49 protein-coding genes and 1 pseudogene (1 of these 50 cut by a window edge) are annotated in these 57,671 nt (G+C 48.8%); 29 read left to right on the forward strand and 21 right to left on the reverse strand.

Annotation, left to right across the window (positions count from 1 at the left end):
* The 6 genes in view from pepP to H5715_RS17770 are tightly spaced (at most 12 nt apart) and all read left to right on the forward strand, a layout consistent with a single transcriptional unit that may run on beyond the window.
* Window positions 1–1,260, forward strand: partial view of a Xaa-Pro aminopeptidase gene (gene pepP, locus H5715_RS17745; RefSeq protein WP_075184864.1) — the 3' portion only. 72 nt of this gene lie to the left of the window's left edge; only the last 1,260 of its 1,332 coding nucleotides appear in the window; the start codon falls outside the window, past its left edge; it ends in the stop codon at window positions 1,258–1,260.
* Window positions 1,261–2,562: a 2-octaprenyl-6-methoxyphenyl hydroxylase gene (gene ubiH, locus H5715_RS17750; protein ID WP_075184865.1), complete on the forward strand. Its 1,302-nt coding sequence runs from the start codon at window positions 1,261–1,263 to the stop codon at window positions 2,560–2,562.
* Window positions 2,559–3,788 (forward strand): UbiH/UbiF/VisC/COQ6 family ubiquinone biosynthesis hydroxylase, encoded by a 1,230-nt coding sequence (locus H5715_RS17755; RefSeq protein ID WP_075184866.1) that lies wholly within the window; start codon window positions 2,559–2,561, stop codon window positions 3,786–3,788. The genes ubiH and H5715_RS17755 overlap by 4 nt, the downstream gene beginning before the upstream one ends.
* A 12-nt stretch (window positions 3,789–3,800) precedes the next feature.
* Window positions 3,801–5,069, forward strand: a complete 1,269-nt coding sequence (locus H5715_RS17760) for a paraquat-inducible protein A (protein ID WP_075184867.1) — start codon at window positions 3,801–3,803, stop codon at window positions 5,067–5,069.
* Window positions 5,050–6,660, forward strand: a complete 1,611-nt coding sequence (locus tag H5715_RS17765; protein WP_075184868.1) for a PqiB family protein — start codon at window positions 5,050–5,052, stop codon at window positions 6,658–6,660. Before H5715_RS17760 ends, H5715_RS17765 begins: the two co-directional genes overlap by 20 nt.
* Window positions 6,653–7,270: a PqiC family protein gene (locus H5715_RS17770; protein WP_083607949.1), complete on the forward strand. Its 618-nt coding sequence runs from the start codon at window positions 6,653–6,655 to the stop codon at window positions 7,268–7,270. The genes H5715_RS17765 and H5715_RS17770 overlap by 8 nt, the downstream gene beginning before the upstream one ends.
* Window positions 7,271–7,275: 5 nt before the next feature.
* Here H5715_RS17770 and H5715_RS17775 read toward each other — a convergent pair whose 3' ends face one another.
* Window positions 7,276–7,998 (reverse strand): acyltransferase, encoded by a 723-nt coding sequence (locus H5715_RS17775; protein ID WP_075184869.1) that lies wholly within the window; start codon window positions 7,996–7,998, stop codon window positions 7,276–7,278.
* Between H5715_RS17775 and H5715_RS17780 the strand changes: the two genes are divergently transcribed.
* Window positions 7,991–8,644, forward strand: a complete 654-nt coding sequence (locus H5715_RS17780; protein WP_075184870.1) for a class I SAM-dependent methyltransferase — start codon at window positions 7,991–7,993, stop codon at window positions 8,642–8,644. The two genes, H5715_RS17775 and H5715_RS17780, sit on opposite strands and share 8 nt — an antisense overlap.
* Before the next feature lie 579 nt (window positions 8,645–9,223).
* On the opposite strand, the gene H5715_RS17785 is transcribed toward H5715_RS17780, so the two are convergent.
* A complete protein-coding gene (locus tag H5715_RS17785; protein WP_075184871.1) occupies window positions 9,224–9,784 on the reverse strand; it encodes a MarR family winged helix-turn-helix transcriptional regulator in 561 nt (186 codons plus the stop codon).
* Between the two features lie 392 nt (window positions 9,785–10,176).
* Here H5715_RS17785 and ectA point away from each other — a divergent pair, with 392 nt between their 5' ends.
* The 5 genes from ectA to H5715_RS20105 all read left to right on the forward strand — a co-directional run bounded on the left by ectA (window position 10,177) and on the right by H5715_RS20105 (window position 17,770).
* On the forward strand, window positions 10,177–10,695 hold the full coding sequence (gene ectA, locus H5715_RS17790; RefSeq protein WP_221892316.1) for a diaminobutyrate acetyltransferase: 519 nt from the start codon (window positions 10,177–10,179) through the stop codon (window positions 10,693–10,695).
* Complete coding sequence (gene ectB / locus H5715_RS17795) at window positions 10,692–11,984, forward strand: diaminobutyrate--2-oxoglutarate transaminase (protein WP_075184873.1); 1,293 nt, start codon at window positions 10,692–10,694, stop codon at window positions 11,982–11,984. Before ectA ends, ectB begins: the two co-directional genes overlap by 4 nt.
* Before the next feature lie 282 nt (window positions 11,985–12,266).
* Window positions 12,267–12,671 carry an ectoine synthase gene (locus H5715_RS17800; RefSeq protein WP_075184874.1) on the forward strand — a complete coding sequence of 135 codons (405 nt, stop codon included), beginning with the start codon at window positions 12,267–12,269 and terminating at the stop codon, window positions 12,669–12,671.
* A gap of 270 nt (window positions 12,672–12,941) precedes the next feature.
* Window positions 12,942–14,348, forward strand: coding sequence for a sodium/proline symporter (locus tag H5715_RS17805; RefSeq protein ID WP_075184876.1), 1,407 nt, complete (start codon window positions 12,942–12,944; stop codon window positions 14,346–14,348).
* A 1,337-nt stretch (window positions 14,349–15,685) separates the two neighbouring features.
* Window positions 15,686–17,770, forward strand: a complete 2,085-nt coding sequence (locus tag H5715_RS20105; protein WP_175574243.1) for a lytic polysaccharide monooxygenase — start codon at window positions 15,686–15,688, stop codon at window positions 17,768–17,770.
* A 195-nt stretch (window positions 17,771–17,965) separates the two neighbouring features.
* On the opposite strand, the gene H5715_RS17815 is transcribed toward H5715_RS20105, so the two are convergent.
* The 5 genes from H5715_RS17815 to H5715_RS20440 all read right to left on the reverse strand — a co-directional run bounded on the left by H5715_RS17815 (window position 17,966) and on the right by H5715_RS20440 (window position 21,817).
* On the reverse strand, window positions 17,966–18,994 hold the full coding sequence (locus H5715_RS17815; RefSeq protein WP_075184877.1) for a prenyltransferase/squalene oxidase repeat-containing protein: 1,029 nt from the start codon (window positions 18,992–18,994) through the stop codon (window positions 17,966–17,968).
* Window positions 18,991–19,707, reverse strand: coding sequence for a class I SAM-dependent methyltransferase (locus H5715_RS17820; protein ID WP_075184878.1), 717 nt, complete (start codon window positions 19,705–19,707; stop codon window positions 18,991–18,993). Before H5715_RS17820 ends, H5715_RS17815 begins: the two co-directional genes overlap by 4 nt.
* Window positions 19,701–20,981 carry a glycosyltransferase family 4 protein gene (locus tag H5715_RS17825; protein ID WP_075184879.1) on the reverse strand — a complete coding sequence of 427 codons (1,281 nt, stop codon included), beginning with the start codon at window positions 20,979–20,981 and terminating at the stop codon, window positions 19,701–19,703. The genes H5715_RS17820 and H5715_RS17825 overlap by 7 nt, the downstream gene beginning before the upstream one ends.
* A 71-nt stretch (window positions 20,982–21,052) precedes the next feature.
* A complete protein-coding gene (locus H5715_RS17830; RefSeq protein ID WP_075184880.1) occupies window positions 21,053–21,577 on the reverse strand; it encodes a thioredoxin family protein in 525 nt (174 codons plus the stop codon).
* 108 nt (window positions 21,578–21,685) lie between these two features.
* Window positions 21,686–21,817 (reverse strand): hypothetical protein, encoded by a 132-nt coding sequence (locus tag H5715_RS20440; RefSeq protein ID WP_281388169.1) that lies wholly within the window; start codon window positions 21,815–21,817, stop codon window positions 21,686–21,688.
* A gap of 200 nt (window positions 21,818–22,017) precedes the next feature.
* Here H5715_RS20440 and hisB point away from each other — a divergent pair, with 200 nt between their 5' ends.
* The 4 genes from hisB to hisF all read left to right on the forward strand — a co-directional run bounded on the left by hisB (window position 22,018) and on the right by hisF (window position 24,858).
* Window positions 22,018–22,611, forward strand: coding sequence for an imidazoleglycerol-phosphate dehydratase HisB (hisB, locus tag H5715_RS17835; RefSeq protein WP_075184881.1), 594 nt, complete (start codon window positions 22,018–22,020; stop codon window positions 22,609–22,611).
* Between the two features lie 61 nt (window positions 22,612–22,672).
* Entirely contained in the window at window positions 22,673–23,350 is a 678-nt protein-coding gene (gene hisH, locus H5715_RS17840) for an imidazole glycerol phosphate synthase subunit HisH (RefSeq protein ID WP_075184882.1), read from the forward strand.
* Window positions 23,344–24,078, forward strand: coding sequence for a 1-(5-phosphoribosyl)-5-[(5-phosphoribosylamino)methylideneamino]imidazole-4-carboxamide isomerase (hisA, locus tag H5715_RS17845; protein ID WP_075184883.1), 735 nt, complete (start codon window positions 23,344–23,346; stop codon window positions 24,076–24,078). The genes hisH and hisA overlap by 7 nt, the downstream gene beginning before the upstream one ends.
* Before the next feature lie 6 nt (window positions 24,079–24,084).
* Entirely contained in the window at window positions 24,085–24,858 is a 774-nt protein-coding gene (gene hisF / locus H5715_RS17850; RefSeq protein ID WP_075184884.1) for an imidazole glycerol phosphate synthase subunit HisF, read from the forward strand.
* A 47-nt stretch (window positions 24,859–24,905) separates the two neighbouring features.
* Here hisF and H5715_RS17855 read toward each other — a convergent pair whose 3' ends face one another.
* Together H5715_RS17855 and H5715_RS17860 are read right to left on the reverse strand one after the other, a co-directional pair.
* Complete coding sequence (locus H5715_RS17855) at window positions 24,906–26,231, reverse strand: sensor histidine kinase (protein ID WP_075184885.1); 1,326 nt, start codon at window positions 26,229–26,231, stop codon at window positions 24,906–24,908.
* Entirely contained in the window at window positions 26,228–26,935 is a 708-nt protein-coding gene (locus H5715_RS17860) for a response regulator transcription factor (RefSeq protein ID WP_075184886.1), read from the reverse strand. The genes H5715_RS17855 and H5715_RS17860 overlap by 4 nt, the downstream gene beginning before the upstream one ends.
* 122 nt (window positions 26,936–27,057) lie before the next feature.
* Here H5715_RS17860 and H5715_RS17865 point away from each other — a divergent pair, with 122 nt between their 5' ends.
* On the forward strand, window positions 27,058–27,513 hold the full coding sequence (locus tag H5715_RS17865; protein WP_185906567.1) for a Spy/CpxP family protein refolding chaperone: 456 nt from the start codon (window positions 27,058–27,060) through the stop codon (window positions 27,511–27,513).
* Window positions 27,514–27,567: 54 nt separating this feature from the next.
* On the opposite strand, the gene H5715_RS17870 is transcribed toward H5715_RS17865, so the two are convergent.
* The 4 genes from H5715_RS17870 to H5715_RS17885 all read right to left on the reverse strand — a co-directional run bounded on the left by H5715_RS17870 (window position 27,568) and on the right by H5715_RS17885 (window position 31,474).
* Window positions 27,568–27,789, reverse strand: coding sequence for a DUF6316 family protein (locus H5715_RS17870; protein ID WP_075184887.1), 222 nt, complete (start codon window positions 27,787–27,789; stop codon window positions 27,568–27,570).
* Between the two features lie 253 nt (window positions 27,790–28,042).
* A complete protein-coding gene (locus H5715_RS17875) occupies window positions 28,043–28,924 on the reverse strand; it encodes a divergent polysaccharide deacetylase family protein (RefSeq protein WP_075184888.1) in 882 nt (293 codons plus the stop codon).
* On the reverse strand, window positions 28,921–30,210 hold the full coding sequence (locus H5715_RS17880) for a S41 family peptidase (protein WP_075184990.1): 1,290 nt from the start codon (window positions 30,208–30,210) through the stop codon (window positions 28,921–28,923). Before H5715_RS17880 ends, H5715_RS17875 begins: the two co-directional genes overlap by 4 nt.
* 115 nt (window positions 30,211–30,325) lie before the next feature.
* Window positions 30,326–31,474 (reverse strand): murein hydrolase activator EnvC family protein, encoded by a 1,149-nt coding sequence (locus H5715_RS17885; RefSeq protein ID WP_075184889.1) that lies wholly within the window; start codon window positions 31,472–31,474, stop codon window positions 30,326–30,328.
* A 219-nt stretch (window positions 31,475–31,693) separates the two neighbouring features.
* On the opposite strand from H5715_RS17885, the gene gpmA reads away from it, so the two are divergent.
* From gpmA to H5715_RS17905, 4 genes are all read left to right on the forward strand, one after another.
* Window positions 31,694–32,440 (forward strand): 2,3-diphosphoglycerate-dependent phosphoglycerate mutase, encoded by a 747-nt coding sequence (gene gpmA / locus H5715_RS17890; RefSeq protein WP_075184890.1) that lies wholly within the window; start codon window positions 31,694–31,696, stop codon window positions 32,438–32,440.
* Window positions 32,441–32,568: 128 nt separating this feature from the next.
* Complete coding sequence (locus tag H5715_RS17895; protein WP_075184991.1) at window positions 32,569–32,970, forward strand: rhodanese-like domain-containing protein; 402 nt, start codon at window positions 32,569–32,571, stop codon at window positions 32,968–32,970.
* A 61-nt stretch (window positions 32,971–33,031) separates the two neighbouring features.
* Window positions 33,032–33,547, forward strand: coding sequence for a protein-export chaperone SecB (secB, locus tag H5715_RS17900; RefSeq protein ID WP_075184891.1), 516 nt, complete (start codon window positions 33,032–33,034; stop codon window positions 33,545–33,547).
* A gap of 133 nt (window positions 33,548–33,680) precedes the next feature.
* Entirely contained in the window at window positions 33,681–34,160 is a 480-nt protein-coding gene (locus H5715_RS17905; RefSeq protein ID WP_139309739.1) for a hypothetical protein, read from the forward strand.
* A 221-nt stretch (window positions 34,161–34,381) separates the two neighbouring features.
* On the opposite strand, the gene glnG is transcribed toward H5715_RS17905, so the two are convergent.
* The 6 genes and pseudogenes from glnG to glnA all read right to left on the reverse strand — a co-directional run bounded on the left by glnG (window position 34,382) and on the right by glnA (window position 43,027).
* Window positions 34,382–35,797 (reverse strand): nitrogen regulation protein NR(I), encoded by a 1,416-nt coding sequence (gene glnG, locus H5715_RS17910; RefSeq protein ID WP_075184893.1) that lies wholly within the window; start codon window positions 35,795–35,797, stop codon window positions 34,382–34,384.
* Window positions 35,790–36,899 carry a nitrogen regulation protein NR(II) gene (glnL, locus tag H5715_RS17915; RefSeq protein ID WP_221892317.1) on the reverse strand — a complete coding sequence of 370 codons (1,110 nt, stop codon included), beginning with the start codon at window positions 36,897–36,899 and terminating at the stop codon, window positions 35,790–35,792. The genes glnG and glnL overlap by 8 nt, the downstream gene beginning before the upstream one ends.
* A gap of 611 nt (window positions 36,900–37,510) precedes the next feature.
* Window positions 37,511–38,326 (reverse strand): putative bifunctional diguanylate cyclase/phosphodiesterase, encoded by an 816-nt coding sequence (locus tag H5715_RS17920; protein ID WP_281388218.1) that lies wholly within the window; start codon window positions 38,324–38,326, stop codon window positions 37,511–37,513.
* A gap of 24 nt (window positions 38,327–38,350) precedes the next feature.
* Window positions 38,351–38,701: pseudogene (locus H5715_RS20445) on the reverse strand (diguanylate cyclase domain-containing protein); the annotation flags it as partial.
* A gap of 12 nt (window positions 38,702–38,713) precedes the next feature.
* Window positions 38,714–41,431: a ligand-binding sensor domain-containing protein gene (locus H5715_RS17925; protein WP_075184896.1), complete on the reverse strand. Its 2,718-nt coding sequence runs from the start codon at window positions 41,429–41,431 to the stop codon at window positions 38,714–38,716.
* A gap of 189 nt (window positions 41,432–41,620) precedes the next feature.
* Window positions 41,621–43,027, reverse strand: coding sequence for a glutamate--ammonia ligase (gene glnA / locus H5715_RS17930; protein ID WP_075184897.1), 1,407 nt, complete (start codon window positions 43,025–43,027; stop codon window positions 41,621–41,623).
* Between the two features lie 360 nt (window positions 43,028–43,387).
* On the opposite strand from glnA, the gene thiI reads away from it, so the two are divergent.
* Both thiI and H5715_RS17940 read left to right on the forward strand, forming a co-directional pair.
* A complete protein-coding gene (gene thiI, locus H5715_RS17935; protein ID WP_075184898.1) occupies window positions 43,388–44,857 on the forward strand; it encodes a tRNA uracil 4-sulfurtransferase ThiI in 1,470 nt (489 codons plus the stop codon).
* Window positions 44,858–44,880: 23 nt separating this feature from the next.
* Window positions 44,881–45,336: a hypothetical protein gene (locus tag H5715_RS17940; RefSeq protein WP_075184899.1), complete on the forward strand. Its 456-nt coding sequence runs from the start codon at window positions 44,881–44,883 to the stop codon at window positions 45,334–45,336.
* 50 nt (window positions 45,337–45,386) lie between these two features.
* Here the strand turns inward: H5715_RS17940 and H5715_RS17945 are convergent, their stop codons facing one another.
* Window positions 45,387–45,929 (reverse strand): porin family protein, encoded by a 543-nt coding sequence (locus H5715_RS17945; protein WP_075184900.1) that lies wholly within the window; start codon window positions 45,927–45,929, stop codon window positions 45,387–45,389.
* A gap of 145 nt (window positions 45,930–46,074) precedes the next feature.
* Between H5715_RS17945 and H5715_RS17950 the strand changes: the two genes are divergently transcribed.
* Window positions 46,075–47,220, forward strand: a complete 1,146-nt coding sequence (locus H5715_RS17950; RefSeq protein ID WP_075184901.1) for an AGE family epimerase/isomerase — start codon at window positions 46,075–46,077, stop codon at window positions 47,218–47,220.
* On the opposite strand, the gene H5715_RS17955 is transcribed toward H5715_RS17950, so the two are convergent.
* Complete coding sequence (locus tag H5715_RS17955; RefSeq protein ID WP_075184902.1) at window positions 47,217–48,227, reverse strand: LacI family DNA-binding transcriptional regulator; 1,011 nt, start codon at window positions 48,225–48,227, stop codon at window positions 47,217–47,219. The two genes, H5715_RS17950 and H5715_RS17955, sit on opposite strands and share 4 nt — an antisense overlap.
* 598 nt (window positions 48,228–48,825) lie before the next feature.
* On the opposite strand from H5715_RS17955, the gene H5715_RS17960 reads away from it, so the two are divergent.
* The 5 genes from H5715_RS17960 to H5715_RS17980 all read left to right on the forward strand — a co-directional run bounded on the left by H5715_RS17960 (window position 48,826) and on the right by H5715_RS17980 (window position 57,235).
* Window positions 48,826–50,007: a glycoside hydrolase family 130 protein gene (locus H5715_RS17960; RefSeq protein WP_075184992.1), complete on the forward strand. Its 1,182-nt coding sequence runs from the start codon at window positions 48,826–48,828 to the stop codon at window positions 50,005–50,007.
* 8 nt (window positions 50,008–50,015) lie between these two features.
* Window positions 50,016–51,212 (forward strand): AGE family epimerase/isomerase, encoded by a 1,197-nt coding sequence (locus H5715_RS17965; RefSeq protein WP_075184903.1) that lies wholly within the window; start codon window positions 50,016–50,018, stop codon window positions 51,210–51,212.
* Between the two features lie 213 nt (window positions 51,213–51,425).
* Window positions 51,426–52,811: a glycoside hydrolase 5 family protein gene (locus H5715_RS17970; RefSeq protein WP_083607950.1), complete on the forward strand. Its 1,386-nt coding sequence runs from the start codon at window positions 51,426–51,428 to the stop codon at window positions 52,809–52,811.
* A gap of 149 nt (window positions 52,812–52,960) precedes the next feature.
* The gene (locus H5715_RS17975; protein WP_075184904.1) at window positions 52,961–54,088 is read left to right on the forward strand and encodes an efflux RND transporter periplasmic adaptor subunit; all 1,128 of its coding nucleotides are present in this window, start codon (window positions 52,961–52,963) and stop codon (window positions 54,086–54,088) included.
* A 30-nt stretch (window positions 54,089–54,118) separates the two neighbouring features.
* Window positions 54,119–57,235 carry an efflux RND transporter permease subunit gene (locus tag H5715_RS17980; RefSeq protein WP_075184905.1) on the forward strand — a complete coding sequence of 1,039 codons (3,117 nt, stop codon included), beginning with the start codon at window positions 54,119–54,121 and terminating at the stop codon, window positions 57,233–57,235.
* Window positions 57,236–57,671: the final 436 nt, after the last annotated feature.

The following is a 57,671-nucleotide window of genomic DNA, read 5'->3' on the forward strand; positions in this document are numbered from 1 at the left end:
GCCATCCTGCCTGCGGCGAAAGAAAAATTACGCAGTCGGGATACCGATTACCCGTATCGTCAGGACAGCGATTTTTATTACTTAACCGGTTTTAGCGAGCCTGAGGCTGTGCTGGTCTTGGTGCCTGAGCGTGAGCACGGTGAGTATGTCTTATTCTGCAGGGAAAAAAACAAAGAAAAAGAAATCTGGGATGGTTATCGCGCGGGCCAGGAAGGTGCGTGCAAGCAATACGGTGCTGACGATGCCTTTCCTATTGATGATATCGACGATATTTTACCGGGTCTTATCGAAGGGCGAGAGCGTGTTTATTACGCGATGGGTAAAGATATGGACTTCGATCGCCATGTGATGGCATGGGTAAACCTGATTCGTGCGAAAGTGCGGGCGGGTGCAACACCGCCGGGTGAGTTTTTAGATCTTGATCACTTCCTTCACGATATGCGCTTGTATAAAAGTGCAGCCGAGGTTCGTTTAATGGAGACTGCCGGCGATATTTCATCGCGCGCGCATGTGCGCGCGATGAAAACCTGTGCGCCGGGACGATTTGAATACGAGCTGGAAGCAGAAATTCAATATGCCTGTACATTGGAAGGAGGTCGAAGACCCGCTTACAACAGTATTGTGGGAGGGGGCGATAATGCTTGCGTGCTACATTATGTTGAAAACAGTGCGAAGCTTAAAAACGGCGATCTTGTGTTAATCGATGCCGGTTGTGAATATGAATATTATGCCTCCGATATTACGCGCACATTTCCGGTGAACGGAAAATTCTCCCGCGAACAAAAAGCGATCTATAACCTGGTGCTAAACGCGCAAGCAGCGGCCATTGAAAAAGTTGTGCCCGGAAATCATTGGAACGAACCACACGATGCCTCTGTGAGAACTATTGTGGAAGGGTTGGTCCAGCTGGGGCTGCTCAAAGGTCGAGTCGAAAAACTTATCGAAAAGGAAAGTTACAAAGCATTTTACATGCACCGCATCGGCCACTGGTTGGGAATGGATGTTCACGATGTGGGCGACTACAAAGTGGGGGATGAATGGAGGGTCCTGGAGCCGGGTATGGTTATGACGGTAGAGCCGGGAATTTATGTTGCTAAAGATAATCGAAAAGTAGAAGCAAAATGGCGCGGAATTGGTGTGCGTATCGAGGATGATGTGGTGGTAACTAAAGACGGTTGTCGAGTGTTAACCGATGGCGCGCCCAAAACCGTTGCGGACATAGAAAAATTAATGGCCGGAAGGCGCAAAGCGCGGGCATAAATGAACGAATTGAAAGACGACGATAACAACCGAACTCAAGAGAGAAAGCAGACCGATATTGCTATTGTCGGCGGTGGCATGGTGGGCCTGTCCCAGGCGCTGCTATTGTCGCAGCAGCTGCCCAATATCAATATTGTTTTATTTGAATCCGTTGGCCTGCAGGCCAAGCCCGAATTACTGGAGCAGCCGAGTTTCGATGCGCGATCCTCTGCGTTGTCGGCGGCAACGGTAGCGTTGCTGCAATTGATTAATGTGTGGCCCGATATTGTAGAGCGCGCGCAGCCGATAAGTCGCGTGCATGTTAGTGATCGTGGCCATGTAGGTGCCACGGCGTTTTCCCAAGCAGAAAACGATAATCAGCCCTTGGGGTTCGTGGTGGAAAATCGTTGGTTTGGTTACCACTTGTGTCAGGCGGTGCTGAAAGCGCAGAACATCAGCGTGTTAGCGCCGACAAAAGTGGAATCCATTCGGCCCGTCAGTGCTGGTGCAGCGTTAAGTTATCGAAGCGGCTGCAATGCCGAGTTGAAAACACTAAAAGCGTCGCTTGTTATTGTGGGTGATGGTGCCGAGTCGCCTTTGCGTCAGCAGTTGGGTGTAGGCACAGATATTCACGATTACCAGCAGGCGGCGGTTATTACCAATCTGGAATTTGAGCAGCCTCATCAGGGGCAGGCGTTTGAGCGTTTTACTGAAGATGGCCCTTTGGCCGTTTTACCCTTACCCGATGAGAATACCCGCGCGAGTCGCAGGGCCGCTTTAGTTTGGATACGCCCTCTCCCGCAGCTTGAGGAAACCCTGCAATGGTCTGATACCGACTTTATTCAGCACATTCAGCACACGTTTGGTTATCGGCTGGGCTCCTGCTTACGTGTAGGTGAGCGCCATAGCTATCCGTTAAAAATGGTCTTTGCCAGGGAGCAGGTGCGCTCATCGATCGTGTTGATTGGGAATGCAGCGCACTCTCTACATCCAGTTGCCGGGCAGGGTTTTAATTTGGCGATACGCGACTGTGCGCAGCTAACCGCCGTGCTGGTGCAAGCCAATCAAAAAGGCAAAGACCTGGGTGATATATCCGTGCTTAAGCGGTATTTGGCTGCGCAGGAAAATGATCAGGCCCTTACCGCTGGAATCGGCCACGGTTTTGTGTGGATTTTTTCTCAGCATAATAAAGCCGTGCAGCTGGGGCGTAATTTGGGCTTATTGGCCATGGAGTTGTGGCCGGCGGCTCGAAAGGAATTTTTCTCGCAAATGATGGGGCGAACAGTGCCAAAAGTAAAATTGCGGGCAGCAGGTTCCATATGAGTGATCAACACTACGATCTGGTTATTGTCGGTGGGGGTATGGTTGGCGCCCTGCTGGCTGCGAGCATTGCGCAACACTCTGCCACGGCTCATTTAAATATTGCTGTTATCGAAGCGCGCGCCGAGCCGGAATTTTTTTCGGGTGAGCAGTTCGATCCGAGAGTGGTTGCCCTGTCGAGAAAGTCTAAAGGTCTATTGGATAGCTTGGGGGTGTGGGGAGCGATTCGGGAAGCAAGAGCTTGTGCCTATGGTGCGATGGAAATCTGGGATGCAGAGGGCACCGGCAATATTCAATTTTATGCGAGCGACGTGCATGAGGCGAGCCTCGGCCACATTATCGAAAATAGTGTCGTTGTTAATGTTTTGCGGGAGTATTTAAGAACTCAATCGTCCGTCACACTACTGGATGGTTGGCGTGTAACCCATTTTGAGCATGCTGAGAACAAAAATACGTTAAGCATTTGTCACAAAACCGAAAGTAGTGCAACGCTCTCGTGTGATTTGGTTATTGCCGCCGATGGCGCTCATTCTGAATTACGTGAAATGGCTGGTCTGAAAACGCGCGAGTGGGACTATGGACACACCGCTATTGTGACAACTGTTTGCACCGAGAAGCCGCATGAGTATTGTTGCTGGCAGCGTTTTAGTCAGCAGGGCCCCATCGCTTTTTTGCCTATGCAAGTTGACTCTGTTCCCCCTGCATCGGCACATCACAGTTCGTTGGTGTGGTCGGTTAAAACCGGGATTGCCGAAGAGTTGATGGCCCTGGAGGACGCCAAATTTTGTCAGCGCCTGGGGCGGGCATTCGAATATCGCCTGGGCGCGGTCGAGCATACGGCGAAGCGCTTTGCAATTCCGCTGCGACAGCGACATGCCGTTGATTACATTTGCCCGGGTTTGGCATTAATCGGTGATGCCGCTCATACCATCCACCCTCTCGCCGGGCAGGGTGCAAACCTGGGGTTTTATGATGTACAGGCGCTGGCAGATGAAATTGTACGTGCTTGTCAGCGCAATATTCCTTTAAGCGAAGACTCGATTCTGCGTCGTTTTCAGCGCGCTCGTAAAAGCCACAATTTGTCGGCGATGTTATTGATGGAAGGTTTCAAACGATTGTTCAGTACGGATGATCCCGCAATCCGTTGGGCGAGAAACGTAGGTATGTCACTGGTAAATAAGCAGGCATTATTAAAACGGCAGCTAGCAAAGCTTGCTAGTGGTGCATAAGGGCTAAGGTAAATGGAACAGGCCGACACTACAATGCCGAAATCTCATGCGCAACACCGCGACTGGCTGATGTGTCATGACTGTGGTGAATTGCAAAAAATTGTTGCCATTTCGCCAGACAACGAGATGGTGTGTTTTAACTGCAATGCGGTGTTACACAGTGGCGAAGCGCGTCGGTTGGAGTGGGCCTCGGCGCTGGCGGTTACAGCGCTAATTTTGTTTGTTTTAAGTAACGCGCTACCGTTCATTACGTTGGAAATTGGTTCGCAAAGCCAAACCGCGACTATTTTGGATGGATTTTGGGCGCTGCTGGATAGAAACCAGTGGATACTCGCCGGCATGGTGATTACCACCATTTTTTTGTTTCCGTTAATTGAGATATTGGCCTTTCTCTACCTACTTTTGCCCTACAGTTATAACAGGCATCTAAGGGGGCAAACGGCTGTTTTGCGCTGGTTGGTAAGAGCGCAAACCTGGAGCATGCTTGAGATATTTATGCTTAGTACCGTTGTCGCTTCGGTAAAGTTGGCGGACATGACTGTGCTGCGGCTGGAGGCGGGTGCCTATGCTTTCTTTCTGTTGGTGGGCGTACTAATACTCGCCTATGTGAAATTAAATCGCCGCCTCTTGTGGGGTTGGATTAACACCAATAACTATTTTTCCACATACGAAAACGAAACTGTTTTTGACTGCAAAATATGCCAGGCAATGGTGGGTGAAAGTGTTATTGAAAAAACACACGAATGCCCGCGTTGCCGGTCGGAACTACACAAGCGTATACCTCACAGCCTGGAAAAAACAACCGCATTGGTACTGGCTTCAGCTCTTTTATATATCCCAGCCAATATATTGCCCATTATGACCTACACCTCGCTCGGAATTACTGAAACCGATACCATATTTTCCGGCGTGGTGGAATTGCTGGCGGAGGGGCTGTGGGGTGTAGCCTTAGTGGTGTTTGTGGCCAGTATCCTTGTGCCGATAACTAAGCTGGTTATACTCACTTACTTGCTTTGGTCCGTTAAAGTGGGGATGCGACGAGGCGCGAAACACCGCGCTTTTCTCTACCGTTTAATGGAAGTGGTTGGCCGCTGGTCCATGGTGGATGTCTTTGTTGTTACCCTGCTGGTTTCTCTGGTGCAGTTTGGCTTTATTTACACGGTAGAGCCTGAATCTGCCATTATCGCTTTCGGTGCGGTAGTTATTTTAACGATGGTCGCTGCTGAAACTTTCGATGCACGATTAATTTGGGATGTGTTGGATGAAAAGAAGCCTCAATAACGCCGTTACCCAGAAAGTAGGCAGTATTTCACCTGTATGGATCGTTCCAGCGGTAGCCCTGCTTATTGCACTTTGGCTAGCTGTGCAGGCGCAGATGGAAAAAGGAACCACTATTGAAATCACCTTCGACGATGCGACCGATATTATCGCCGGTCAAACGCAACTGAAGCTTAACGAAGTGAAGGTGGGTTTGGTGCAGTCCGTAAAACTGTCCCGCGATTTAAAACATGTTCGAGTAACTGCGGAGCTGGATCGAGATGTGGCGCCGCACCTGAGTGAAAATTCACGTTTCTGGATGGTGACACCGAGAATCAGTGCCGCGGGCGTTTCGAACTTAGGCACGTTAATTTCCGGGGTATATATTGTGATGGACCCAGGGGCAAAGGGAGGTTATCAAACGGAATTTGTTGGCTTAAATGAGCCGCCCGCATTTGAATCCGATGAAGCTGGGTCGCAATACGTCTTACAGGCGGAGGAGCTAGGTTCGCTGGATATTGGCTCGCCGGTCTATTTTCGACAAATTCGCGTGGGAGAGGTCACCGGTTATAAGTTGTCGGGCAGTATGGATTATGTCGACATCCATTTTTTTATTCGGGCGCCCTATAACGAAATTGTTCAAACGCGAAGCCGCTTTTGGAATGTCAGCGGTTTTGGAGTGTCTATAAATGCCGATGGTATGAAGGCTCGCATGGAATCCCTTGCCTCTCTTGTGAGTGGGGGCGTGGCCTTTGATAATGCTGCGGGCTTCGAAAATATACAGTTGGCCGAATCGGGGCATCGCTTCCATTTGTATTCCGATCGTGAATCTGTGCTGGAAGGGCGTTTCAGTATTAAATATTACTACCGTTTGAAGTTCAGCGGTACCGTACGGGGTTTAACCGTCGGTGCGCCGGTGGAGTTTCGCGGTATTAAAATTGGTGAAGTGGTTGATGTTGAATTGGACAGTGCAGAAAATGTTGGCGAAAGCCTGCATGTATTTATAGCCATGGAGCCAGAACGACTGCAGTCCGGGGGCTCGCCTTCGCGAGAGGATGTGGATAACCGAATGGAGCGAATGGTGGAGCAGGGTTTGCGCGCGCAAATGAAAACAGCGAGTATTATCACGGGCTCAAAATTTATCGACTTGGCTTTTGTTGATGAAGAGGAGCCGGTGGCCTTTATCCGAGCTGAAAATTATTCAGAGATACCGACTGTCAGGGATACGATTGATCAGGTGGGCGAGCAAGCCTCAGATGTCTTGGCAAAAATCAGCCAAATCCCTTTCGATAAAATTGGCCATGAACTGGTCGGTAGTCTCGAGAGCCTGAATTCATTACTTACAACGCTGGAAGAGCGCAATACGGCGACCAAGCTCGATAATACTATTAGTAATTTGGAGGAGACCATGGCAACTGCCAATGGAGCCTTGCAGCAAATGACTGTAGCGATGATAAGTATCGACCAGGCCATTGCTCCGGATTCAGAATTGAAATACGAGCTTACCGAAATGGCGAAATCACTCAGCGATGCCGCACGTTCACTTGAGCTGTTTATCAATGAATTAAATCGTCACCCCAATGCATTGATTTCAGGGAAGCCAAAAGATGAGTAAGTATCTACCCTTCTCGTTTAAACACCTATTATTCGCTGCTACCCTTTCGTTTTTATTGACGGGGTGCGTTTCCAGTGGGAAGCAAACGCAGTACTACTCATTGTTTCCGGTAAAGTTTGATGCAGGAGCAGCAACTTACGCACTGAGCAGTGAGGATTTCAGTTTAGGGGTTGGTCCGGTTTCATTGCCGGAATTTATGGATAACCCTTCTATCGTAAGCCTTACGTACACGCAACAGATTCGAATATCTCGCCACCATGCTTGGGCGGGAGATCTAAAGGCCAGTGTTATACGGGTAATAAGCTCCAATTTGAGTCAACGCCTTAATCACGAAAAAATCCAATCTTTTCCCTGGGATACGCGTATTCGACCCAAGTATCAGTTGAGAATTAATTTGGAGGATTTCAGTGGTATTCCCGGAGGTGATGTGAACCTTGTCGCGAGCTGGGTATTAATGGATACCCAAAAGAATCGAGAAGTGATGGTTGGTAGAGAGAGGATAAATTTGTCTAGTGTTAACGATAGTGTAGATAGCTATGTGGAAGCTTTAAATCTGTTGATCAATAAATTTACTGCTGTTTTAGCGCAAAAAATAGCGGTAAATCTATAATATATTTAGTCTCTTTTGTTGGGGGATGAGCAGATTCTTAGCCAGTGAAGGATGGAATTGTTCTGGCAGAAAATATCTTCTAGGGCGTCCTGTTTTTTCCAATAGCCTTCTGTATTTTCAAATAAAAATTCGCGTTTAAGAATTTTTCTTTTAGGGTTTAATGTTTTTACGACTTTAGCAGGGTTGCCTGCGGCAATAACATTGGCTGGGACATTATTAACCACAACTGCGCCAGCTCCTATAATAGAATTCTCACCGATCGTTACGCCTTTTCCAATAATTGCACGCAACCCAACCCAGACATTATTTTTTAACTCTACGGATTCGGTGCAGCGAAAAGGGCGTATTCGGTTATAGCTTCCGTGCCAATCACTATCTGAAATATAGACGTCTGCTGCGAGCATGCAGTTTGTGCCAATTTTAATTGATCTGGCCGAGGCGATATTTACGCCGGGAGAGATCAGACAGTAGTCACCAATATCGATATGCCCACGCTGCTGTTTGCTTCGCCAGCAGGTTAATGTTACCGGTTGGTGGCAGTTGCTGATAATATGCAAAAAATTTCCCGCTACAATATCGCTACCGGTAATTTGGAGTGTTCGGGGTTTGTTGATGGCGAGGGAATGGCCCAGTTTGTCAAACTGCGGGCGAATCTTTCGTTCGATATACCAGCGGTTTAGTGTTCTTTGTAGCCGCCTAATAATAGCTGGAGTATGATTCTTGCGCACCGAATATTTCCCAAGTCCCGCTGAGTTTTTTCAGCATCATAGCATTAAAGGTTTTCTTGCCGAGATTGAGGGTAATACTCTTTTCCAGGCTGCCCTAAGGGCCGCGGGTATTGGCCCTTGCCTGGAGATTGGCAGCTACTGCGGTAAATCGACGGTCTATCTTGGTCTTGCATGTCAGCAAACAGGTAATACGCTGTATGCGGTGGATCACCATCGTGGTTCGGAAGAGCACCAGATGGGCGAAGAGTATCACGATATTGATTTATTCGATGCTTCCGTCAACAAAATGGATAGCTTTCCGCGCTTTCGTCACACTCTAAATTTGGCGTTGCTAAATGAAACTGTCGTGCCGGTCGTGGCAAGCTCTGCCGTTACCGTACGCCACTGGAAAACGCCTTTGGGCATGGTGTTTATCGATGGCGGCCACAGTGATGAAATGGCCATAAACGACTGTTTGCGCTGGAGTGAAAAAATTGCCGTGGGTGGTTTAATAGCTATTCACGATATTTTCGAAAAGCCGGAAAATGGAGGGCAAGGCCCGTATCTGGGGATGCAGGCCGTGCTGAATAGAGGCGGCTTTGAGTTGATTGACCGAGTTGAATCTTTAGCGATATTGAAGCGGCGCGATAATCTGGTGGAAGAATAAATCGCGTACACCAATGCTGGCCGAAGGTGCTCAAGTTTTACCGGCCAGAGTAACTATTATATTGGTAGACGGCGTTTACTTCGGATTGTGCTATTCGTATTTAGCTTGAAATATGTCTTGGGGTTAGGGGGTAGATCTACTGATTTCACTTGCCAGTTATTCGTCAGTTTTATGTATCGTTGCACGCAAAATCAGCGTTTGAAAAGTTGTCCTAATGACGAAGGGAGAACGCATGGGCGATATTGTTCAGTCTAGGCCTGTTTTCGGTGTTGCAGTTCTTGCTAATGAGAGCGTTTTGGCCTCTCGCGAAATATATCTGAACTTGATCGGAGGATTCCTCGCCTTCTATTGCTTGCGTGATCGTAAGCTTTTTAAAACTCTCTTCTGACGCAACCGCTCTTAAGTAAGGGAATAGTCAGTAGCAATTCAATTATCGATAGAGACGGTTCTATTTTTACGCCCGCTATTTTTTTTGCGCAGTGATTGAGGGTATTAATATTGAGGGTATTAATATCGCAAGTTACTCAAAAATTGTGGAGTCTGATTTTCCTTCAATAATTGAATGCCGCTGAGAATTCTTTACTTTGTTTCCTGTTTTTCTGGGAAGGGATCAAGCTTTTCGATGGTTGTACTTTGGCGATCCAGTATACCGATATCGAGTACGGGAGCTGCGTCAATATGTTGCGCGTCCATCATTTGGGCGACGCGTTGAAGTGCCGAGATGATCATGGTCTGCTCCCATTTTTGCAGGTCTCCGAATCGACGGGAGAAGTGCTCTTGGAGAGGGATTGGCGCTTCTTTTAGTATTTCGGCGGCATGGTGGGTAAGGTAGGCGTGTACTTTTCGCTTGTCTTCTTTTGAGCGCACGCGATAAACCAGCTCGCGTTTTTCGAGTCGATCAAGGATGGTGGTAACGGTGGCCTGGCTGAGGCTTATTTCATTGGCAAGCTCGCCAATAGTCACTTCACCTTTGTCTCGAATGGTTTGCAGCAGCAGGATTTGAGGCGCGGTGAGCCCTGTGGTCTTGGCTAAGTGTTTGGAGTGTAAGTCGGTGGCTCTAATTACGCGCCTCAGGGCCACTAGTACTTCTTCAATGCTATTCAAAAGTGCTTCTCTATAATAGTGATCTAAAAAATGCATTATATCTTGGGGTTCGTTGATCAAGCCCAGGCATACTCTGCGTGTACGCCAAGCTAGTCATGCGCCACTTATGCCGTTCGATAGGTACTTCCTGAGCCAATAGCGCTCACCCCGCAAGACGGTATCACATTATCCCATACGTTAAGAATCCCTTCGGGCTTAGCTGATGAGCCTAGTACAGGTATTGATTCCCTTCGTTCGGTCTTTGCTGTTGGTACTTAGAGCCTAGAGATAAAATTTTCTTTAGTGTACTATATTTAGTACTCAAAATATCTTTTTGGTTGTTCGGTTGTAGAAAAACATGTTTTTGCTAGTTTTGGTAAGAAATATTATTCCTAGTCACCCAATTATCCTTAGAGAGCTAATCAATATACTCATAAATGGGGGACTCTTTGCCTTCTTCTCAAAATATTAAGTTTAGAATACCTGTGCTTGAAGACGGTATGTCCGTATTCCGGTTGATCCAACGCTGTCCACCGCTCGATACCAACTCCAGTTACTGTAATTTGCTCCAGTGTGGACACTTCTCAAGCACTTCGGTGGCGGCTGATCTGGATGGTGAGCTGGTCGGGTTTATATCGGGATACCTAGTGCCAGAGCGCCCGGGCATTCTGTTTATCTGGCAAGTAGCCGTTGACGAACGCGCTCGCGGGCTTGGGTTGGTGTCTCAGATGTTGGCGCATATGCTGAATCGCTCGTCTTGCCGGGGTATCCGTCATCTAGAGACAACCATTACTAAAGATAATAAGCCTTCATGGGGGCTTTTTAAAAGCTTAGCTAAGCGGTTGGGCGCCGATATTCAGTCTTCTAGTTGGCTAGACAAGCAAGCGCATTTTGACGGTCAGCATGACTCGGAATCGCTGGTTCGTATCGGCCCCTTCAACCTTGGCCAGACAAGAGACTTATTATGAAAATTTTTGATGAAATCGAATCGGAAGTGCAAAGCTATGCCCGCTCATTCCCACGTGTTTTTAATCGCGCCAAGGGTGAGTTTATGTGGGATGAAGAGGGACAGCAGTATTTGGACTTTCTAGCTGGTGCGGGAACCCTAAATTATGGCCACAACAACCCGCTTTTTAAAGACACACTCCTGAAGTACATTGAAAACGATGGTATTACCCACGGTTTGGATATGCATACCAGAGCCAAGGGCGAATTCTTACAAGCCTTTAGCGACAAAATCCTCAAACCTAGGGATATGGAGTATGTCGTGCAGTTTACCGGACCAACAGGTACCAATGCCGTGGAAGCGGCCATGAAAATTGCCCGTAATGTGACGGGGCAGCAGAATATTGTGACGTTTACGAATGGCTTTCATGGGGTAAGCTTGGGTTCTCTGGCGGCAACAGGAAATTCTCACCACAGAGATGCAGCCGGTGTCAGCCTAACCGGCACCCACCGCATGCCTTACGACGGGTATTTGGGAGATAACATCGACACCACGGAATACCTCGATAAGGTGCTCTCGGATTCTAGCAGTGGGATTAACTCTCCTGCGGCGGTGATCGTTGAGACCGTTCAAGGTGAAGGCGGCATTAATGCGGCCAGTATTGAATGGCTGCAAAATCTTCAAACCGTATGCCGAAAGCACAAAATTCTATTGATCGTCGATGACATTCAGGCCGGTTGTGGTCGTACCGGCGACTTTTTCAGCTTTGAAGAGGCGGGAATCGAACCGGATATTATTACCTTATCGAAATCGCTTGGTGGTTACGGCTTACCTTTTGCAGTAGTTCTTATGAAGCCGGAGTTAGATCAGTGGAAGCCGGGCGAACATAACGGCACCTTCCGGGGCAACAACCTCGCCTTTGTCACCGCCAAAGCGGCGATCGAACATTATTGGTCGGATGATCACTTCTCGGCAGAGATTAAGCGTAAGGGGCGATATATTTCAGATCGTCTGGAAGGCATCGTCCGGCAATATGGCGAAGGCAATTTTACCGCCAAGGGGCGTGGTATGTTTCAGGGCATCAATTGTGTTAACGGAGAAATTGCCGGAAAAATTACCAGCAAAGCTTTCAAAAATGGGCTCCTTATCGAAACCAGTGGGGCGGATGATCACATAGTTAAATTTTTGTGCCCATTGGTTGTTACCGATGAAAACCTCAAAAAAGGTATCGATATCGTTGAAGACGCTATTCGGGAGCTATGTGCCAAAGAAGATATTCCTGAGGAAAGCGTTTATTTTGAAGGAGATTAAGTTTTAACCGGTAGAAAATATGGGCTTCAACTCCGTGTTTGGGCTGGTGAAAAGGCGTTATCATCTTTTTAAGCTTATGGTCAGCCATTAACTTTTATGTGTGTTAGGGGAAGGTACACTTCGAGTGGTGCCTTGTACGGAATGTTAAACCCGGCGACCAATTCAATAGACCGCTTGACGCGCTTGCAACGCAGGTAGTTTTCAACTGCCTGCTAGCTATGTTTAGTCAAACTACTGAAAGCTAGTGAACAACCATAAAAAATCGCAAAATAAGGCAATGCAATGATCGTACGTAATCTACCCGAAGCCAACCAATCCGATCGAAGAATTGTATCTCCCGATGGCAACTGGGAAAGCACACGGTTGCTTCTCAAGGAAGATCAAATGGGTTTCTCTTTTCACATCACAACCATCTACGATGGTGCTGACTTTCAAATGCATTATCAAAACCATTTGGAGTCGGTTTATTGCATCTCTGGTGAAGGTGAGGTGGAAACACTGGCCGATGGGAAGAAATATCCTATCAAACCGGGGACGGTTTACATCTTAGATAAGCACGACAAGCACGTACTTCGCGCCTTTAAGGAAATGACCATGGCTTGTGTTTTTAATCCACCGCTTAATGGTAAGGAAGTTCACAATGCCGAAGGCGCTTATGAGTTAGATGCAGAAGCCATTACACCGTAATTGTTTAATTGTGAGTGATGAGTCTATTGATAGCGATAGCGGTAGAAATCTTTCAGCTGTTGAAAATGTCTATCCTTTACTGAAGAGCCAAAGTACGCCACGGGTCAAACGAGATGGGCCCGTGGCTTACCCCCTTAAAGGCAGCAAACGGCTTGTTGATATTTCTTGCTTCCGGTCGCTTGAGTCGTTATTCGATATATCGTTCCATACAATCGCCACTGAATTCCCCACCCGCACTGCCGGAAACATTCTGCTTATTGGAACCCCCTGATGGTTTATTCTTTTATTGGTTTTTTACTGTGTTTCACTTTTATTGGATTGGCATCCGCTTGGCGCAGTCGCGGCACGAAAGAAGATTATTACCTTGCCAGTGGCAATGTGCGCCCCTGGTTAGTGGGCTTGTCGGCAGTAGCGACCAACAACAGCGGTTATATGTTTATCGGTGTTATAGGTTATACCTACACGACTGGCTTGGCTTCGATCTGGCTTATGATTGGATGGATAGCGGGTGACTTTTTGGCATCCCTATACGTACACAGACGTTTGAGGCAAGCGACTGAAAATAGTTCTGAGGTTAGCTATGCGGGTGTGCTGGGCAATTGGTATGGGCAAAAATTTACGACGCTTCAGCGTCTGATCGGATTGATATCCCTATTTTTTTTGTTGACCTATGCGGCTGCGCAGCTCGTCGCAGGCGGTAAGGCTTTGCATGTCCTACTAGACTGGCCGCTGTGGTCTGGGGCGGTTGCCGGTGCGATTTTGGTGAGCCTCTATTGTTTTGCCGGAGGAATCCGCGCCTCGATCTGGACCGATGCCGCCCAGTCCATTGTTATGATCGTCGCAATGGGAACACTTCTGGCTGTTGCAGTATTGAATCTGGGCGGTGTTTCTAACGCCATCGTAGAGATGCGGGCCGTAGAAGGATTTATGGACTGGCTGCCAAAAAACTTGGTATTCCCGGGGGTACTGGGTGGCAGCTTATTTATTGTGAGTTGGTTGTTTGCCGGTTTATCCGTGATTGGACAGCCCCACATAATGGTGCGGTTTATGACCTTAAATAATTCCGCGAATATGCGCCAGGCAAAATCGTGGTATTACCTGTGGTTCACGCTCTTCTACTGCCTGGCCACAGGTGTGGGCCTGCTTTCTCGCGTTTATTTATCGGATGCCGGGGCGTTCGATGCGGAATTGGCTTTACCGACTATGGCGCAGCAGTTACTGCCCTCCGCTCTTGTCGGGTTGATTCTTGCTGGAATTTTTGCCGGAACTATGTCAACCGCCGATTCTCTGGTGCTCAGCTGTTCTGCGGCGATTACGCACGATATTCTGCCTCATAAAATCGAACGCACCTGGCTGTTAAAACTGACGACGGTATTCATTACCGGTGTCGCCCTTTTGTTGGCTCTGTCGAACAACCAAAGCGTATTTAGTATGGTTATTATGGCATGGTCGGGATTGGCGAGTGCCTTCGCGCCTTTGCTACTATTTATGTGTTTGGGTAAGCAGCCATCTCAGACCGCAGGTATTATCGCCATGCTCGCGGGGTTTACGGTTGCGCTCGTGTGGCGCCTGCTCGGCATGCACGAGATGGTTTACGAAGGCTTGCCCGGAATTTTAATTGGCCTAATGATATTGTATTTTTACAATTTGTTACCTGGGGCCAGCAACGAACGCTAAACTTCCCTTTTTTACGCGCCCTTCGGGGTCTTCAAGCTTTCCCAATCTCCGCGCATAAAATTCAGTATCCAAAAATTCGTAACCAAACACCTCCCTCCATCTTTCGGTGGTAGGGTTCTTTGGTTCGAAGGAAATCGCATTCAAAAAAGTTTTGGGGGAATATAACCTGTTATAGGTGAAAGCGACGAAGAAAAAATATTCCAACTGCCCAGGCAGGCCTGTTCAGTTAAAACTAGCCATCTAGCGAAAAATAACTGGGGCTATAGTCTAAATGGAAATCTCTCGAGGAAAAGTTAGAAATAAATTCCCCTTCGGCGTTAGATTCTTTCAAGTATTGCTTAGGAATTAATTCGGCTGCAAGCTCCGTTGTTGCGATCGTTTGTACACATTTGTAGCTGTTGATGGTAGCCAAGAAAAAACCTTGCCCACTGAAAAGTTGGCGAGGACAGTGTGTGAATGATTGTTTTGGGTTTTTCAATGAAAACCTAAAGCGGCTAACGTGTGGCTGTTCGCGTAAATAACAAAATTTTTTAATATATTGAAGAAAAATGAGTTGGACTAATTAAGGCGTAAATATGCGATTAGATTAGTCTAATTATGATAAAAATATTTATGGTCAGGCGCCATTTGTTTTGTATTCAAGTCGTGATCTTTCCCTCTTTTTACCGTGTGGAGCTTTGTTTTCCTGTTACAAGCTGTGAGTGAATTTTAGGTGGGTTACCTGCGGCGCTTAATTTTTGGTGTCGGTGTGGTGAGTAAGTTTATCGAAAATGTGTGTAGCCGCTTGAGGGTATTCGATGTCGAAAATTAAATACACACAAATAGAAGGGCCTATGTGGTGTTATATTACTCCTCTGAATTGTTTTTATTCCTTTGTGATTGTTTGAAGTAGAAAATAACCCACTATAGCCGCACCACAAATATGGTTATTAGGTTTTTCGCTTCCGTTTCATGATGAATTTGGCAAAATTAGTTTAAAATTCGTTGTGAACGCGACGTTTGACAAGATAGAATCGTTCGGGCATAGAAATGTAAGTGCCAACCTGTTTGGCCCGAAAAAATAATAATAATGTTCTTGGATAATTAATTTTACTCTTTCACTTTACACGCTTTTGTGTGCGTTAGTTTTTGTGCACGTGTGTAACAGGTTGAGTGTCGTAATAATTGCTGTACTTATAGAGATGTAAAAAAACCGTTTTCGCATTTCAAAAGGAACAGTGCCATCTTGTCCCCTCTTTTTGTTCATGTGTTTTTCTTGCGAGCCCCTTGTTTTTTTAGCTTATGTATCTGTGCGTCAAAAGTTTGGTGTTTTTGTCTTTAATAAGGAAGATATAATAATGAAATTAAAAAATATGTTTAGCTCCGGTGTTGGTGCTGTACTTGTAATAAGCTCGGGGTTGGCCTTCAGTCATGGTTTTGTCGATAGCCCAGGTGCGCGAAATTATTTTTGTGGCGCCGTAACTAAGCCGGATGAAATTGAAGCAGGTACAGCAGAATATCCTGCGTGTGGGGATGCGTTTGTTAACGACTGGAACGGCGCTTACCAATTTATGAGTGTGTTAAATCACCATGAAGGCCGCAAGGTGGAAGGCCCTGTGACCACCAATGTTTGTAGTTTCGATTCGGAAAATTGGGACGGTGCCCGAACACCTTGGGATGAGCCTATTGATTGGCCGACTAATGATATTAGTGCCGGGCCTATGGAGTTTGCCTGGGATATTAGTTACGGTCCCCATTTTGATGATACCGCCGATTTCCGCTACTGGATTACCAAGCCTGGTTTTCAGTACCAGGTGGGCGAAGATCTCGCTTGGAGCGATTTTGAAGATCAGCCTTTTTGTGATTTAGATTACGACCACGCTAACCAATCGGCGTACCCCAATGTTCGAGCTGATACCAGTACTATTCACTTCTATACCACTTGTAATGTTCCTTCCCGCGCTGGCCGGCATGTGATCTATGCTGAATGGGGGCGCAATGAGCATACCTATGAGCGTTTCCATGGTTGTATCGATGTAAGCTTCGGTGGCAATTCCTCTGCTAGCTCAAGTTCTTCCAGTAGTTCACAGAGTTCCTCTAGTAGCAGCTCAAGCTCTTCTAGTAGTAGTTCTTCCAGCAGTACTTCATCGTCAAGTACAGGCGGCGCCTGTGAGGAAATGTGTAAGTGGTACCAGGATGACCCTCGTCCACTCTGTCAGAACCAGGACAGCGGTTGGGGTTGGGAAAGCAATCAGAGCTGTATTGGCCGCACAACCTGCGATAGTCAATCTGGAAGTGGTGGCGTAATTTGTGTGGGTGGAACCATATCGAGCAGTTCTTCGGTAAGTTCCAGTTCGTCCAGCAGTAGTTCATCCAGTAGCAACTCTAGTTCGTCTTCGTCTAGCAGCAGTTCGTCCAGCAGCTTAAGCTCTTCCAGTTCGGTCAGTAGTTCAAGCTCTTCTGTTAGCAGTAGCTCATCAAGCGTCTCAAGTAGCAGTTCTTCCAGTAGCTCTACCTCTGCGGGAGGCATGAACTTTAGCGACGGCTTTGAAGGCGACTCGGTTGGTCAGCAACCTTCATCTTGGAATAATTTTATTGGTTGGAGCTACAACAATAGCAATAACAACTCCGGTAATGGCCAGTCTGCATTGGTATCGGATGTTCGCGCATATTCTGGCAGTAAATCGGTTCACTTTCGCGCGGGTGCTTCACCGGCCCAGATCGTGCGTGACTTGCCTGCTGGCGTCAGTACGCTCTATATGAAGGCGCAGGTGTATATGAGCAAGCAATTGGGTAACGAGCCTGGAGATAACCACGAACATATCTTTGCGGTGAAAGCTACGCCGGATGCCAATGATGAAATCCGTTTCGGCCAGATTAAAGGGACCATCGGTACCAACGAAGTGCCCTCCGACAACATTGCGCCGACTATGGATCAGTGGGAAAGTGGCTACGAAATGCCGGCCAATACCTGGAATTGTGTGGTACTGGAGCTGCGTGCAGATATGGCCTACGACAGCCTCTATGCCTACATCAATAACCAGCAGGTACATGCTATCGATTCCGGCAGCGACTGGAACAATGGTGCCTTAGATAGCAATTGGATGAGCGGCAAGTTCAATTATGTTGCGTTCGGTTTCCATAGCTTTAGCAATAACGATGCGGATGTTTGGATGGACGATATTGAGTATTCCGACCAGCCCGTAGAGTGTGGTTCCGGAACTGGTTCAAGTAGTTCTTCCAGCAGTTCCAGTTCTATCAGCTCTAGCTCTTCAAGTTCCAGCAGTTCTTCATCTAGTTCCTCCAGCAGCTCTAGTGCCACAAATGGTGGAATGTGTAGCTGGTATGGTTGGAATGTACCACTCTGTCAGAACCAGACTTCTGGTTGGGGCAACGAAAACAGCCAAAGTTGTGTTGGTCAAGTGACATGTGATTCTCAGTAATTACAGGTAAAGACCACGTAGAGGGCCAGCATTTTTGCTGGCCTTTGTTGTGTTTACAGGGGCAGGATAACAGCGCACTACAAGTCGCCTTATTGGAGGTAAAATTTGGGGGATACCGGTTGGCGTTTTTTTAGCCATCAACAAAAGGGGATTTCATTTATTGGCAAGCCGAAAATAATAGCGCTTCCAGATGGTTTAGTTTGTATGAAGAGTAGTCCTTGAAGTAAATAACCCCGAAGCTTCTGTAATACCGTAGAGCGCGTCTGCTGCCAATAACATGGCCGCCGCTGTCCAGCTGGTTTTTTCCTGAGGCCAGATGGCTTTATCGCGGAAGCTATAGCCGGTCCAATATCCGCAGTCACTGTCTTGCCATTGGGCGAGCCATTTAAAGATTGTTTCGGCTTTCGCTCCCTCGCCCGCAGCAGCGCAGGCCATTACCAATTCGCAGGATTCTGCAACCGTAATCCAGGGTTCGTCACTGACACAGCGGCAACCGAGACTATCTTCCACAAATTCGTGCCAGCGCTTTTGCAATCGAAGTTTGGCTTCGCTTTGAGAGTAGATTCCGGCAAGTATGGGATAAAACCAATCCATTGAGTAGCGGGCTTTGCTTTCCCAGGTGCGGTCAAAACGCCAGGGTCTATTTAACAGGGCATCGGCAAGTTTGTGGTAGGCCGTTTGCCATTGGGGTTTGGGTCGTTTTAACGTGTTGGCGATATTAATGCCGCATTCAAGGCTGCGAAGAATGGATGAGCAGGCGGTAATCAGCGCATCTTTGGGTAAGTTTTCGTTTTTGGATGTGGCCCACTGAATATCCCCTTCGGGGTTTTGGTGTTTGAGTACGTAGGCAATGGCTTTTTCTGCCATGAAAAAATATTCGTTTAAAAACTCCCTGTCGCCCGTGATTAAAAAATAGTGCCACAGGCCTGTTACTGGGTAGGCGACGAAATTGGTTTCGATTTTTGCGCTGTTATCTAGGCTAAAGTAGTTCGCCTGCCAGCTGCCATTTTCCGCCTGGTGTTTACGAAGCCAGCGGTAAGCGCGCTTGGCATTGCTAAGGTCGCCAATAATGGATAGAGCCATAGCAGCCTCTGTGTGATCCCACGGGTCGAGCTTGCCACTATCAAACCAGCGAATCGCTCCGTCATCCTGCTGGCAGCTGCGGAGAAAACTGTGGATGAGTGGAATATTGATTGGCAGCGTTGTTATGCTTGGTTGTGTCATGGTTTTTTTGTGAAATAGAGTACTAGGCTTTTTCCCATAACCGGGTTCAGCCATTTGTCCAGAGTTTGCGTTAGCCAGGGTTTGTTGAATAAATCCCAAACCAGTAGCCGATGATAGAGTCTTACCGGTAAAAATGTCTCTCCTTGCTTCCAAAATAAGCAGCGCAGCCACCAGTAGGGAACGTGTAGGGCGTGGGACCAATGTTTACTGTATAGCTGATAACCGTTGGCCGCAATTTTTTGCTGCAGGCGTTTGCCATTAAAGATACGAATATGTCCGCCTTCGACTTGATGGTAGCGTTTTTCTAATAGCCAGCAAATTTTTTCTGGCCAAAAGCGGGGAACGCTAACGCAAAGGTGGCCGCCGGGTTTTAGTACCCGGTTAATTTCGCTTAGCATCTGTTCATAGTCGTGGATATGCTCCAGTACTTCAGAGCAAATAATATGGTCAAAGCTGTGATCGCGAAAGGGCAGCTGTAATCCATTGCTGTTAATAAACGTCGCTGTGGCGCGGACGCTATGTGTTGCCAGCTCGCTCAGTCGTCGGTTCGCGGTATGTAAATCGGAAAAATTTAAATCGACGCCCAGCAGGGAAATCGTTTGGGTGTGCTGTAAAAAAAACAGGCCAAGCGTGTGTCTACCCTCTCCGCAGCCGAGGTCAAGTAAGCTGTCGCCGGCTCTAACGGGGAGTTTTTCTGGGTGTAGGGTTAGCATGCTTTGTTGGCCAATATATGGTTGTAATAGCTCGTCATTTGTTCGGCAACACGGTTCCAGCAAAAGTGCTTAAGCACGCGTTCGCGTGCGCGATTTGCCAGCGTTTGGCGGAGTTGCTCGTTGGTCAGCAATTGCAGCACGGCCTCTGCGAGCGCTTGCGCGTCTCCGGCTTTAACGATAATACCTGCGTTGCCAACGACTTCTGGCAGGGCGCCTCCGTCCGAGCTAACAACCGGCAAACCGCAGGCCATGGCTTCGCCTGCGGGTAGGCCAAAGCCCTCATATAGTGAGGGGCAGAGCGCGATGGTCGCTTTGTTGTATTCAGTGACCAGTTCTTCGGTGCTTATATTTGAACGAAAAGAAATATGTTCTTGCAGTTTCAATTGCCGGATTAATCTTTCTGCTGCGCCGTTTTCCTTCAATTTGCCAATAATTCGCAGGTGGATTTTGGGGTGTTGGCCCATTATTTGAGACAGAGCGGTTAGCAATACTGTAAGCCCTTTTACGGGTTGATCTGATGATGCTGTGGTAATCAACCGCAGCGGGTGTTTTTGAGTGTGCGTTGGTTTAAAAATATCGGTATCAATGCCATTTGGGATTAGATGAATATTGTGGGTGCGTTTAAAACAGCGGCCAATATCCGTGGCTGAGGATGTTGATACCGTGGTCACATATTTTAGTTGGGAGGCGACTTTTTCCTGCATATTTAAAAAGCTGTACCAACGCCGGACAAACCAACGGTACTGCCAGCTAGGTGCTGCCGCGAGTGCGGATTCCCGGTCGCGGTGAATGGGGTGGTGGATGGTGCTGATAACCTTGTGCCCACGCTTTTGTAAGTCAATCAGCCCGTATGCGAGGCTTTGATTGTCGTGAATAATATCGTAATCGCTATTGGCAAGCCGTTTGGCGACGCGGCGGCCAAAGGTATAGGGCTCGCCAAAGCCGCCCGTCAGCATGGTCCACCATTCCCAGGTGTCGCTAAAGGAGCACAGGTGGCGAAAGCGTAGAGCGGTGGTGTGATTTTTTTCCGCGTATAAATCCAGGCTGGGGACTTTAAATAGTGTTACGCCTTCGGGCACATCGGGGTAGGGCGGCCCGGAATAAATATGAACACTGTGGCCCAGGCGAGCGAGGGCTGAGCTGAGGTATTTCAGGTAAATTCCCTGGCCGCCAACAAAAGGTGCGCTGCGATAACCCAATAAGGCGATTTTTAACGGTTTCGCATCGGAGGGGGTGAGCTCTGTTGTCTGCAGAGGGCGTTCGGCGGCGGTCATAGGGATGGTCTTATTGTTTGGAAAGCCGAAGGATGGCAAAAGCACCGCCGAGGAGCAAGGACAAAAAACTGCTATGAAGGTTTGTTGTTCGGAGCCGTCAGTTTTTGGTTTAACAGTTCTTTAAAGGCTTCAGGGTCGAAAGTCAGCGGAAGTTTGTGTGATTCTTCGCCGGAGCTATCGAGAATAAGCAGAGTAGGAAAGCCCTTTACACCGTATTTCTCCTGTACTCGCTGACCTTCTTCGGATTCAAATTCTATGCGAGTGAATACAAAATTTTCTTCGATGGCTTGCTGTACGCTCGGAACCGCCAGTACCTGATTGTCGAGCTTGCGGCAGCTGGGGCACCAGATGGCAGAAATGTCAGCGAGTACAGGCTTGCCGGATAGTTTGGCTTTGGCCAGGGCCTGTTCCAGGGTAAGCCGCTCGAGCGTTACCTTTTCCAGTGCTCGTTCACCGAGGTAGGTTTGGATCTGTACATGGCCAAAGTAGAAGGCTGCGAGGATACTGCCGTAGATCAGTAACGTACGCCAGCCGTCGAACGACTTTTTTACGGGCGCCTCGGAGGCATTCTGTGGCTCGGTAGGGCGGGCGGGCATTGGCGACTCCAGTAACAGCTCAATAACGAAATGGTAGCGGTGGTCGCTACTTGTTGCGAGTTTGACTGTTTTGCCGGGGGTAGGTTCAGAGACTGCTTGGTTACAACCCTAGTGTTCGTCCCCGTGGTCGATGCGAGGGTCCAGAAAACCCAGAATAGCGCTCGCAACCAGTACAATAACGACAATTAACCCCGTACTGCCTATCAAGGCATAGCCGCCTACCATTACTACTTCATTCATAACCTGCGCTCCATTTTGGTGACTGTTTTGAGCCCTGTTGAGTCAGCATATAAGCATTCATCGCGTGAATGATTGATATGGGTCAAGTCGGAAGGGTTCCTTAGCTTGGGGTCTAATTCAGATAAATGCTCGGGGAACTGGCTCTTCGCCAACCACAAACGATATAATTCACGCCTCGATCAACCCCCCAGGATTCCCCGATGAGTGATAGAACAGCCGCGGTCAACCGCGATACGCTGGAAACCCAGATTTCCGTAGCCATTAACCTTGATGGCGACGGAAAAGCCGCATTCGATACGGGTGTTCCCTTTCTAGAGCACATGATGGATCAGATTGCCCGCCACGGCTTGATTGATATGGATGTGAATTGCAAGGGTGATACCGAAATCGACGATCATCACAGTGTTGAAGATATTGGCATTACGCTGGGTAAAGCAATGTACCAGGCCGTGGGTGACAAGCGAGGTATTCGCCGATATGGCCATGCCTATGTGCCGCTGGACGAGGCGCTTTCACGCGTGGTTATCGACTTTTCTGGCCGGCCGGGGCTGACTATGAATGTACCATTTACCCAAAAGCGCATTGGCAGTTTCGATACAGAGCTGTTCTGGGAGTTTTTCCAGGGCTTTGTTAATCATGCCCAGGTTACCTTGCATATTGATTGTCTGCGCGGCAGTAACGCCCACCATCAGATCGAAACCGTGTTTAAGGCCTTTGGTCGAGCATTGCGAATGGCTTTAGAGGTCGATCCCCGCCTCGGCAATGCTATGCCGTCAACCAAAGGTACGCTCTAGGGGCTATTGCCACGGGCAACCTGTTTGCCCGTGAACACTCATCACAACGAATGAAACGTTTATGAACCGCAAACAAGTGGCCGTAATTGATTATGGCATGGGGAATCTCCACTCCGTTGCCAGCGCCCTAAAGCATGTTGGGCCTAATATTGATGTTGCAGTAACCAGCGATAATGAAATAATCGCTAATGCTGATCATGTGATATTTCCCGGTGTTGGCGCTATCCGCGACTGTATGGCCGAGATTCGCCGTCAGCAGGTCGATACCGCCGTTAATGAAGTGATTGCCTCTGGTAAACCGTTGCTCGCCATCTGTGTTGGCTTGCAAGCGCTGATGGATTTTTCAGAAGAAAATGACGGCGTCGATTGTCTGGGCCTCTTTCCTGGCAAGGTGAAATTTTTCTCCGGCAATGAAAATTTCAATGCTGCTCACGATGAGGGTTCCCCCTCCGGAGAGCGATTAAAAGTACCACACATGGGTTGGAATACCGTTTCGCAGAAAATTCCGCACCCTCTGTGGCACAACATTGAAAATGGTGGCCGCTTTTATTTTGTGCACAGCTATTATGTGGAGTCGGAAGACCCTTCAATTGTTGCTGGTGGCTGTCATTACGGTATAGATTTCACTGCGGCAATTGCGCACAACAATGTGTTTGCAGCGCAATTTCACCCAGAAAAAAGCCATACCAATGGCTTGCAACTTTTAGAGAATTTTTTAAATTGGGATGGCAAATGTTAATTATTCCTGCAATCGATTTGAAGGACGGCCAGTGCGTACGTTTGCGTCAGGGGCTGATGGACGATACCACGGTATTTGGCAGTGACCCGGTCGCTTTCGCTCGCCAGTGGGTAGAAAAGGGCGCGCGGCGCTTGCATCTTGTGGATCTGAATGGCGCTTTTGCCGGCGAGCCGGTTAACGGTGAAGTGGTTACCGCCATTGCTAAAGCCTTTCCCGATCTCCCCATTCAAATTGGGGGCGGTATTCGCTCGGCAGAGACCATTCAGTACTATCTTGATGCTGGTGTAAATTATGTGATTCTCGGTACCAAAGCCGTTAAGGAACCCGAGTTTGTTGCTGAAATGTGCAAGCAGTTTCCTGGCCATATTATTGTAGGCCTGGATGCAAAAAATGGTTATGTGGCGACTGATGGTTGGGCCGAGGTGTCCGAGATTAAAGCCACTGATCTGGCGAGACAATTTGCCAATGTTGGTGTGAGTGAAATTGTGTACACCGATATCGCTCGCGATGGCATGATGCAGGGGGTGAATGTTGAAGCGACTGTCGCGATGGCAGAGGCCTCAAATATTCCGGTAATCGCCTCCGGTGGTATTACCAATATGGATGATATTCGCGCGCTGGTGGCAACCGGTTGCTCCGGTATTTCTGCTGCAATTACAGGTAGAGCTATTTACGAAGGTATGCTCGATATTGTCGAAGCGCAAGCCTATTGCGATCAACAGGGGTAAACGGTTATGGCTCTGGCAAAACGAATTATTCCGTGTCTGGATGTCGATAAAGGTCGTGTCGTAAAGGGTGTGCAATTTGTCGATATTCGTGATGCGGGTGACCCGGTGGAGGTAGCAAAAAAATATAATCAGCAGGGCGCTGATGAAATTACTTTTCTGGATATTACCGCCAGCCACGAAGCGCGGGATACAACCGTGCATACCGTCGAAAAAATCGCCGCAGAGGTGTTTATCCCCTTAACTGTTGGTGGTGGTATTCGCGAGCTGAGCGATATTCGCAATATGTTGAATGCCGGAGCAGATAAAGTCAGTATTAACTCTGCTGCGGTTAATCATCCCGAATTTGTTAAGGCGGCGGCCGATAAATTTGGTGCGCAGTGTATTGTGGTTGCGATTGATGCAAAACGAGTGAGTGCTGAAGGTGAGCCGTTGCGCTGGGAAATTTTCACCCACGGTGGTCGCAAACCGACCGGTATTGATGCTGTTGAGTGGGCCGTGCGTATGACTGAATATGGCGCAGGTGAAATTCTGTTGACCAGTATGGACAGAGATGGAACCAAAGACGGTTTTGATCTGGGTGTTACTCGCGCAATCAGCGACGCTGTACCCGTACCGGTTATTGCCTCGGGTGGTGTTGGTAATTTGCAGCACTTGGTTGATGGTATTGTTCAGGGGGCTGCGGATGCCGTGTTAGCTGCGAGCATTTTTCACTTCGGTGAATATTCTGTACCGGAAGCTAAAGCGTATATGCGCGATAAAGGCATTGAAGTTCGGTTATAGACTGCTGAGGCCGGGGTTAGCCTCAAGTAGCCTGCGAGTGTAACACCCTAGGACGATAATCCGGGTATTTTACAGCTAACCACTAAGCCACCCTCTGGGTGGTTTTTTATTTCCAGGTCACCTTTGTGCTTTTCAAGCGCTCTTTTGGCGATGCTCAAGCCCAGGCCAAAACCGTTGGTGTGCATCTGGTTTCCCGAGCGGTAAAAGGGCTTTAATAATTTCTCGATTTCGGTTTCGTTCACGCCGGGACCATGGTCTCGTATTTGAATCAATACGATTTTTTCTTCGTTTTTTATCTCAATTTCAATAACTGAATCGTCGGGTGAATATTTGCAGGCATTGCGCAGAATATTATCCAATGCGCCCGCCAGTGCATTGGGGTAAGCAGCAATATCCAATGCTTTTGTCGGTTGAATACACTTGAATTCCCGCACGGGAAATTCAAACTTCAAGTTATTGATAAGGTCGTTAATCAAGATTGCAATATTGAGCTGTTCACGCGTTTCGTTGTCGCGATTTAAGCGTGAGTAGTCTAGGATTTGTTGAATCAACTGATTAATTCGATCACATTCGTGGTGCAGGCGGTCGGTGTATTCTGAATTTGCCGACTGTTGTTCAAGAAGAGCCGCGCTAGCCTGCAGGCGCGCTAGTGGCGCACGTAACTCGTGTGATACATCGTGTAATAATTGTTGTTGTGCCGCGAGTGTGGATTCAACCTGATTGGTCATATAATCCATATCTACGGCGAGATCCCCCAGCTCATCGCCTCTTCTCAGGAATTTTTTGTCGATACGGGCCTTTGCGTTGCCCTGGGCGTAAGTGCGGCTAAATTGACCCAGAGCTTTTAGCGGGCGCGTGATGCTCCAGCTTAAAATGGCACTTACAAAAGTCGAGGCAATTAAAATTAAAATAAATTGTAGGGAGTAGAAGCGCATAGCAACTTCTTTTACAAAAGTGGGCACGCGTGGTTTGAGTGTAAATACGGTATAGCGATTGCCTCTATCGCTTTCTAGTTCAAATTTTACTACTGGTGTGGAGGGGGGGTCCCGAAAACGGTGTTTGAATATCGCTTTACCCTGCTGGTCCACAATTTTTAATCCCTCACCGCGCGGCCCTCTATTAAAGGGTGAGGGAGGTTCGGGCATCGAATGTCGCAGGCGCTGGGGTTGGAATTGGCGAGGTAAATCGATACCGTCTTCATGGCGGCGAATAATATCCTCGGCAATGTTCAAGATCATTTGCTGATGTCGTTCTAAAAACTGTGCGCCCTCCAGTTTACGTGTAACAACATAGGCAGTTGCGAACATAATGGTCAGGCTGGCGAGCCAGAAGGCGAGGAATATTCGCCAGAAAATACGGTTAAAAGCTTTCACTGGCGCTCTTCAATAATCATTTGGTAGCCGATACCGCGAATAGATTTAATTGTATCCTCAATATTTGCTGAGGAAAGTTTTTGGCGCAGGCGGCTGATGTGAACATCGATACTGCGATCGTAGGCTTCGAGCTTGCGGTGCAGGACTTTTTCGGTGAGTTCCTGTTTGGATAGGGTTTGTCCTGCTTGCTGCATCAGCAATTGCAGGGTATTAAACTCAGCACTGGTGAGTTTTAAGGGCTGCTGGTTGACGGTAACACTGAAGGTGCCGGGGTTTAGTTCTATGCCGTGAAGGGATAGGCCTGCTCCAGGGGTATTCTGTGCTTGGGGTTGAGAGCGTCGCAAGACAGCCCGGATACGTGCTGCCAGTTCACGCGGATTACAGGGCTTGCCTAGATAATCGTCGGCACCCATTTCCAGGCCGAGGATTCGGTCGATATCATCGCCGCGCCCCGTAAGCATAATAATGGGAATATCACTCTGGGGGCGAAGTTGGCGCAATACATCCAAGCCAGACATGCCGGGCATCATGATATCCAATACAAGGGCTGCGAACGAGCTGTCGGCTTTGAGGGCTGCAAGGGCTTCTTCGCCGCTGTTGGCGCTATCGGCTCTGTAGCCTTCACCTGTCAGGTATTCAGTCAGTAAATGGCAAAGCTCTTTGTCATCATCGACCAGTAGTATTTTAGGGGTTTTATTTTCCATAAGCTTACTTTACCGGTTGCGGCGTAGGATTCATTTGGCTTTACCTAACTTTACACAGGGTTAACCCAACTTAGCACTGTTTGGGCGCAAACTGGAGTCACAGTCAGAGAGGAGAACTACCGATGAAAAAATTGATACCTACAATGATAGCTGCACTGCTAATTGGTTCAACGGCGGTAGCCGTTGCCGGACCCTTCGGCCCCCGTTGTGGTGGTGGAGGCGACGGAGACATGCGTATGTTGATGCTTGATAAAGTTGTTGATCTTACCGATGAACAAAAAACCGCTCTTGAGGCGCTGAAAGATGATATGACCCCGGGCAACGGTGCTGGTAGAGGACAGAGAGGCGCGATGGGTATTATGTTGCTGGATACGGCGGCCGACGATTACCAGTTGCAGGTGGAAGAGCTGGCAAATACTGCCGCCGAACGTGCCCGCGAGCGAGTACTGCAGAAAGCCGAAGTCCATGCTCAGGTGCAAGCCATATTAACGGAAGAGCAGCGCGCGGAGCTTAAGGCGTTTCACCAGGAAGTGAGGGAGACTAAAAAAGGTAAAGGGCAGAGGGGGAATTGGGAATAGGCCCCTTTCGTTGACCACCGATAAAACGGGAGGCTCAGCCTCCCGTTTTTTGTATTACGCGGCCTTTCCTGCGTAGCGTCCCAAGGTTTGGATAACCTCGGGTTCGGCGTGTAGGATAAAGTCGATAAAATCACTCGCGCCAGTTTCGGCTTCGTGATGGGTATCGAATGGTCCAATATCTACGCCTTCTCGAGTGCTGTAATACCAGTACTCACCTTTTTGAAAAAAGCGTTTTGAACGGCCAGGTACGCCGCCGTCTTCACCAATTCTGTTCATGATTTGTCTCCTTAAGCAATCTCTTTCCATGGATTCAATACAGTACAAGCAACCAAATGCACATCCGGCTTGACCGGTATTTTGCTCGAGCAAGCGACTACTGTAGGGCCAACTCTCGTGCGCTTGGACAGGCGTTCCAAGGTTAATACACGAGAACATAGGCCAAATTATAGGCAGGTTGCCCTTTTCCGCAGCCCATATTCGGTTGAAGTGAGAACTGCGTCACAAAAAAACTGTGATGTTATCGAATTCATCATTTTGGCGCGGGATAAGCGGTTGGAAGTTCGGTATGAGTGGTTTTTTGTGCAATTGTGGCTTGTTGCTGCTGTGCTTCCAATAGTGTGGATACGCGTACCAATTGAATACCGTCGACTTTCAGCTGCGGCAATTGCTGCTCGAGGACCGCCAGTGTTTCTGGGTAGGGGTGGCCGATGGCCACGGCGAAGCCCCGCTTGCGCGCAAGCGACTGAGCTTTTTTCAGTTGCGCACGAATGGCCTCGGGACGGCGAATGTTGTCGAGAAAAATATCGCGAGCCCCCTGAGGGACGCCCGTCTGCCTGGCGATTTCGCTGGCGACACTGTCGGCGGTCGTGCGACTGTCAATAAAGTAGATTTGTTGCTCTACCAGCATATCCATTAGCCAGTTCATGTGTTCCTGGCGCTGGGTTAGCAGGCTGCCGCCGTGATTATTCAGCCCACTTGCGTAGGGAACGGCGCCCAGCATTTTGGTGCTCAGGGTTATTAGCTCATCTCTATCCATTTCTGCGCGCAGTGCGGGCTCCCAGGGCCGGGACTCCAGGGTTTCCATTGGCGCATGTACCATAATTTCGCGTTTATGCTGATGGGCAAGCTCGGCAAGCCGGGTGCCGTAAGGAGTGAAAGGTATGATGGCGAAGGTTAGCTCACTGTCCATGGCCAACAAGCGCCTACCGGCATCCATCTGGTAGCCGAGGTCGTCGATGATAATGGCAACCATCGGTTTGTTGTTTATTTCGGTGGGAAGAGGGCAGCTATATCGCCACAACTCATCCGGGTTGGTGTTGGCTTGAGTAAAGAAGGGTAATAAACACAAAGTCCACCCGCATTGTCTAATGAGGGTGGAGGGTTTTATTGCGCGTAAAAAATCGGCGATCACTCGCTGTCGCTAACAGAGGTCTTAATATTTGCCCCCTGGCGAAATAAATTCAGGCTTTTCAGAATATTCAGAGCCTCGTAAAGCTGACTATCTTTATTGTGTAGATCGGTCTCGGATATATCATCATTGGAATTGACTTCCTTGCCGCCGCGCGTGTTTTTTAAGTGGCCGCTCAGGTCGGCTTCTTTTATGTTCGCGCGTGGTCTTACGGCAGTTATGCGCACACGCTCAACTGTAATATCGGGTTCGATGCCCTGGGCCTGAATCGAGCGTCCACTGGGGGTGTAGTAGAGAGCAGTGGTCAGCTTTACGGCGCGGTCATCGGTGATAGGGATAACGGTTTGTACCGAGCCTTTACCGAAGCTGCGTGTTCCCAGTACCAAGGCTCGACGATGATCTTGCAATGCACCGGCAACAATTTCAGAGGCCGAGGCAGAACCGTCGTTTACTAGTACCACCATAGGTAAACCATCGCTAACATCGCCTGGTGTTGCTTTGTACTCGATATTGCTGTCGGGCAATCGGCCCTCGGTGTAGACCACCATTCCCGAGTCTAAGAATAAATCGGCAACGCCAACAGATGCCTGTAAAACACCGCCTGGATTGTTGCGCAGATCCAGCACTAGGCCTTTAAGGTCTTTATGTTTTTTGATCAGCTTTTTATATTCTGTTTTCAAATCCTGCGCCGTATTGACCTGGAACTGGGCAATACGTAGGTAGCCAAAATCGTTTTCCAGAACTTCCGAGCGCACACTGCGAACTTTAATAATATCTCTTTCCAGGGTGATATCGAAGGGTTGCTCCATGCCTTCGCGCACGATAGTCAGCACAATTTCGCTGCCTTTTTCTCCACGCATTTTTTCCACGGATTCGTCTAGCGTAAGGCCTTTAATGGTGACATTGTCGAGTTTGATAATCAGGTCGCCAGCTTCCACACCGCCACGGGCAGCAGGCGTGTCATCGATGGGGGATATCACTTTTATAAAACCATTTTCCATACCCACTTCGATCCCCAGGCCACCGAATTCTCCGGTGGTGTGCACCTGTAGATCATCGTAGGATGACGCGTCGAGGAAGGCAGAGTGGGGGTCTAGTTGCTCGAGCATGCCTCGTATGGCGTACTCCAGTAATGTTTGATCGTCTATCTCATCTATATAGGCGCGACGAATATGGTCGTAGGTTTTGGTAAATACGCGCAGATCTTCGAGAGGCAATACACTGACGGTCTCCTCGGGTTGTTGTTCTGTTGTGCTCTCCGGTTCGGCGTAAGTAAGGGGTGCGAACAGGCAGCAGCTTAAAGTGATGACTGCTAAAAAGTGGGGTTTGGATAGCACTGTATGGATCTCCTAAAAAGTGCGCGATAGTGATTAAAATACTTGTTTTATTAGGTCGTTAAACCCCTTAAGCGGGTTTAAACCAATTTTTAGGGTTGGTAGGTTGGCCCTTGTAGCGCAATTCAAAGTATAGGGCCGATTGCTGCTGGCCACCGCTGTTACCCACCGAGGCAATGGTTTCTCCGACATTCACCCATTCGCCCAGTTCCTTGTAGAGCGCCTGGTTGTGGGCGTAAAGGCTCATATAGCCGTTGCCGTGATCGATGATAATGAGCAGACCGTGGCCGCGTAGGTAATCGGAAAATACAATGCGCCCGTAATGTACTGCCGAAACGGGTGAGCCTTCGGCGGAGCGAATCAGCATTCCCTGCCAGGCAACCTTATTAGTGACCCGCGATGCGCCAAAGTGTTTGATTACGCTGCCTTTTGTAGGCCAGGGCAGTTTACCTTTGAAGGAGGAAAACTGGCCGGATTCAGGCACTTTAATATCGTCCAGCCAGGCGGTCACCTGGTTCAGCAGTTCTTCGAGGCGGCTTCGATCCTGCACCATGGTTTTTAGCTGGTGATCGCCACTGGCAATGCTGGAATTCAGTTGGCTAAGCGTCGCTTTTCTTTTTTTTTGAGCCTGTGTCAGCTGCTGGTATTGAGCATCCAGCTGGCGGTGGTTCTGCGCCAGCTTTTCCGTTTGAAAGGCAATTTCCGGCTCGATCAGATTGATACGCTCGATGGTTTGGGTAAACTCGCCAATACGATCCGAGCGAGCGCGAATCATATAGTCGTAATACTTGATATTGCGGGAAACGACGGTAGGGTCCTGTTGATTTAGTAGTAGCCGAAGACTGCTTTGCTGCCCCAGGCGATAGGCGGCGTTAATATGTTGCCCCACCTGGGCCTGCTGCGAGCGCTTGCGCGTATTAAGCTGACTGCGCTCATCGCGTAGCTCATTCAACGTTTGCTTCCGTTCATTCAACTCACTTTTGAGCTTCGTTGCCTTCTTGCTCAGTTCGCCAACACTTTTTTCTGCTTGCTCCAGTGTTTGTAGGAGTTTGTCGCGGTTGCTTTTGGTTGCTTCCAGCTCAGACTTAAGCTCTGCAATCGCCTGTTTTACTTTCTGCAGTTTTTCCCTGTCGGCCTTTTCATCGGCGAAAGCTCCCTGGCTGTAGAGTAAGGCTGCGGTACAGATGAAGGCAATTGGAATAAACAGGCGATTTATCATGGAGCGAAGTGTAACCCAAAATTATAGGAGGTGAGGGGGTATAAAGGCTTATCACTGGGTTTTTGATCTCTGTCGAGCGATTTTTGGGCGTCGCTCTGGATTTTCAGCCCTCAATCTAGGATCATTGCGCGCGAAAAACCACGGAACCACGGGCTCGCCTGTGAGCCAGAAATATCTCAGGATTGCTCGACGGTTCCCCAACTCTCAGAGGGCAGATATATGTATAAGTTGGTATTAATTCGCCACGGTGAAAGCCAGTGGAACCTGGAAAACCGTTTTACCGGTTGGCACGATGTTGATCTGACCGAAGCGGGCGTAGCTCAGGCGCGAAACGGTGGTCGCCTGTTGAAAGAGGCAGGTTTTGATTTCGATTTGGCTTATTCCTCGGTACTGACACGTGCCATGCGCACCTTGTCTTTGGCTCTGGAAGAAATGGGCCTAATGTGGCTGCCAACTCAGCGTCACTGGCGCCTGAACGAGCGTCACTACGGCGCGCTTACCGGCATGGATAAAGCAGAAACTGCCGCTAAGCACGGCGATGAGCAAGTTAAAATCTGGCGTCGCAGCTTCGATGTACCACCACCCGAAGTCGAAGAAGACAGTGAACATTTCCCCGGGCACGATCGCCGTTATCAGGGTATCGACCCTCGCATTCTGCCAAAAGCTGAAAGCCTGGCGCTGACCATCGACCGAGTGCTTCCTTACTGGCATGACGTGATTCGCCCCTCCATCCTCGACGGCAAGCGCGTAATTATTGCGGCTCACGGCAATAGTCTGCGCGCCCTGGTGAAATATCTCGACGGTATGAGCGATGAAGAGGTGCTCGAGTTGAATATTCCTACCGGTGTTCCTCTGGTCTACGACCTGGATGAAAATCTGAATCCTATTAAGAAAGAATACCTGGGTGATCCAGAAGCCATTAAAGCGATGATGGCTGCGGTAGCCAAACAGGGCCAAGCGAAGTAACTGTCGCTTAAGCTCTTTACAGGCGCAGTTGGTGGAGAGCCAACTGCGCCTGTTTCATTTCGGGCTATCGTGTATACTCGCGCACCGATATTCAATTAATCTGGCAAAGGTTTCTACTCGTGGATTTTATGGTTTTTATAGGGGATCAGTGGATACTGGTTTCTATCGTATCAGTACTTGCGGCAGCACTTATCGTTGTGGAAGGCCGCAAGGGTGGTAAAGCGCTTTCTCATCACGAAATAACGCGGCTGGTCAACAGTGGCGATGCTGTGATTGTGGATGTTCGCGAGAGCAAAGAATTCAATGCCGGTCATATTGTGGATGCGATCAATATTCCTCACGTTAAACTTGCTGATCGTGCTTCGGAGCTGGAAAAACACCGGGCTAAGACTCTGATTGTTGTCGATAAAATGGGCCAGCATGCCGGTGCCTCAGGTAAAGCGCTAAAAGACAAAGGTTTTATCGTTACTCGCATGCAAGGTGGGATGTCGGAATGGCAAAACCAGAATTTGCCCGTGGTTAAAGGTTGATATTTTTTCGATCAGCCCAACATTATTCAGGCATATAAAATACAGATAAAAAGGCATAACCATGGCAGAAGAAAATCAGAGTTCAGAACAACAAACTGCTGGAGAAGGGCAGGCTGCCGCTCCGCAATTCGCAATTAAGCGCGTTTACGCAAAAGACATCTCTTTCGAATCTCCCCAGGGTATTAAAGCGTTCTCTTCCCAGTGGCAACCCAAAGTTAGCCAGGATTTGAATACTCAGGTTGATAAGGTAGATGACAATCACTTTGAGGTGGTTTTAAAACTCACCGTGACGGTTAAGATGGATGATGATAAAACAGCTTTCCTTGCCGAAGTACATCAGGCTGGATTGTTTGAAGTTTCCGGTGTAGAGGGCGTTCCCCTGCAGCATTTGGTGACGTCTGCATGTCCACAGATCTTGTTCCCATACGCGCGTGAAGCAATCGACAACCTGGCAACTCGTGGTGGTTTCCCTCCACTTAACCTACCCCCGGTTAATTTCGATATGTTATTTGCCCAGGCAGTGGCCAAGGCCAAAGCTGATGCCGAAGCTGCTGGCGCGACAGAAACACAGCAGTAGTTTATTTTAGGCAAAAAAAAGGGGCTTTTTAGCCCCTTTTTTTTGCCTAAAATAAACTCACATGCTATTCAGGATTGATTCAGGCATCCGCCCCTAAACTGTCCCTGTACTGAGAAAACAAGAGGGACAGAATATGAAAACCTATTGCACCATCATTGCCGCAGCCATTGTTCTTGTATTTGCTTCCGTAGCTAATGCCGCACCAGATAATGGGCGAGAGCATCGCTCATCTAACGAGCAACGGGGGCAGAGTCATAGGCAGGATAAAGCGCCTGGGGCTGTACAGCACAAGCCGCATCATAGAGTTGAAAGACACGTTGAACAGCACCGCCGCAGGGATCTTGCTCATGCTAAACGTGACTCTCATCGCCGTGAGGTACATCGCCAGCACTTGGACCGCAAGTACTCCCGGGCATATCGCCATAACGATCACCGGAACCACCATAAGTCTCACAATCGTGTGATTTGGAATGTGAATTTGGATCTTAGTCCCAGCTACCAGAATCGCACATGGATCTATTTCCAGCGAGACTATAACGGCCAATGTTTCCGAGTGGAAGAAAGACCAGACCGGGAAGTCTGGATAGAAGTGCCCCACTACAAATGTTCATAAAATAAAAAGGCGCCCTAACAGCATTGCTGCCTACAATGCGCAATTGCCAAAGGGCGCGTTGCACTTATCATTGGACGTACCTGGCGTTGAGCGGTTAGGAATTCGATATTCAAGTGCCGCGAACTGCCATCAACACATCTGAGGGCTGGCGTTATAAACACCTAGCCGATATCTTCAGAATGTGTGTGACCGTTGAGATCTTAAGCTGCATCCCTGATGTTTTACTCTTCTTCTCCGCTTGCCATTCCTAGCTCTTTTAGTTTGCGTGTCAGCGTATTTCTCCCCCAGCCCAATAGGTTTGCTGCGTCTCGCTTTCGACCGGCAGTATGCTTAAGGGCTGTTTCTATAAGCGCGCGTTCGAATGTGGGAACGGCCTCTGAAAGAATTTCTTTTTGCCCACAGGCCAGGGCCTGATCAGCCCAGTGTCGAAGAGCTTTGTCCCAATCGCCGCTCGGCGCTGTCGCCCGTTTCACTTCCATAAGTTCTGGCGGTAAATCCTGGATATGGACTTCGCGGCCGGAGGCCATTACGGTAATCCAGCGACAGGTATTTTCCAGCTGCCTGACATTGCCCGGCCAGCTCAGGTTTGCAAGATAGGCTTCCGTTTCCGAGGTAAGAATTTTTGTTTCCACATCCAGTTCACTGGCTGCGCGGCGTAGAAAATGTTGGGCCAGCTTGGGGATGTCTTCGCGGCGGTCGGCCATTTTGGGTAGGTGGATGCGAATTACATTTAAGCGGTGGAATAGGTCTTCTCGGAAGTGGTTTTCCTCGACCAATTTTTCTAAATTCTGGTGTGTCGCAGCAATAATACGGACATCAACTTTTATGGCTGTGTGGCCGCCGACGCGATAAAACTCGCCATCGGCCAATACGCGTAGTAAGCGAGTTTGGGTTTCGGCGGGCATATCTCCAATTTCATCTAGAAACAGGGTGCCGCCATCGGCCTGCTGGAAGCGACCTTGACGCTGTGCTCCAGCACCCGTAAAGGAGCCCTTCTCGTGGCCGAACAATTCCGATTCAATAAGATCACGCGGAATTGCGGCCATATTTAGGGCGATAAAGGGACCATCTCTGCGTGGGCTGTGCTTGTGTAGGGCTTGTGCGACCAGCTCTTTACCTGTTCCAGATTCACCGTTAATTAATACGGTAATATTGGATTGCGACAAGCGTCCAATTGCACGAAACACTTCTTGCATCGCCGGTGCTTCACCAATAATTTCAGTATCGATTTCGGGCTCCAGTGCCTGAATATCTTGCTGCTGCTCATTAGCGTGTGCCAATGCCCGCTGGGTGACGGCAACAGCTTCATCGACATCGAAAGGCTTTGGCAGGTATTCAAAAGCACCGCCCTGATAGGCGGAAACAGCGCTGTCCAGATCCGAGTGCGCGGTCATAATAATAATGGGCAATTCCGGGTGCTCTTTGTGCAAGTTAGATAGTAAGGCTAAACCATCTGTACCGGGCATACGGATATCACTAATAATGGCGTTGGGCCGGTTGTTTTGAATTTGCGCCAGGGCTTTGTCGCCATTTTCAAAGCTTTGCGTGGTTATGCCAGACTGCTGAAGTGCTTTTTCAAGTACCCAGCGAATGGAGCGGTCGTCATCAATAATCCATACCAGATTTGGTTTATGCATGGTCATTTTCCAAAGGTAAATAAAGGGTAAATTCCGTTCGGCCTTTTTCGCTAGTGCACTCAACCAGGCCGTTATGCTGGCCAACTAAATTTTGCGCAATCGCAAGCCCAAGCCCTGTTCCCTCGGCTCGGCCGGTGATCATGGGGAAGAAAATATCTTCGATTAGGCCGGGTGGGATTCCCGGTCCGTTATCGACAATCGAAATCTTTGCCACCAATGGATAATAATGTCGGCCAATGGTGAAGCGTCTTTGAATGCGAGTAATAAAATCGATGGTCAGCGAGCCTTCCACCGTGTTTTTATTTTCTGTCAGTGCCTGCATAGCATTGCGAGTGATATTCAGCACTGCCTGAATCAACTGTGATTTGTCGGCACTGATATCGGGAATACTGGGGTCGTAGTCGCATTTTATCTTGATACCTGAGCCAACCTCGGCTTTAAGCATTGATTGCACATGTGCGAGCACTTCATGAATATTCAAGTGTTCGCGTTTATTGGATTTGTGTGGCCCGAGCATGCGATCCACCAAGTCTCGCAGGCGGTCGGTTTCCTCGATAATAATGCGGGTGTATTCTTCTAAATCGGCACTTGCCAGCTCGCGGGAGAGAAGCTGGGCTGCGCCACGAATACCACCCAGAGGATTTTTGATTTCGTGAGCCATGCTGCGCACCAGGTTGCGGGATGTTTCCTGGGAGGAGAGCATGGCTTCCTCGCGGCTGATTCGCAGCAGGCGATCCAATGGCTGCACTTCGACGACCACATCGCCAAACTCAGCGCTTGGTGTCACGGAGTAATCGACGGTTATGGTGGTTTGATTGTGTAAAATCCAGTTGGCTTTGCGCGTCGTGAAATTCCTGTTTTCTTTTAACGCTTGGGACAGGGAGAGTGGAGTGCCGTCCGCGCTTGAAAACAGGACATGAATAGGTTTGCCATAGATTTTACTGCCGCTCACGCCTAGAGTCATTTCCGCGGAAGCGTTCATGTGTTGGATAAACAGGTTATGATCCAGCACGATAACGGCCGTCATAAGGCTATCCAAGATTTGTTGGTATTTTTCGTTTGTCACGTAAAAGATCCAGAGGCTAGGCCTAGTGGCAGCCATTTTTTATAGCTGAATGCAATAAATAAACCACAATTCGCTGTGGCATGCTTATCTGCGGTGCAGTATTTTTTCTTTGTTTTAAAAGCGCCTTCTATGCGCTTATTGTGTTGCGATAATCACGCTTACCATACCTATTTGGCGGTTAAGACATTATCAGGCTTTGTATTGTCATGATGCAGTGTAAGCACCACGATGGGAGCTGCCCTTGTTGATGTACGTATTTTTGCACAAAAATACAGCAATATCTTTAGTTTGCACGATATAAGTGCATTATATTGGTGCGGGTGATAGTAGTATCGTCGTCGAATGTGACTAGCGGTGTATTCAATTGATAAGGGTGAGGCGGTCGTTAAGATCTTTTGGTGGGGTTAAGGTAAACATTAGAGGATCGAGGGGCTCATTGTGAATGGCTAGTGGACGATGAGAGACCGTTTTGACTCATTTTCCAGGCCTGCCCCAGTTTTGGTTTGAGCACACAGGACAGCGAGTACCCCGAGGTTGCTGGTGCACTGTCTGACAATCATTCTTGCTTTGTAGGGTTCTGTCCTTCGGGTGGGAGGTTATACGATTTTAAATGTCCCGGTGGTCTGGCTGCGTTAAGATACCTTTTGTTAAAGTAATCGTATTTTCTCCAGCATAAACTCTGTCGCTTTTTCCGCCGGAAACGGTCGGCCAATAAAATACCCCTGCCCATAGTCACAGCCGCAGGCGGTTAGAATATCCATCTGCTCCTGAGTTTCTATGCCTTCTGCAACTACTTGCATATTCAGGTTGTGGGCCAGTGAAATTGTTGCTCGAACAATTTCATGTGCGCCATCGGTTTCTGCGTTTGCATTCGTTAGCGCATCGACGAAAGAGCGGTCTATTTTTAGCGCTTGAACCGGAAACTTGTCCAGGTAACTTAGTGAAGAGTAGCCCGTGCCGAAATCGTCGATAGCCAATTCAATACCTTGCTCACGAAAATTTTCGAGCAGTTTATGGACGATATCCGTGTTTTCCATAAGTGCTGATTCGGTGAGTTCCAGTTTTATCCGGTTTCTATCTACGCCCGTATCCCGGAATAAGTCGTTCATTGCTTCTATTAAGTTGGATTGGGTTAATTGTAGTGGTGAGAAATTTACGGCGATACTGGGCAGGCTCTTTTTTCCTACCACGGGAGTCCATGCTTTCAGTTGAAGGCAGGCTTGTTTTAGTACCCACAAACCAATATCAAATATCAGCCCGATATCTTCAGCGATCGGAATAAATTTATCAGGGGGAATCATGCCTTTTTCGGGGTGTTCCCAGCGTATTAAAGCCTCGTAGCCGTGAAGCTGGCCTGAAGTAAGAGATACAATGGGTTGATAAACCACTTTAAATTGATTTAATTCGAAGGCCTTGTATAGATACTCTTCCAACTCACAAATTTCTTGCGTGTGGTGTCGCATTTTTTCGTCAAACAGTTGATAGCTGCCACGCCCCTTGTCCTTTGCGTGGTACATGGCAATATCGGCATCTCGAATAATGGATTCCGAGTTTTTGTATTGCTCGCCACAAATTAGAACACCAATACTCACACGAAAATATATTTGCATCTGCCTAACAATAAAAGGTTCTTCAAAGGCGCCAATAATTTTCTGTGCTATTGATTCAATATCGGATTCGTGCTCAAAATGGTCTGCTACGATAGTGAATTCGTCTCCGCCCAGGCGAACAATATGCTGATCTTCGCTTAGGATTTCGATCAGTCTCTTGGAAACCTCAACTAGTAATAAATCACCCAATATATGACCGTGAGTGTCGTTGACTTTTTTGAAATGATCGCCATCTAAAAACTAAAATGCGAAACTGGTGTTGCTTTCGGAGCGGATTTCTATCAGTTTTTCGATATGATTTTGAACCCATGGACGATTTTTTAATCCTGTCAATGAGTCGTGAAAAGCCATATAAAATAGCTTTTCTTCTGCGTTGCGACGCTCTTCAATTTCAACAAGTAATTGATTGGTTCGTTCTTTTACTCGGTTTTCAAGTCTTTCATTGAGTTCGTTAACTTCGGTTGTTTTATCTTCCACTAATACTTCAAGCGCTTTCTGTGCATATTTATTGACTTCTAATCGCCAGTAAATAAACAAGTAGACCAACGCAAGCAAAATAATGGAGAGTAGTATGCGAGCCCGTAATGACTGCCACCAGGCTGGGTGAATAACAATCTCAACCGCCTTTTCCGATGTGCTCCAGACACCGTCATTATTGGAACCTAAAACTCTAAACGTGTACTTTCCCGGGTCGAGGTTGGTATAGCGAGCACGACGACGGTTGCTACCGGCTTCAATCCATTCGCGGTCTAGCCCTTCAAGTTTATAACGATACCGGTTTTTCAATGGAGAAATAAAATTGAGCGCCGTAAATTCAAAGGTAATATCTCGCTGATCGTATGCGAGTTCCAGCTTTTTCTGCAGGTTAATGTGGGAGCTTAGCCAAGGTTCTTCGCCAATTTTTACCGGGTTCTGGAATAGCTCAATCCCAGTTAGGTGAATTGCGGGGGAGTGAGTGTTTTTGGGTAGAACGGATGGGTCGAAAGAAGATAGGCCCGATGTGCTCCCAAAATACAGTCGGCCGCTACGCGTGGATAGGTGGCTTAAACGATTGAACTGCTTGCCGACCAATCCATCGGTCTCATTAAAGGTTTCAAATGATTCTGTTTTTGGATCGAAACGATTCAGTCCGTTTCTGGTACCCAGCCACAGGTAACCGTGTTTGTCTGCCTCAATTGATGCGACATAACTTGCGGCTACACCATCTTGAATAGAATAAAATTTGGCTTTATTTGTTTGGGGGTTGTAGCGAATAAAATTCTGGGCGGAGGCGATCCATAATATACCTTCAGTATCCAGATGAAGATCAAATATGCCTCCAAAACCGTCAATATCGACTGTTGTAAATTGCTGGGTTTGAATGTCAAGGCTTTCCAGGCCTGCCTGGCCTCCTATCCAGACCTTGCCGTTGTCCATTGGCAAAATGTCGTTAACGGAATAATTAATCATCCCGGTATTCATTTCATTTTTAATCGGATGATAGGTTTCAAACCGTCCGGTTACGGGGTCGTAAGTTTGTATCCCTCGTCGCCAGGAGCTTAGGTACAGTAATCCATAGCTATCGATTTCGATTTGGAAAATATTATTACTATCCAGTGTTTGGTCATTGGTGGCGTCGGGATTATGCTGTATTCGCAAAAATTTCCCATTGCGTGGATCGAGGCGATTTAAGCCTCCCGCCCAGGTGCCTGCCCAGATATATCCTTGTGCGTCTTCGGCAAGCGCGATTACTGAGTTGCTACTGATACTGGAGGGATCGTTGGGGTCGTGGCGATAGTGGCTAAATATACCGGTTGAAGGATCGAATTTATCTAAACCTCCGCCATCCGTGGCCAGCCAGATATAGCCGCTACTATCTTCATGTAAATCCAGGAGATTATCGAAGCTGAGACTTTTGTTATCGCCTGCGAGGTGTTTATAGCTTGCGAATTTCTCCAGGTGCTCGCTGACACGGCGCATCCCGTACGAAGAAACCGAAAACCATAGGGAGCCTTCGTCGTCCTCTTGTATGTTGTTGACTGCGCCCGGTGGGAAGGCGTATTTGCCAGCGTCTGATGCGGGAAAATGGAAAAAGCTGTCCGTTTCCGGCTGGTGGATATAAACGCCCCGTTTGTCTGTTCCCACCCACATGCGTTCGTGGGAATCGAGAAACACTGACCAAATTTCGTTAGATTTTAAGGCGCCGTGTTTTTGGGGGGCTGCTCGGTGGCGTTTGATTTTTTGTGTTTCGATATCAAGCACGACTAAGCCTTCCATCGTTGCAACCCATAGATTTCCCTGGTTGTCCTCCGTTAAGCTTCTGATGGAATCGATTCCCAGGGAAAATTCGGCAGGCATAGGGTATTGCGTTATTTGATGAGTTTTGACATTGAACAGGAATATACCTGCATTGGAGGCTACCCATATCGAAGAATCGTTATGGGGAGTAATGGCGGTTACAAAATTCTCATTAGAGCTAGGGAAGAATTGGTGGACAACCTGCTTGGTTTTCAGGTCGAAGGCACGAAGGCCTACCCCTTCGCCACCCACCCATAAAATACCGTAATGATCTTCGTACAGAGCCCAAATGGCTTCGCCATTTTTCGATACGTTGAAGCGTGAAAAGGTTTCTGTTTCTGGGTGATAAAGGTCAAGTGTTCTACCGGCAACCCACAGCTCGCCTGTGCGTTGGCTTAATATTGCTGTGATGTAGACGGAGCCGATGGTATCGGGGTCGTTTGCGTTATTGACGAAGCTCTGCATTCGGTAGCCATCGTAACGTTTTAAACCGTTATCGGTGCCAATCCACAAATAGCCATCGTGGTCGTGCATGGAAACAAAGGCTAGATCGCTGCTGCTGTCCTCTTCAAGGTAGAGAGGGTGAAATTTGATATTGCTATAGATCTGTTTGGGGGAGCCGTGTGCCTGCAGAGAAAAGCCGAAAATAGCGAGAGTCAGAGCTAAGATTAGTGCTGGCATTGTCTACCGGGACGGTCTGGGAGAGTGTTTTTTAAGGATAGCGCAAAAAAGCTACAGGCATCGTTCTTCGTGGCTGCTGAATAACCTTAATTCTGGCGTGAGAGCCCGGGTTGGGGGGGACAATTAGAGTGAAAAAAAGCCCAGTCAGTTTCCTGCCCGGGCTTTTTGTTTTCTGGCTAAGCTATAAACTTATACAGAATAGTACATGTCAAACTCAACTGGGTGAGTTGTCATGTTGAGCTTTTCAACTTCTGCGCGCTTGAGCGAGATGTACGCATCGATGGTTTCTTCGGTGAATACGCCACCTTCGGTCAAGAATCCACGATCAGCGTCCAGGGCATCCAGAGCTTGTTCAAAAGAGCTACATACTGTTGGGTATTGACCAACTTCTTCCGCAGGGAGGTCATACAGATCCTTGTCACCTGGATCGCCAGGGTGGATCTTGTTCTTGATTCCGTCCAGGCCAGCCATCAGCATTGCAGAGAATGCAAGGTAGGGGTTGGCGGTGCAGTCTGGGAAGCGGATTTCTACGCGACGTCCCTTAACGTTAGGTACGTAAGGAATGCGGATAGACGCAGAACGGTTACGTGCAGAGTAGGTCAGAATAACGGGTGCTTCGAAACCTGGAACCAAACGCTTGTAAGAGTTGGTAGAGGCGTTACAGAAAGCGTTCAGTGCACGCGCATGCTTAATGATGCCACCGATGTAAAACAGGGACATTTCGCTCATGCCAGCATAAACGTCACCAGCGAACTGGTTAATACCATCTTTAACGAAAGATTGGTGAACGTGCATACCAGAACCGTTATCGCCAACCAAAGGCTTAGGCATAAAGGTGGCTGTTTTACCGTAGGCGTGAGCAACGTTATGTACGCAGTACTTAAGAATCTGAACTTCATCAGCTTTCTTAACCAGAGTGTTGGCGCCAACGCCGATTTCACACTGGCCAGCAGTACCTACTTCGTGGTGGTGTACTTCTACAGCTAAACCCATTTGCTCCATGGCATTACACATAGCAGCGCGCAGGTCGTGAAGTGAATCTACAGGTGGTACTGGGAAGTAACCGCCTTTAATGCCAGGACGGTGGCCCATGTTGCCTTCGTCGAAGCTGTGCTCTGAGGCCCAAGCGGCTTCTTCGGAAGATACCTTGTAGAAGCAACCGCTCATGTCGGAGCCCCACTTGATATCGTCAAATACGAAGAATTCTGGCTCTGGACCAAAGTAGGCTGCATCGCCTAAACCGGTAGAGGCCAAGTACTCTTCTGCACGTTTGGCGATGGAGCGAGGGTCGCGCTCGTAGCCCAGACCGGTAGTCGGTTCTACGATGTTACAACGAATAATTACAGTGGGTTCGTCGGTGAATGGGTCTAGAACCGCAGAGCTGTCGTCTGGCATTAAAATCATGTCTGATTCGTTAATACCTTTCCAGCCGGAAATAGATGAACCGTCGAACATCTTTCCTTCTTCGAAGAAGTCTTCACCAACTTCTGATACAGGGAGAGAAACGTGCTGTTCTTTACCTTTGGTATCGGTAAATCGCAAGTCTACCCAGCGAACTTCATTTTCTTTGATCAAATTCAGAGTCTGCTCTGACATGAGATTCCTCCAGAGTCATGGCCCAAGCCAATATTGTTATTGAGAAAGGTGAGTATTAAAATATTTTTGTACTCTTAACGCTCCGTTTAAAGTGCAATTGCTACTCACATCCTAGCGAAACGTAAGATTGAGTGGAACGTCAATCGCAATTAATGTGCCATAATGCCCGAAGCCGTGAAACACTTGAAAAACAAGGGCTTCGCGTGAACGTGAACGAAATTGTTGCAAAATGGCGCACATAACTGGTGCATTGTTTTGGTACTGCACCAAAAAAGCGCTCCAAATACAGAGCTTGCGGTGAAGTAGCGGGCCATTATACTCGCACCCTAAACTTTTTACAGATACTCGATCAAACCTTCCATGATATTTACCGTACGCTTTTTTCCTGAGATCACCATTAAGAGTCACCCCGTTCGAAAGCGCTGGACACGGCAGCTAACGGAGAATATACGGCTTCTCGCAAAACGCCTTCACCCCGATGCCAAAGTGCAGCAGGATTGGGATCGAATTGAAGTTCGAGTGCCGGAGGATACGCCGGAAGTGGAAGGGCAGTTTGTCGATATGTTGGCGCGCATCCCGGGTATTGCTAATTATTCTCTCGTTCGGGCGCACCCATTTGAGACATTGCATGATGTCTATGAGTTGGCCCTGCAAGCCTGGACAGAGCGCCTGAGAGGTAAAACATTTTGTGTGCGGGTGAAGCGCACGGGCCAGCACGATTTTACCTCCATTGAAATGGAGCGTTATGTTGGTGGCGGGCTGAACCAGAATACCCAGGCCGCAGGCGTTAAACTTAAGGATCCGGACGTCACTGTTAGCCTCGAAATAAAAGATAGCCTCTGTTATCTCGTGGAGCACAAGTATGCGGGCCTCGGCGGTTTTCCATTGGGAACTCAGGACCAAGTCTTGTCGTTAATCTCGGGCGGGTTCGATTCCACAGTCGCGAGCTATCTGATGATGCGCCGTGGGCTGCGCACGCACTACTGTTTTTTTAATTTGGGTGGTAAGCAGCATGAGCTAGGTGTAAAGGAGATCGCGTTTTATTTGTGGAATCGCTATTCCTCCAGCCATCGGGTGCGTTTTTTCTCGATCCCTTTCGAAGATGTAGTGGCCGAAATCCTGCAAAAAATTGGTCCTGCGAATATGGGTGTTGTGCTGAAGCGCATGATGCTGCGGGCAGCCGATCAAATTGCCGAGCGCGGTGGCGTGCAGGCGGTTGTAACCGGTGAGGCCATTGCTCAGGTATCCAGTCAGACAGTTCCGAATCTTGCGGTTATCGATGATGTTGCAGACCGACTGGTGTTGCGCCCACTGATAGTCATGGATAAGCCGGATATTATTCGCCTTTGTCGCGAAATTGGTGCGGAGAATTTTTCGGCGAATATTCCTGAATATTGCGGCGTCATTTCTGTAAAGCCCTCGGCAAAAGTGAAGCCGGAAAGGGTCGTGGCGGAGGAAGCAGGGTTCGATATGGGGATTCTGGAGAGGGCGATTGCCAATACGCGGATGCAGCCGATTGATGCGGTCATGGAGGATTTACAGCAAACAGAGTATCAAATGGAAGAAGTGGTCGAGCTGTTGGATGCCGATGTGGTAATCGATATTCGTCACCCCAGTGAAGTGGAAATGAAACCCTTAAAGTTGGCCGCTGAGCAGGTGATGACCATTCCGTTTTACAGCCTTAGTGGCGAGTTCAGCAAGCTCGATGCTTCCTGTCGCTATCTGCTGTACTGTGAGAAGGGGGTGATGAGTAATCTTCATGCTGCCCATCTGTTTGATGATGGTGTGCAGAATTTGGGGGTGTATAGGCCCGTCAACAAGCCCTTCTAGGGCGCTATATGTGAGTAACTAAAATGGCTGGTGGCGCATCGCGTAAACAGAATGTACTGGTGTTTGTTGCTGCGTTGGCAATTATTATATTGTCTGTTGTGGCTACGTTGTTTGTATCTGAGCGGATGGCTAATGGTGGCTTCGGTTCCTCCGGTAAAGATGGTTATCAGAATATTACGTTTACTGATGCCGTTGTCACCTGTCGGGATTACACGGACAGCAGTTTCGGGGGGCGACAGAGAACACTGGAGGTCGATGATCATTCGTCGCGTTTTGATCAGCGCGAATTTCTGTACAAAATTTTTCTAAAAGTCGAAACGCCAACTCAAAAGGGAACCGGTTTAGCGTTGCACTATGTGAATTGCTTCGTTAGTTCTTCAAGTGGTCGGATTAGTAAGTTTGAAGCCTACGAAGATAAGGAAGAGTCTGTTAGTCCGGTAACCGAGAATGATACTAATATGTTTGGTTGGCCGCGTTAAGGTCTGAAATAAAGGGTTGCCGCGTAGACAACCCTTCTGTGTCTGCCGTGCTAGAAACGATAATCAAAGCCGATACTGAGTATACTAAAGTCATTGTCGGACGAATTTATAAGCTGACGGTATTCGAAATTTAAGTTGGTGTCTTCATTCATCACAAAGCCCACTCCAGCGCCAAAAGATGCGCCCGACTCCGATGCGCTGGCACTTGCATCCCCCAGTGAGTTGGTTGTCTGAACATTGGAATAACCCAGTAAGCCGTAAAGCTTGGCTATGGCATTGGCAGATTCTGCTCGGTAGTAAATGCTCTCGTAGTGATCGATATCCACGTTGATGTCGTAGGCTGTGTCACCTTGCCCCACGGTGTAAGCTTCGCTGGAGGCTCCCGTGCCAACGCGGATCTCACCGCCCAGCCAGCTGTTGTATTTATAGCCCCCGGTAAACTCAATGCTACGGAAGTCGACGCCGTTTTCAGCTGCGTCTTCTGTGTTTCCGTCGACAAAGCCCATTGCGGCTCCGGCGTAAAATCCCTGCATATTGTCGGCGAGTGCAGGAAGTGAAATAACTGTGGCAATGATTAGTAAAAATTTCCTCATGGTCGAGTCTCCAATATTGTCTTTATTGTGCTCTAGTTTAGCTAATCGCAAAGCGCTGCGTTAGTGTTGTCGCGCAAAAGTTGAAGATTGATTGTGTTTAATCCACTATGCCCGCCGCTTAAGCTTATTATTCAGGAGAAATGAGATGTCTACTAAAGAATTACAAGCAGCAGCTTCAAGTTGGGTTGATTGGGTGAAGGACCAGGCGTTGCCGCGTTGGAGTCGTGATGGCGTTAATGTAAAAAACGGTGCGGCTTACGAGCGCTTTTTGTCAGATGGTACTGCCGACGCCAGTGTCAATACGCGGATGCGGGTGCAGGCGAGGCAAATGTTTGTATTTGCGATGGCGAGTACAAGAGGGTGGATGGATAAGGCTGAGGCTAAGCGAGTGGTTGATGGTATTGCCGCTTTCGCCAATGGTAAAGGTCAGCACCCCAGCGGTCATGGGTATGTGCATATTCTTGCGCCAGATTACTCCATCGCCGACGGCAAGCGAGATCTCTACGATCACGCATTCTTTATGCTTTCCTGCGCGGCGCGCTATAAAGCCTTTGGCGACGAAGATGCGCTGCAATCTGCAGACAAGATTATGGGTTTTCTTGATGCCGAACTGGGTAAGGTGTCTGGTGGTTGGCTCGAGGGGGATTACGATACGGACCGTCGTCGTCAAAACCCGCATATGCATATGTTTGAAGCGGTATTGTCGCTCTACGAGGCAACGGGCAATGCCAAATGGCTGGCGCGTGCAGGGGAAATCTATGCCCTGTTTGAAACCCGCTTTTTCGATCCTAAGTTCGGCGTGCTGCGCGAATATTTTAATCACGACTGGACGCTGCTGGATGGGGCGGATGGCGATATTGTCGAGCCGGGACACATGATGGAGTGGGTATGGCTGTTACGTTGGTATCAGCGCTGTAGTGGTCACGATGTGTCCCACTATGCTGATGCGATGTACGAAAAAGGCTTGGCGGATGGTTTTGCGGAGGATGGCCTGTTGATGGATGCGGTCAGCCCAGACGGAGAAGTGATTCATGCGACCAAGCGCAGTTGGCCTATGACTGAGTTGGTAAAAGCTGCCCTGGCGCAAGCACAAGCCGGATGTGAGGGCGCGGAAGAAGTCGCCTTAGTGGCGGCGAATCGCTTGATGGAAGTCTATATTAGCCAGGAGCACGCCGGTTTGTATGTGGATCAGATCGATGAGGCAGGCACTGTGCTGGGCGACACCGCCCAGGCCAGTATTCTCTACCACCTGCTGATGGCAGTTATGGAGCTGGATAGCTACGGGAGTTAATATTCAGGCACCGCCACTTTTACGGTTGCCGTACTTTTTCGCAAGATGAAATCGTACGGCAATACGTGCTCTTCTTCGCTTAAGGTTTCACCCTCGATAAGTCGTAATAGCATATCCACGGCAATTGTGCCCATATCGTCCGATGGTTGCGCGATAGTGGTTAGGGGGGGATCGCAGTAGCGTGCGTAGTCGATATCGTCAAAGCCGGTTACCGACACGTCCTCTGGCACTTGTAGGCCGTTGGATTTCAGCGCCTGTATTGCACCAATCGCCATTTCATCATTCATACACGCGATTGCGGTTGGGCGCTCTTTAAGTCTGCATAGTTGGTTAGCGGCGTTGACCCCGGACCAGATAACGTACTCGCCTTCGGCAATCAATGCTTCATCAAAGGGGATTCCGGCGTTTTCCAGCGCCTGCTTGTAGCCTTTAAAGCGGTCTACTGTGTGTGGGTTGCCTTTTAGTCCGGTGATCAGCCCGATGCGCCTGTGCCCGAGAGAAATTAAGTATTCGGTCATATGTTTAAACGCGGTCACGTTGTCTACGCGAATACAGGGGCCTGGAGAGCTTTCGGTTGCGCACAGATGCAGGTAGGGAAACTTAAACTTACTGGCGTTGTGAAACTGGTCGGACATCGGGCGCAGCTGAATCACGCCATCGGCCAGGCGGGTTTCCACCAAGCGGATATATTCCTGCTCGCGAGCGTTGGAATCCTGCGTATCTCCGAGCAGCACTGAATAGCCCTTTTTCTGGGCGCGCAACTCAATGCTGCGAATAACCTGGGCGAAGAAGGGGTTTGCGATATCTGGAACCAGTACCACCAGTGAGTACGACCGTGCGGAGCGGAAATTGCGAGCTAACATATTGGGACGGTAATCGACCTGGTCGATAGCGTCCTGCACGCGTTTGCGGCTGGCTTCGGAGACCTTTTCCGGATGGCTGAGCGCGCGCGATACGGTGGCAACCGAAACGCCGGCGATACGGGCTACTTCACGAATGTTTGACATTGTTCTGCTTATACTGGGTTATTGAAATGTTTCGTCTGAAGTCACTGTAAGTGTTACAGCGACAGAAGAGAAGTATTACATTTGCAGTTGCTTTTTTGTTATAAAAATCCTCTTTTTTTGCAAATAGTTACCGCATTTGATGATAAACAACTGAAAAATTGATGTAACTTGCTACATTTCTGTTTCATTGGTGTAGCGTCCCTTTTTTGGGCGGATAATCTGTTGCTCCGTTGAGCTTATACTCTATACTTGATTTTATGAGTGTAACCGATTACATTTTGCGTCCTTTTTCTTTTCAATAATATGCTGGTCAGATGTAAATGGTACTAATATCCCCTTGTTACACTGCTGTTTGCAGTTGGTGTGTCGGTTAGGTATTGCATGATCGAGCAGGGGCTCAGCAGTGGGGTGGAATTGGTTTTTGCCCGGCTGGGAGCAATATTGTGGTAGTGGCAATTCGTATATACTATCGCCCGCCAATATTTATGTAGTTATTGCTGAATCAACGATATCTGACAGCGCTAACTCCTTTAATCTATCGGACATAATGACGGCCCAGTACGTCATTTATTCGACCAATTACCGAGGTTCAGATCGAATGAGCGAATTTAAATCCACCCTTAAACAAAAGATTTCGGCATACGAGGCGCTAGTTAAGCGTGAAAATAAGCCAGCTACGTCCAATGGTGTTTACCAGCGCTGGCAAAATCCGATTCTTACCGCTGATCACGCGCCTATTCATTGGCGTTATGATCTTAACGAGGAAACCAACCCCCTGTTGCTTGAGCGCTTAGGTGTAAACGCCGCCTTCAACTCCGGGGCTCTGTACCACGAAGGTAAATACATTCTGGCGGTTCGTGTTGAAGGCGATGATCGCAAATCTTTCTTTGCTATTGCCGAAAGCCCCAACGGTGTCGATAGTTTCCGCTTTTGGGATTTCCCCATCACCTTGCCTGAAACAGAGCGCCCTGACACCAATGTGTACGATATGCGTTTAACTAAACATGAAGACGGTTACATTTATGGCCTCTTCTGTACCGAGCGCAAAGATGAAAACCAGCCGAACGATACCTCTGCCGCAGAAGCGCAGTGTGGTATTGCCCGCACCAAGGATCTAATTACTTGGGAGCGTTTACCCGATTTGGTTACATACTCTGGTCAGCAGCGCAACGTTGTGCTCCACCCTGAATTTGTCGATGGCAAATACGCTCTTTACACTCGCCCGCAAGACGGTTTTATCAGTGTTGGCAGCGGCGGCGGTGTTGGCTGGGGTTTGAGTGAGAGCATGGAAAATGCTGAGATCAAAGAAGAAGTGATTGTTGATGGTAAAACCTACCACACCATCAAAGAAGTGAAGAATGGTCAGGGCCCAGCGCCAATCAAAACCGATAAGGGTTGGTTACATCTGGCTCACGGTGTGCGCAACACCGCTGCTGGCCTGCGCTACGTACTCTACGTCTTTATGACAGAGCTGGAGCGCCCCTGGGTGGTAACTCATCGTCCTGGTGGTCACTTTATTGCGCCTCGTGGTGAAGAGCGTGTGGGTGATGTGTCTAATGTAGTATTCACCAACGGCTGGGTTGTTAATGGAAGTAACGAAGTCTTTATTTACTACGCCTCTTCCGATACCCGCATGCACGTAGCGACTTCTACCGTTGATCGCCTGGTGGATTACGCCATGAACACCCCTGAGGACGGCTTGCGTTCTGCGGCTTCGGTGCAAACACGCAACAAACTGATTGCATCAAACCTCGAAATTATGAAAGATCTGGACCTTTAAGGAACCCTATGAGCGAGCACCTGATATCTGAGATTCGCGCTGAATTACACGAAATTGCCGATTGGTGGCTGGTCAATACGCCGGACGAAGAAAACGGCGGTTTTATTGGCGAGATTAGTGTCGATAATGTCAAACAGTTCAATGCTGATAAAGGCATTATCCTGAACACCCGCATACTCTGGTTTTTCAGCGAAGCGGCGTTGTTTACCGGTAAAGAAGACTACAAGCTTGCAGCCGAGCGTGCTTATGCCTATCTGACCGAAAAGTTCTTCGATAATGAGCACGGTGGTGTTTATTGGGCCTTGGATGCGACCGGTAAATGTGTCAATGATCGCAAGCAAATCTATGCTCAGGCGTTCGCCATATATGGTTTAAGTGCTTTCTATAAACTGACTCAAAATGAAGAAGCCCTGGAAAAAGCCATGGCAATTTTTGAGTTGATCGAAACGCGCGGTCACGACGATGAGCGAGGCGGCTATCTGGAAGCCTTTGGTCGTGAGTGGCAACCGCTGGAAGATATGCGCTTAAGCGACAAGGATTTGAATTCACCCAAATCGATGAACACTCACCTGCACATTCTGGAAGGCTACACGGCGCTCTATGTTGCCAATCCTTCCGATGTTGTGGCCAATGCCATGAAGCGTTGTTTAGGTTATTTTGATACGCAAATTATTAACAAGGAAAATAATCACCTGCGCATGTTCCAATCCATGGATTGGAGCGATATGTCCACCTCTATTTCCTACGGTCATGATATCGAAAGCAGTTGGTTGATCTGGGAGGCCGTCGAAGCTCTCGGAGATGAAGCGCTGGAAGCACATTACCGCCCCATAATTTTGGCTATGGCGAAAACTATTCTGGAACAGGGTATTGGCGCCAATGGTGAAGTGTTGGATGCCTACAATTTCGAAACTAGCACGCTGCTAGACGAGCGCGTATGGTGGGTGCAGGCAGAGGCTATGGTAGGCTTCCTTAACGCTTATGAGCTGACCGACGAAAAAGCTTATTACACGGCGTTTGAAAATGCGTGGAGCTTTATTAAACAGTACCAGAAAGACAATGAAAATGGTGAATGGCACTGGTTGTCGACGCTGGATAAGCCGCATGTGGGCGATTGCAAAATTGGCTTCTGGAAAGCGCCGTACCATAACGGTCGCGCCATGATGGAAGTGTGCAAGCTGTTTGTAAAACTGGCTGAAGAGTAATAAAGCGCAGGTTTGTCCTGCAAAATTGAAAGTGGGGGTTCGGTGTATGCTACTGAGGCCGCTGCCAGCATAAGTGTCGGTCTCGAGTCGAGATGGATGTATTGATGGCGTGTCGCACTAGTGAATATCGAGCCCCTGTCAGCACCAACCTCCTATGAGTTTTTATCAATAGCGGTCGGTGAAAAATAAAACAGATAAAAACCTGGGGGATTTATGAGTCGTTTGCACTCACTGAAAAAATTGATATGGCTAGTGCCGCTGCTGACCAGTTTGCTGGTTGCTTGTGGTAAGCAAGATGCGTCGGCCCCGGTAGCCGAGAAACCAACTGTAACGATTCCGAATAGCCCTTTTGTCAGTGTGGTGGGTAATAAGTTTTACCTGAAGGGTAAACCCTACCGCTACGTGGGCACTAACGTCTGGTTCGCTTCCTATATTGGTTCTACATCTGAAGATATTGGTGATCGTGAGCGTCTTGGTCGCGAGCTCGACCTGCTAAAAGATACCGGTATTACCAATCTGCGATTACTCGGTGCCTCCGAGCGCTCGCCGCTGGATAACTCCGTTAGCCCGGCGATTATGCACAAGGGCGAAATAGAACGTGAAGATATCCTTGTCGGTCTGGACTACGCTCTGGCCGAAATGGCTAAGCGGGAGATGAAAGCTGTCATCTACTTAAATAATTTCTGGGAATGGTCAGGCGGAATGGTGACCTACCTGAGCTGGGTAAACGGTGGTGAGTTTATTAATCTGGGTGATCCAGAGCATCCGTGGCCAGCCTTCGCCTTGTTTTCCTCGCAGTTTTACAGCAATGAAAAAGCGGTAGCGCTATACCATGACTATATTTCCAAGCTGCTGGAACGTCGCAATACGGTAACAGGGCAGCTGTATAAAGAGGACCCAACCATTATGTCCTGGCAGCTGGCTAACGAGCCGCGTGCGGGCGATGGCGAACAGAGTTTGCCGAACTTGCCTTACTATTTTGACTGGATTCGTAATACCGCTAACCTTATTAAAAAGCATGCGCCCAATCAGCTGGTATCGGTAGGTAGCGAGGGTGTTGCAGGTTGTTTGGATATGAATGAGTGTTTTCTCGGCGCGCATGCCGATAATGGTATCGACTATGCGACCTTCCATATGTGGCCGAAAAACTGGGGCTGGTTTAATGTGCAGACACCGGAAGAAACTATTGGTGACGCGTTTAAAAATGCCAACGAGTATATTGATCGTCATGTAGATCTGGCGAATCAATTAAATATGCCGATTGTGTTGGAGGAGTTTGGCTTGGAGCGTGACTTGGGGCTCTTCTCTCCCGAGTCCGGAACCAAATACCGCAACCAGTTTTATGAGTTTGTCTTTGGCAGAATCAACCACAGCGTGCACAGTGGCGGTCCATTTGTGGGTTCCAACTTTTGGGCCTGGGGTGGTTATGGTAAGGCGCTGCACGATGATGCGGTTTGGCGCACGGGCGATAAAACCTTCGTGGGCGATCCTCCCCAGGAGCCTCAGGGCTTGAATTCCGTATTTGCCAGCGACGAAAGCACTCTGAAAATAATTCGTGAGCACGCCAACGTCATTAATGCGGATTTGCTCGCTCAGTAGCACATCTAAAGCGAACAATTCCAAAAGGGTCGCAGTATGCGGCCTTTTTTTTTAAGCTACAGTGATGTATACAGCTCCATACGTTTTGACTGTAAACGGAAAATGCGGCGGGTATACTGCCCGGCCGCTAAAAACAGGAATGGCATTTTATGAAGAAGTATCTGGTTTCTATCGCTGGTTTGCTGGGCATTGTTCTAGTGATTGTAGGTGTTAAGGGTTCGCAATTTTTCAGTCTTTATAAAATGGCAGAAACCATGGTAATGCCTCTGACCGTTATTTCTTCCATGCCGGTGCAGGAGCAATCCTGGGAGCAAACGCTCAATACAGTGGGGACGTTGGAGGCCGTGCAGGGGGTGGTGGTAACCGCCGATATGCCCGGTCGAGTAACGGAAATTCTGTTTAAGGCTGGTGCCGAAGTGAATGCCGGGGATGTGCTTATTCGCCAGGATACCTCCTCGGAGCAGGCTCAGCTGCGCGCGGCGGAAGCGTCTGTGGCGTTGGCGAAAACCAACCTAGATCGTATTGAGGCCCTACTGGCTAAAAAAGTATCCTCCAAGTCCGAGTTCGATACGTCCGAGGCGCGCTACAAAGAAGTCGTCGCTCAAGCTGATAATATTCGTACCAGTATCGACAAAAAAACGGTTAAGGCGCCTTTCGCCGGCCGCCTGGGTATACGCCTGATCAATGTGGGTAGCGACCTGGGAACTGGTAGTTCCATCGTCTCGTTACAGGCGGTGGACCCCATCTACGTGAACTTCTCCTTACCGCAGCGTGATTTGTCGATGCTGCAGCTGGGGCTAGAGGTGCGTTTGGAGACCGATGCGGTCCCCGGTAAGGCATACAGCGGCAAAATCAGCGCCATAAACCCAGAGATCGACCCCGTTACCCGCAGCGTGCGTGTGCAGGCCAGTCTCTCCAACGAAGACCTCTCCCTGTTGCCCGGTATGTACGCTAACCTCCGGGTTGTTCTGCCGGAGACCGAGCAGGTACTGGCTGTTCCTGTAACGGCTGTGGCCTATGCAACCTTTGGTGACTCCATCTTTGTCATCGCAGAAGAGAAAGACGAAAAGAGCGGCAAAATGCAGCAGGTTGCACGCCAGCAATTTGTGCGCCTGGGCAAAACCCGTGGTGACTTCGTTGCAGTGGCGGCGGGCGTAAGTGCTAGCGATACCGTTGTAAGCACGGGTGTGTTCAAACTGCGTAATGGTGCTCCTGTTATCATTAACAACGAAGCCCTACCCGATTTCAGCCTGAATCCGGATCCAGAAGATTCCTGATTCGTTAACGTATTAACCAAGGGCTGAATTATGAAAACTGCTTTTACTGATATTTTTGTTCGTCGCCCGGTGTTGGCGATAGTGGTGAATCTGGTGATTATTATTGCCGGTATTCAGGCTATTAGCTCGCTCACTGTGCGCCAATACCCGCGAAACGATAACGCGGTTATCTCCGTTACCACCGCCTACATTGGCGCAAACGCCGAGCTGGTGCGGGGCTTTATTACCACACCTATGGAAAGGGCGATCGCCGGAGCCGATGGTATTGATTACATTACCTCCCAGAGCGGGCAGGGAATGTCTACGATCAACGTGCAACTGGAATTGAATTACGATCCCATCAAGGCGTTGTCGGAAATTACGTCAAAGGTGAACCAGGTGCGCGGCGATCTGCCGCCAGAATCGGAAGTCCCGATTATTAATGTGCAATCCGCTGACAGCGCCTTTGCCTCCGCCTATTTGAGTTTTAGCTCGGACATTCTCGAGCCCAACCAGATTACCGACTACCTAGTGCGCGTGGTGCAGCCTCGTCTCTCGGCGCTTGAGGGGGTGCAGCGGGCTGATGTGTTGGGTGCGCGCACCTACGCCATGCGTATTTGGCTCAAGTCCGACCGTATGGCCGCTTACGGCGTTACACCGGTGCAGATTCGCCAAGCATTGTCAGCCAATAATTATTTGGCCGCGCTGGGCAGTACCAAAGGCAATTATTTACAGGTGAACCTTTCTGCTAATACGGACCTGAACACCGTGCAGGAGTTTCGCGATCTTGTGCTGCGCTCGGAAAATAATGCGCTGATACGCTTGAGCGATGTAGCAGACGTGGTGCTGGGATCGGAAAGTTACGATGCCGAAGTAATGCTCTCTGGCAAACCGACAACCTTTATGGGCATCTTCCCGATGCCCAATGCCAATACGCTGGATGTTATGAAGCTAGTGCGCGCTGAGCTGGACGCTCTGAGTGAAGGTATGCCCAAGGGAATGAATGCCTCCATCGGTTACGATGCCACAGAGTACATTGAAAGCTCCATTAGTGAAGTTGTCAAAACCCTCAGTGAAACGCTGCTGATTGTGGTGGCGATTATTTTCCTGTTTTTGGGCTCGGTGCGCTCGGTCATCATCCCGGTTATTGCCATTCCCGTATCGCTGATCGGCGCAATATTCCTTATGCAATTATTCGGGTTCAGTCTTAACCTATTAACTTTGTTGGCAATTGTTCTGTCGGTGGGCTTGGTGGTCGACGATGCGATTGTGATCGTTGAAAACGTCGAGCGTCATATCAGCGAGGGGCAGACGCCCATGACGGCGGCCATTCTCGGTGCCCGTGAGTTGGTCGGCCCCGTTATCGCCATGACCATTACCCTGGTAGCCGTCTATTTGCCTATTGGTTTACAGGGCGGGCTTACCGGTTCTCTGTTTCGGGAGTTTGCCTTTACGCTCGCCGGTGCGGTGATGATTTCCGGTATTGTTGCGCTGACCCTGTCACCGGTCATGTCTTCGAAACTGTTGACCGTGGGTATCGAAGATAAAGGCTTTGCCCACACCGCTGCCGAAGCCTTCCACAAGGTCCGTCGCGGCTATATGCGCTTGCTGGATGTAACGCTGAGCGCGCGTGGTGCGGTCTACCTAGTGTGGGCGGTACTGAGTATTCTGGCGGTTGCTATGTTTATGCAATCGCCAAAAGAGCTGGCGCCAAACGAAGATCAGGGTTTTATCTTTGTGATTGGGGAGGGTGCATCCTCATCTACGGTTGATCAGACGCGTATCTATTCTGCAAAGGTTAACGAAAAGTTGTTGGCTGTGCCCGAGAGCAAAATGACTTTCCAGATAACCACACCGGGTAGCGCCATTGGCGGCTTATTGCTGACACCTTGGGATCAGCGTGAGCGCACGGTATTTGAGGTGCTGCCGGAAGTAACCGGTGATTTGAATAATATCAGTGGCTTGAGCGTCTTCGCGATCACGCCGCCCGCCCTGCCCGGTGGTGGCAGTATGCCGGTAGAGTTTGTGATTGCTGCGACCGCCGAAGTGGAAGATATTCTGAAATATGCCGAACAATTACAGCAGAGAGCCGCAGCCAGCGGCATGTTCGCCTTCCCGCCTCAGATCGATACCAAGGTGGACGTACCCGAAGCCGAACTGATTATTGATCGTGACAAGGTTGCCGACCTTGGGCTGAGTCTGCAGCAGGTGGGAGCCGATGTGGGCGTGATGCTCGGCGGTGGTTACGTCAATCGCTTCAATATCGGCGGTCGCAGCTACCGGGTTATTCCACAGGTTAAGCGCGGTGAGCGTTTAAACGCGGAACAACTCAACGATATTTTTATTACCGGTCCCGAAGGTAAGCTGATACCGCTGAGTACCGTGGCTGAAATAAGGCAGAATACAGTGCCGCGCTCGCTGAATCGCTTCCAGCAGCTCAACGCTGTCAAGCTTAGCGGTGCTCCTCAGCAATCACTGGATGCCGCATTAGCGTACCTGGAAGCTGAGGCGGCGAAAATATTGCCCAGCGACTATATGGTTGACTACACCGGTGAATCCCGCCAATTACGTCGCGAAGGTAATAAGTTTGTTCCGGCCTTTATGTTGGCGCTGCTGCTGATATTTATGGTGCTGGCTGCGCAATTTAATAGCTTCCGTGATCCCTTTGTGATTTTGGCTGGCTCGGTTCCACTGGCGATGTTCGGTGCGTCCATTTTTACTTTCCTTAAGTTTCCAGTGCCGGGCATGGGCTTCTGGACGGACGGATTCACCACCACGCTGAATATTTATTCGCAGGTGGGGCTGGTAACACTGATTGGTCTGGTCTCCAAAAACGGAATTCTCTTGGTGGAGTTTGCCAATAAATTACAGGAGCAGGGCTTGAGTAAACTTGCCGCCGTGCGCGAGTCTGCTTCTACCCGATTACGACCCATTTTAATGACCACCTTTGCGACCGTTGCGGGTCACTTTCCTCTGGTGCTCGTCACCGGTGCTGGTGCCGAAGCACGAAACTCCATCGGCTTGGTCATTGTTGGTGGAATGGCGATCGGAACCGTATTTACTCTCTTTGTTGTGCCCTCCATTTATATGTTGATAGCAAAAGATCAGCAAGGTGAGCTGACTGAATTGCCCCCGCAAGAGAACACTATTGAGCTTGCTGAAGCATAGGGCGCTGTCTTTAACTCCAGGCCAGTTTCCCCGCTGGTCTGGCTGCTGGTAACTCGCGAGAAAGTTAAATTAGTGGCGCAGCCTTTCCTCGTGTTCTGTCTCGCTACGGCGGGGCAGTAATTCTAAAACGCTCTCCTTTAATCACAAAAAATAGTTTTCGATCAGTTCGTAAATGAAGATAACGCCCTACTGATGACAGCATAGGATGCTGTTGATAAAGGGCGGCGAGAGGTACGTGGCGGACGAGCAGTTGAATATTCCTGGAAGCGCCACAAGTCTTATTGTTGATTCAGCCTATGCAACTAAATTTTTTTCAAGTTAATCGTTGCCAGGTCTCTAGAGTAGCGCGCAAGTGAAAAATGAATTAGGCGAAATATTTTTTTCGCGAGAGTAGAAAGCTTGTCGGAGATAAGTGCACAAATTTTTTTTCGCCTAG

This window comes from Teredinibacter haidensis (assembly GCF_014211975.1).
GTDB lineage: Bacteria > Pseudomonadota > Gammaproteobacteria > Pseudomonadales > Cellvibrionaceae > Teredinibacter > Teredinibacter haidensis.

Bases quoted from the DNA above. Each gene is read 5' to 3' on its own strand.
- H5715_RS17755 (WP_075184866.1), top strand. From the start codon at position 2,559: ATGAGTGATCAACACTACGATCTGGTTATTGTCGGTGGGGGTATGGTT.
- H5715_RS17820 (WP_075184878.1), bottom strand. From the start codon at position 19,707: ATGCTAACCCTACACCCAGAAAAACTCCCCGTTAGAGCCGGCGACAGC.
- H5715_RS17860 (WP_075184886.1), bottom strand. From the start codon at position 26,935: ATGGAAAATAAAACCCCTAAAATACTACTGGTCGATGATGACAAAGAG.
- H5715_RS17785 (WP_075184871.1), bottom strand. From the start codon at position 9,784: ATGCATTTTTTAGATCACTATTATAGAGAAGCACTTTTGAATAGCATT.
- H5715_RS17805 (WP_075184876.1), top strand. From the start codon at position 12,942: ATGGTTTATTCTTTTATTGGTTTTTTACTGTGTTTCACTTTTATTGGA.
- H5715_RS17955 (WP_075184902.1), bottom strand. From the start codon at position 48,227: ATGTCAAACATTCGTGAAGTAGCCCGTATCGCCGGCGTTTCGGTTGCC.
- ubiH (WP_075184865.1), top strand. From the start codon at position 1,261: ATGAACGAATTGAAAGACGACGATAACAACCGAACTCAAGAGAGAAAG.
- H5715_RS17825 (WP_075184879.1), bottom strand. From the start codon at position 20,981: ATGACCGCCGCCGAACGCCCTCTGCAGACAACAGAGCTCACCCCCTCC.
- hisH (WP_075184882.1), top strand. From the start codon at position 22,673: ATGAACCGCAAACAAGTGGCCGTAATTGATTATGGCATGGGGAATCTC.
- H5715_RS17815 (WP_075184877.1), bottom strand. From the start codon at position 18,994: ATGACACAACCAAGCATAACAACGCTGCCAATCAATATTCCACTCATC.
- H5715_RS20105 (WP_175574243.1), top strand. From the start codon at position 15,686: ATGAAATTAAAAAATATGTTTAGCTCCGGTGTTGGTGCTGTACTTGTA.
- ectB (WP_075184873.1), top strand. From the start codon at position 10,692: ATGAAAATTTTTGATGAAATCGAATCGGAAGTGCAAAGCTATGCCCGC.
- H5715_RS17765 (WP_075184868.1), top strand. From the start codon at position 5,050: ATGAAAAGAAGCCTCAATAACGCCGTTACCCAGAAAGTAGGCAGTATT.
- H5715_RS17925 (WP_075184896.1), bottom strand. From the start codon at position 41,431: ATGCCAGCACTAATCTTAGCTCTGACTCTCGCTATTTTCGGCTTTTCT.
- secB (WP_075184891.1), top strand. From the start codon at position 33,032: ATGGCAGAAGAAAATCAGAGTTCAGAACAACAAACTGCTGGAGAAGGG.
- H5715_RS17885 (WP_075184889.1), bottom strand. From the start codon at position 31,474: ATGATAAATCGCCTGTTTATTCCAATTGCCTTCATCTGTACCGCAGCC.
- H5715_RS17980 (WP_075184905.1), top strand. From the start codon at position 54,119: ATGAAAACTGCTTTTACTGATATTTTTGTTCGTCGCCCGGTGTTGGCG.
- H5715_RS17870 (WP_075184887.1), bottom strand. From the start codon at position 27,789: ATGAACAGAATTGGTGAAGACGGCGGCGTACCTGGCCGTTCAAAACGC.
- H5715_RS17945 (WP_075184900.1), bottom strand. From the start codon at position 45,929: ATGAGGAAATTTTTACTAATCATTGCCACAGTTATTTCACTTCCTGCA.
- hisB (WP_075184881.1), top strand. From the start codon at position 22,018: ATGAGTGATAGAACAGCCGCGGTCAACCGCGATACGCTGGAAACCCAG.
- H5715_RS17830 (WP_075184880.1), bottom strand. From the start codon at position 21,577: ATGCCCGCCCGCCCTACCGAGCCACAGAATGCCTCCGAGGCGCCCGTA.
- H5715_RS17905 (WP_139309739.1), top strand. From the start codon at position 33,681: ATGAAAACCTATTGCACCATCATTGCCGCAGCCATTGTTCTTGTATTT.
- H5715_RS20440 (WP_281388169.1), bottom strand. From the start codon at position 21,817: ATGAATGAAGTAGTAATGGTAGGCGGCTATGCCTTGATAGGCAGTACG.
- H5715_RS17800 (WP_075184874.1), top strand. From the start codon at position 12,267: ATGATCGTACGTAATCTACCCGAAGCCAACCAATCCGATCGAAGAATT.
- H5715_RS17975 (WP_075184904.1), top strand. From the start codon at position 52,961: ATGAAGAAGTATCTGGTTTCTATCGCTGGTTTGCTGGGCATTGTTCTA.
- H5715_RS17970 (WP_083607950.1), top strand. From the start codon at position 51,426: ATGAGTCGTTTGCACTCACTGAAAAAATTGATATGGCTAGTGCCGCTG.
- glnL (WP_221892317.1), bottom strand. From the start codon at position 36,899: ATGGCTGCCACTAGGCCTAGCCTCTGGATCTTTTACGTGACAAACGAA.
- H5715_RS17960 (WP_075184992.1), top strand. From the start codon at position 48,826: ATGAGCGAATTTAAATCCACCCTTAAACAAAAGATTTCGGCATACGAG.
- hisF (WP_075184884.1), top strand. From the start codon at position 24,085: ATGGCTCTGGCAAAACGAATTATTCCGTGTCTGGATGTCGATAAAGGT.
- H5715_RS17940 (WP_075184899.1), top strand. From the start codon at position 44,881: ATGGCTGGTGGCGCATCGCGTAAACAGAATGTACTGGTGTTTGTTGCT.
- thiI (WP_075184898.1), top strand. From the start codon at position 43,388: ATGATATTTACCGTACGCTTTTTTCCTGAGATCACCATTAAGAGTCAC.
- H5715_RS17760 (WP_075184867.1), top strand. From the start codon at position 3,801: ATGGAACAGGCCGACACTACAATGCCGAAATCTCATGCGCAACACCGC.
- hisA (WP_075184883.1), top strand. From the start codon at position 23,344: ATGTTAATTATTCCTGCAATCGATTTGAAGGACGGCCAGTGCGTACGT.
- H5715_RS17895 (WP_075184991.1), top strand. From the start codon at position 32,569: ATGGTTTTTATAGGGGATCAGTGGATACTGGTTTCTATCGTATCAGTA.
- glnG (WP_075184893.1), bottom strand. From the start codon at position 35,797: ATGCATAAACCAAATCTGGTATGGATTATTGATGACGACCGCTCCATT.
- glnA (WP_075184897.1), bottom strand. From the start codon at position 43,027: ATGTCAGAGCAGACTCTGAATTTGATCAAAGAAAATGAAGTTCGCTGG.
- H5715_RS17865 (WP_185906567.1), top strand. From the start codon at position 27,058: ATGAAAAAATTGATACCTACAATGATAGCTGCACTGCTAATTGGTTCA.
- H5715_RS17965 (WP_075184903.1), top strand. From the start codon at position 50,016: ATGAGCGAGCACCTGATATCTGAGATTCGCGCTGAATTACACGAAATT.
- H5715_RS17770 (WP_083607949.1), top strand. From the start codon at position 6,653: ATGAGTAAGTATCTACCCTTCTCGTTTAAACACCTATTATTCGCTGCT.
- H5715_RS17920 (WP_281388218.1), bottom strand. From the start codon at position 38,326: ATGCGACACCACACGCAAGAAATTTGTGAGTTGGAAGAGTATCTATAC.
- gpmA (WP_075184890.1), top strand. From the start codon at position 31,694: ATGTATAAGTTGGTATTAATTCGCCACGGTGAAAGCCAGTGGAACCTG.
- H5715_RS17950 (WP_075184901.1), top strand. From the start codon at position 46,075: ATGTCTACTAAAGAATTACAAGCAGCAGCTTCAAGTTGGGTTGATTGG.